The sequence below is a fragment of the Mycobacterium sp. UM_Kg27 genome (genome assembly GCF_000972905.1).
In the GTDB taxonomy this organism is placed as follows: domain Bacteria; phylum Actinomycetota; class Actinomycetes; order Mycobacteriales; family Mycobacteriaceae; genus Mycobacterium.
Map to the genome: position 1 here is coordinate 1 of NZ_JRMM01000012.1, position 55,562 is coordinate 55,562.

A 55,562-nucleotide genomic window follows, 5' to 3' on the forward strand; every position below is an offset into this window, starting at 1 on the left:
CTCGAAGCTCAGCGGGATACCTGCTTGCACGTCCCATAACTCGAATCCTCCCAAGATCGGGAGTCTCCGGACTTACCGGGACGGCTCACCGGACTTACCGGGACGGCTCACTCAGGGTGTTAGAGGAATTCACCCATGCGCCCCGTGCTGTCGCCGCGACTGCTCTTGCCGGTGATCGGACAGCCGCTCTGTGACCTGTTGGAACCCGATTTGGCCGACCTGGACTGGTCCGCCGTCCAGCAAGCACTCCACGATGGCGCCCAGCAAGGTCTCCAGAACGCGATCAGCGGCCCATTCCAGCCCTGGTCGGCCCTCACACCGCTGGCCGAGGCCGCCCAGGCTGATTTCATCGATGCGGTGTCGGCAATCGTTGCCGTGTTCGGGATTTTGTGACCTAGCGAACACTCGCACATTACGTTTGCGGCGACCGGTGTCAACTAGCGAGCTGACCTCGCCCGACGGCCGCGCGACCCGCGACGGCCCAACCGCTAGGCATCGGCTTGGGGCGCGCCATTGCGCGCGCCGGGTTGATGTCGAGGTAACGTTTTGGTTACGGTGCCCTGCGTGCTCACGCAAGGACTAGTAGATCTGCGCATGAAATCCTCGGTTCTGGCCGCGACGACTCTGTTGCCGGCCGCCGTGTTCTTGGCTGGCGGCGTCGGTGCCGAGCCGGGAAACAACGACGAACCACCCCCTCCGGCCGCCGCCGATGTGCCGCCGCCGCCCGAGGACGCGCCACCTCCACCTCCGGAAGACGCACCTCCCCCGCCACCCGAGGAAGGACCACCTCCGCCCCCGGAAGACGCACCTCCCCCACCACCCGAGGACGCACCTCCCCCGCCACCCGAAGACGGGCCACCACCGCCGCCCGAAGACATTCCGCCCCCTCCGCAGGACTGGGGACCGCCCGTACCTGATCTGGTGACCAATTGGTCCATGCCGGCGCCGCACGCGCTGCCGCCGGGGATCGTCAACGAGCGCGGCATGCAGGTCAAGACGATCCTCGTCGCGCGCAGCATCAGCGAAGCGTTCCCGCAGATTCACGACATGATCGGGGTGCGTCCCGATGGTCAGCGCTGGCACCCGTCCGGACTAGCCATCGACGTGATGATTCCCAACGCCGGCAGCCCGGAGGGCATCGCGTTGGGAGACGAGATCGTCGCGTACGTCCGGCAGAACGCCGGTCGGTTCGCCATGCAGGACGCGATCTGGCGCGGCACCTACTACACACCGGCCGGGCCCAGCGGTGGCGGCAACGGCCACTACGACCACGTGCACATCACCACGTTCGGCGGGGGTTATCCCAACGGCAACGAGGAGTACCTGCGCGAGGAAGCCGGACCGCCCCCATCCTGACGGCGCCTAACGCGCCTAGCGCACTGGGTCTTTGGCGTTGCCGGCCTGCCACTGCGACCACGGCACGTTCCAGTCGCCGAGGCCCTCATTGCCGGGCAGCAGCGAGCCGATGGTGTTGTTGATCTGCACCACGTCGCCGCGTTTGACGTGGTCGTAGAACCACAGCGCGTTGCTGGGGCTGACGTTGATGCAGCCGTGGCTGGTGTTGGCGTAGCCCTGGGCTCCCACCGACCACGGGGCCGAGTGCACGAAGATGCCGCTGTAGGAGATCTGGGTGGCCCAGTCCACGTCTGTGCGATACCCGTTGGGCGAGTTGACCGGTACTCCGTAGGTCGATGAGTCCATGACGATGTGCGCGAAGCGCTCGCCGACGATGTAGGTGCCGTTGTTGGTCGGGGTGCTTTCCTTGCCCATCGAGACCGGCATGGTCTTGGCCACTTCACCGTTGATGCGCACCACCATCGACTTGGTGTCGTCGTCGACGGTGGCGATCACCTCGTCGCCGATGACGAAGTGGCTGGCCGCGTCGTCCTGCCCGTACACCCCGTTGCCCAGATCCACCCCGTAGGTGTTGACCTGTACGTCGACGTTGGTTCCGGGCTTCCAGAAGGCCTGCGGCCGCCAGCGGACCTCACGATTGTTCAGCCAGTAGAACGCGCCCACCACCGGAGGATCGGTGGTGATGGTGATCGCTTTCTCGGCTGCCTCGCGGTCAACGATGTTCTCGTCGAACCGGATCGCCACCGGCTGACCGACGCCGACGACCTCGCCGTCTCGCGGCATGACGTAGGGCATGGTCAGGTTCTGCGGCGAGTGCGTCTGAAACGTCATCTGCCGGCTGGTCACGCCACCGAGGCCTAACGCCTTCGCGTTGACCGTGTAGCGCTTGTTGTAGCCGAGCTGCTCGGATGTCGCCCACGTCAACCCGTCGGCACTGAGCTTGCCGTCGACGATTGCGCCGTACTCGTTGACCATGGTGACCGAATCGAGCACGCCGTCCTCGGCGGTCACGGTCACCGGCGCGTCCACCGCGACCCCGACAGCCTTGTCGGTGACCGACGCAGTGACCTTGGGAATAAGCAGGTCAGCGAAAGGGGTGCCCTTGTCGGTGATGATCTTCGCCGCTTCGGCGTCGGCGCTGCTACCACACGCACTCAAGCTCATTACCGTGGCCGGAACCATCAGCAATGCAGCTGCCCGGGACCCGAACCCCCGGCAGCGTTCCGCCAAACCAACCTGCCCCATGCTTTTCCCACCTGACCGTGCTGATGCTGCTCGCAGGCAGTCTAGTGGGTTATCGAAACTGCCGCTGTGCCGTCCGCAGGAGCGCTCTGACGTCGCGATTTCGTCCCCCGGCGCGGCGCCTGTTATTGTCTCTTTCGCGGTTCTTCACCGCACGGCGCCGTTAGCTCAGTTGGTAGAGCAGCTGACTCTTAATCAGCGGGTCCGGGGTTCGAAACCCTGACGGCGCACTTAGTTCGGACGATGTTCGATACTCCGCTACACCCTCGGGGGTAGCTGACCGTTTCGAAGTCCATTCCCTCCAACGGGTCGCGCTCAGGTCTCCAGCTACCGCATCGCCGCCCCGGGGACCGGCGTCACCGCCATCACACTTTTACCCGGCTAGGTTAGCCTTGCCTATGGTAATGTCTATCAGCGACCTCGCAGACTTCTGCTCTCTAACTCTAGGGTGCAGCTCAGACAACAACTAAGGAGCTACCGTGGATTTCGCCGTCCAACCCAATGCGACCAGGACCAAGACCGGTCTGACGACCCGATTGGCGGCTGCCGGGATTGCTGTTGCGGGAGCCGGCCTGGTGGCTGTTCATCCGGTCGCGCCGGCCGTGCAAGAAGTCCGGCACCAGGCGGTACAGCTGACCGCCGGAATCGAGGGCTTCTTCGGCTGGTCTTCGGTGTTCGAGCGCACCGCGGAGAACCTCAGCACCTTGTTCAACGATGCCAACGTCTTCGATGTGATCGGCCAGCTGGGCAGCAACTGGGTCGACTACGGTCAGCTGATCATCGGCATGGAGGACGTCCCGCTGGACGCCCGCCCGGGCATGGAGCCGCGGTTCGTCACTTCGGGCTTTGCCGGTATCGGTGAGGCGTTCGAGAAGATGATCTTCGGCGTCGAAGGCCAGGATGTGAAATACCCGGGCCTTGAAGTGCTCCTGGAGCGCATGGGCGAGGCTCTCGCCAACGGAAACCCGTTCGAGGCGTTCAACGAACTCAACATCTGGACGCTGTACGGCATTGAGGACATCGGCAAGGCGATGGGCCCGGTGCTGTCCATCCCCGCCCGCGAGGCGGAGAACATGTCGAGTCTGCTCAACGAGTTCATCGGCCCCCTGGACGCGTGGGCCTTCATCAAGGCGGTCAGCCAGACCATGATGGCGCCGATGATCGGCGTCTTCTACCAGCTGACCGAAACCCTGACCAACGTCCTCGGCGGTGACTTCGAAGCGCTCCTGAGTGCCCCCGCGGACCTGGTGAACACGTTGGTCAACGGCTATGTCGTCCCCGAGACGGAAGCTGTCTTCGTGGGCCTGATCAACAACGACAGCATCTTCGACCTGCTGCTGGTGGACTGGCCGGCGCGCGCCGCCGAGGCACTCACGGTGGGCACCGCGGATCTGCCGGTCAATGCCGTGGAAATCCTGCCCGTCCCCGAGATCGACGGCGACCTGTTGTAAGCCCCAGGGTTGCAGCGGTAGAACGCACCGACGGCCGGGAAGGGACACTGAGTCCCCTCCCGGCCGTTTGGCTTCAGTGCGCCACCAGACCCAGTTTCGCGGTCGCGCGCGCAGATCTCAGCGGTTGCGGATTCGGCGAATGGTCAGGATGAGGATCACTCCGCCGACACCGGCCAGCGACGCCATTACCACCGGCTGGGTGACGATCTCGACCGCCCGGGCCTTGGCGCGGTCGGCCAGCCGACGGGGGTTGGCCCGGTCCGCGAGAATATCGACCGTCGACGCCAGCTGCTCGCGGGCCTGATCGATGTCCTTTTTGATCGTGTCGGGATCGCGTTCCGCCACTGTCGTCCTCCCTGTCCGATGCTGACCCTGTCGAACTACCCTAGAGCAGCCGGGGTTCGTCTCAGGCCCCGGCGAGCAGAAAGGGGCAGTTGTTGACCGACACCGCACGCCTGGCGCCCGGCGATGAAGCGCCCGCGTTCAGCCTTCCCGACGCCGACGGCAACACCGTGTCACTGGCCGACTACCGGGGACGGCGGGTCGTCGTCTACTTCTACCCGGCGGCCTCGACCCCCGGCTGCACCAAGCAGGCCTGCGACTTCCGCGACAACCTGCGCGACTTCAACGACGCCGGCCTCGACGTGGTCGGGATCTCCCCCGACAAGCCCGCCAAACTGGCCAAATTCCGCGACGCCGAGGGGTTGACCTTCCCGCTGCTGTCCGACCCGGACCGATCGGTGTTGACGGCCTGGGGCGCCTACGGCGAGAAGAAGATGTACGGCAAGACCGTGCAAGGCGTCATCCGCTCGACGTTCGTCGTCGACGAGCAGGGCAAGATCGCCGAGGCCCAGTACAACGTGCGGGCAACGGGGCACGTCGCGAAACTGCGGCGCGATCTGTCGGTCTGACCCCCGCCCTCGATAAAGGCCAGCGCTCGGCGGCAGCCGGAGGCGTTGACCGCAGCTCACAACTACTAATTGTGAGCCGACAAGAACAACCCCACTAGTCACGGGCTGGCGGCGGGCGGAGCATTGTTTCCAACGGTCGGGCTTGGGTAGCCGCCGGATCGAGCGACCAACACGGCGCGCTACTCCTACCCCGTTGGAAGGCAGGAAGATGACTGGGCATAGCTGGGCAGTGATCGGAGCGGGACCCGCAGGCATCGCCGCGGTGGGCCGACTGCTCGACCATGGCATCCCCGGGAACGAGATCGTCTGGATCGATCCCGACTTTGCCGCCGGGGACGTCGGCACCAAATGGCGCGCCGTCCCGGGCAACACCCATGTGTCGCTCTTCCTCGACTACTTGAACGGCTCCCCGTCGTTCCGCTTCGCCGAAGCGCCGCACTTTGAGCTGACTGACATCGATCCCGGGCAGACCTGCCCACTCGGCCTGATCGCCGATCCGCTGGTGTGGATCTCCCAACACCTGACCGAGCGGGTCACCGCCCTTCGCACGGTGGCAACCGAGCTCACCGTGCGCAACCGCCACTGGTTGGTGAGCACCCCGGACACCGAGATCGAAGCGAAGAACGTGATTCTGGCCGTCGGCTCGGTTCCCAAGACTCTCTATCACCCCCACCTGCAAGAGATTCCGATCGAGGTGGCGCTGAACCCCGACAAGCTCGGACAGCTGGCGTTGGACGATGCCACGGTGGCCGTCTTCGGCTCGTCACACTCATCGATGGTGGCCCTGCCCAACCTGTTAGACACCCGGGTCCGCAAGATCGTCAACTTCTATCGAAGCCCGACGAAATACGCTGTCTACCTAGGTGATCAGATTCTGTTCGACGACACTGGCCTGAAGGGAAATGCCGCAACGTGGGCCCGCGAGAACATCGACGGAACCTTCCCGGAGCGCCTGGAGCGGTATCGGGTCGACGACAAGGAGTTCGCCGAGCAGCTGCAGGCCTGTAGCCACGTTGTCTACACCGTCGGGTTCACCCGGCGGCAGCTCCCCGCGACCCCGCAGTGGGGGGAGCTGGAATACGATCCGGTGACCGGGATCATTGCCCCGGGACTGTTCGGGGTCGGGATTGCCTTCCCCGAGTACGGAATCGACTCGTTCGGATCTGGGCAGTATCGGATCGGACTGATCAAGTTCATGCAGCGGCTCAACAGCGCTCTGCCCCTGTGGTTGCAGTACGGGACATAGCCGAGACGTGCTTCAGCGCGGTGGGTTGGCGCCGCCGATGTGGCTCAACAGGTCCCGGACGGCACCGGCCGGCGGTGTGCGCCCGCCCGCCCAGATCGCCCTGAGATCACGATGCAGGTCCAGTTCCGGTACTTCGACGCTGCGGAGCCGGCCGACCGCAAGGTCATCGGCGACCGCCAACCTGCTCATCACCGCCGGCCCGGCTCCGGCCAGTACGGCCCCACGAACGGCGACCGACGAAGACAGTTCCAATGCCGGACGTGGCTGTGCCACCTCGTGGCCCAAGACCGCACGCAGCGCCGACGTCAGCGAATCACGCGTTCCCGAACCCTGTTCACGCACGACCAGCGGGGTCTGGCTGAGTTCTGCGGCGGTCACGCCGTTGATGCGACGCGCCCATTTGTGGTCCGGCGGCACGATCACCACGAGCTCGTCGCGCGCAACAACACGGCTTCGAATACCGGTCAGCGCCCCCGGGCTCTCGATGAAGCCCAGGTCCGCCGCTCCGCCTCGCACGCTCGCGATGACCTGCTCGCTGTTGGTGGCGGTCAAAATGACCTCCGGCGCCTGGCGACCGGTTCGCGTGGCGGAAGCCTGCAGTGACACGATCCAGCGCGGCATCAACTGTTCGGCAACCGTGAGACTCGCAGCCACCTTCATCTTCTTACGGCTGGCGGACCGCAACGAAGCCATCCCGGCGTCGACGTGACTGGCAATATCCAGTAGCTGGTCTGCCCACTCCGTCACGACCGCCCCGGCCGAGGTCAACTGCGAACCACGCGCACTACGGCTCACCAGTCGCACACCGGTCTGGGCCTCCATCGCTGACAGGCGTGCCGAAACCGCCTGCTGCGTCAGCCCCAATTCCCGGCCGGCAGCGCCGAGGCTGCCGGTTCTGGCGATAGCCACCAACATCTCGAACGCCGGCAAATCGGGCATGCGGGGGCTCAGCGCCATCTCCCCATGCAATCACAAATGGCCCTTGTGGGCCCGTCGATCAGGGACCGGTCATCAGGCGGGCTGATCCCCCAGCTTCGCCAGCAGCAGCGCTTCGGCGGTGGCGGCGCGTTCCAACACTCCCAGATGCAGGCTCTCATTGATGCTGTGTGCCTGGGTGCGGGGATCTTCCACCCCGGTGACCAGGATGGTCGCCTGCGGGTAGGCGGCGGCGAACTCGGCGATGAACGGGATGGAACCGCCCATGCCCATGTCGATGGGTTCGACGCCCCACGCCTGGGCGAACGCGGCCCGGGCCGCGTCGTACACCGGGCCCGTGGCGTCGATCGCGTAGGGCTGCCCAACGTCGCCCGGGATGACGGTTAGTTGTGCTCCCCACGGGACGTGTTGCTGCAAATGAGCGGTGAGCGCCTCCAGGTGAGCGGCGGCGTCCCCGCCGGGAGCCACCCGCATGCTGATCTTGGCGCGGGCCCGCGGGATCAGCGTGTTCGACGATGCCGCGATGCTCGTGGTGTCGATACCGATGACGGTGATCGCCGGCTTGGCCCACATCCGCTGCGGCACCGAACCGGAGCCGATCTCGGCCACCCCGTCCAGCAGTCCGGTGTCGACCCGCACGCGCTCGGGTGGGTAGTCGACTGGTGCCGCGGTGCTCTGGTGAAGCCCGGCGACCGCGACATTCCCGTCGTCGTCGTGCAGGCTGGCCAGCAGCCGCACCAGGACGGTCAGCGCGTCGGGCACCACCCCACCCCACAGCCCGGAGTGCAGCCCGTGGTCCAGCGTCGCGACTTCTACTACGCAGTCGGCCAGTCCCCGCAGCGACACCGTCAGCGAGGGGATATCGGTGCTCCAGTTGTCGGAGTCGGCAATCACGATCACGTCGGCGCTCAGCGCGTCGCGGTGCGCGGCGAGCAGTGCCCCCAGCGACGGCGACCCGGATTCCTCCTCGCCTTCGACGAAGACCGTCACACCGACCGGCGGCTGGCCGCCGTGTGCCCGGAATGCCGCCAGATGCGTTGCGATACCGGCCTTGTCGTCGGCGGTGCCGCGGCCGTAGAGGCGCCCTTCGCGTTCGGTGGGTTCGAACGGCGGTGAATCCCACTGCGCCACGTCGCCTTCGGGCTGCACGTCATGGTGCGCGTAGAGCAGCACAGTCGGGGCACCCGGAGGCGGCGGATAGTGCGCGATGACGGCCGGCGCACCGCCTTCGGCGACGATCTGCACCTGCGGGAAACCGGCCTGGCTCAGCAGGTCTGCGACGCGCTGGGCGCTGCGGTGCACCTCGGGTCGTCGCGCGGGGTCGGCCCACACCGACTCGATGCGCACCAGACCCTCCAGGTCAGCCCGCACCGACGGCAGGACGTCGCGGACTCGCTGGATCAGTTCACTAGAACGAGCAGACATAAAAGCACCCTACGACGCGCTATTTGGGGCGCTTTCCCGACTGCTCGGCCGTCAGATCTCCAAGATCGCGACGGCGGCGGCGGTATCGGCCTCGTGGGTCAGCGACACGTGGATCGTGACCTCGGCCAGATGCTGCGCGATCTCACCGGAGAGTCGCACCTTCGGGCGTCCCCACATGTCGGTGACCACCTCGATGTCCCGGTGAATCGCCTCCGGCAACACCGGTTTCTGCGCAAACCGCGAACCGGACCACGCCTTGATCACCGCCTCCTTGGCCGCCCAGCGGGCCGCCAGGTGCCGCGCCGCCGACGAACTTTTGTCGGAGGCGTCGCGCCGCTCCCCGGGGGTGAACGTCTCGGCGAACACCGTCCCGGGTTGGTCGACCTGCTCGGCGAAGTCGGGGATCGACACCAGGTCGATCCCGACACCAACGATGCTCACGCGCCCAAACCTACAGACCGCATGTGCTCAGCCGATGTAGACGTCGCCGTCGCCGAGCCGTGCCGCCGGATTGAGCAACATGGCCGACTCCTGGCGCTTCTCCGACGAGTCGTGGTCGAACCGCCGGTCGGCGGGCCGCTCATACATCGGCTTGCCGCCGGCGATCGCTGAGGCGAGTCGCCGCTGACCGGCCAGCACCCGGGCGTTGGCCTGCTCCTCGTACGCCGCGCGCTGACTCGGGTCCAGCGCCGCCAGGAACGCCGCCGGGTGCACCAGGGCGACCAGACCAGACACGTGACCGAAGCCCAGGCTGGTGACCAAACCTGCCTTGAGCGGGAATTTCTCCCCCAGCTCCAGCGTCTCGCGCACCCACACCAGGTGCCCGGCAGTGGCCAGCTCGTCGTCGACACAGTCCAGGCTGCGGTTCGGCGGGATCACCCCGTCGCGCAGCACCTGGCACAGGCCCATCATCTGGAAGACCGCCGCGCCGCCCTTGGCGTGCCCGGTGAGGCTCTTCTGGCTGATCACGAACAGCGGCGCACCGTCAGAGCGGCCCAGTGAATCGGCCAGCCGCTCGTGCAACTCGGTCTCGTTGGGGTCGTTGGCCAACGTCGAGGTGTCGTGCTTGGAGACCACCGCGATGTCATCGGCGCCCACACCCAGCTTGGCCAGCGAACGGGCCAGCACCGAGTCCCTGCCGCCCCGGCCCGCGCCCAGCGCGCCCAGCCCCGGAGCGGGGATCGAGGTGTGCACACCGTCGGCGAAGCTCTGCGCGTAGGCCACCACCGCCAGGACCGGCAGGCCCATCTTGGCGGCCAGGTCGCCGCGGGCCAGCAGAATGGTGCCACCGCCCTGCGCCTCGACGAAGCCCAACCGGCGCCGGTCGTTGGCGCGGGAGAACTTCGAGTCGCTGATTCCCTTGGCCCGCATCATCTCGGTGTCGGCGGTGGCCGCCATGTCACCGAAGCCGATGATGGCCTCCAGGGTCAGGTCGTCGTAGCCGCCGGTGACCACCAGCTCGGCCTTGCCCAGCCGGATCTTGTCGACGCCCTCTTCGACCGAGACCGCCGCGGTGGCACAGGCGGCCACCGGGTGGATCATCGCGCCGTAGGACCCGACGTAGCTCTGAACCACGTGTGCGGCAACGACGTTGGGCAGAACTTCCTGCAGGATGTCGTTCGGCTTGGCACGCCCGAGCAGGTTGCCGTGGTACATGGTCTGCATCGAGGTCATGCCGCCCATGCCGGTGCCCTGAGTGCTGGCCACCAACGACGGGTGCACCCAGCGCATCAACTCGGTCGGGGTGAAGCCCGCCGACAGGAACGCGTCAACGGTCGCGACGATGTTCCATAGCGCCACCCGGTCGATGGAGGTGGCCATGTCCTGGCTGATCCCCCAGACCGTCGGGTCGAATCCGGTGGGGATCTGAGCACCCACGGTGCGCGACAGCTTGCTCTTGCGCGGCACCCGAATCTCGGTGCCGGCCTTGCGGATCACCTGCCAGTCCGAGGAGTCCGGCACCGGGCGCACCACGGTGTGCTCGGGGTCGAACTCGACGAACGCCCGGGCGTCGGCCTCGCTGGAGACCACGAACGAGAAGTCCTTGTCCAGGAACACACTGACCAGCAGCGGTGAGGCGTGGTCGGGGTCGATCGCGCCGTCATCGACGAACTCGCGAACACCGACGCGTTCCACCACGGCGTCGTGGTAGCGCTCCACCAACTCGGCCTCGTCGACCAGTTCGCCGGTCGCGGTGTCATACCAACCCGGGGTCGGGTCGTCCTCCCACTTGACCAGGCCGGTGGTCCAGGCCAGCTCGAGCACCCCAGCGGCCGACAGCTCGCCGGAGACCTCCATCTCGAAGCGGGTCCGTGACGAGCCCAGCGGGCCCAATTCGGCGCCACCGACGATGACCACCAGGTCGGCGAGGTCGACGTCGAGGTCGGCCCAGGCCGGCGGGGGTGCCGGAGTGTGGCCCCGTGGCGGGCTCGGCAGTGCCGCAATGGTGTTGCCGGCATCAGCCTCGTCGTCGGCTGTGGCTTCGCTCGTCATCTCCTCACGAGCCCGGGCAGCCAGCTCGGCCATGTCCAGGTTCGCCTCGGCCAGCCCACCGGTCAGGTCGGCCTCGATCGGGGCGTTGGCCGCGGCCACCTTGGACTCGACGTTGCACAGGTCCAGCAGCATGGCCGCCATCTGCTCAGTCGAGTAGGTGGTGACGCCGGCTTCCTCGACCGCATCGACGATGACGTCGTTGTGGCCCATCAGCCCGGTGCCGCGAGTCCAGCCGATCAGAGCGTGGGCCAGGCTGACCCGGGAAGCCCACGAGGACTCCGCCTTCCAGCGCGACACCAGCGCGTCCAGTGACGCCTTGGCCTCGCCGTAGGCGCCGTCACCGCCGAACATGCCGCGGTTGGGCGAGCCGGGCAGCACCACGTGCAACCGGGAGGCGATGTCACGCTCGGCGCCGATCTTCGACAGGCCGCCGATGAGGCGCTGCACCGCCCACAGCAGAACCTTCATCTCCATCTCGGCACGTGCACCGGCCTCCGACAGATCGCCGGTGACCCGCGGCGCCGCGAACGGGAACAGCAGCGTCGGGGTCTGCGCGTCCTTGAGGTGGATCGACTGCGGTCCAAGGCTTTCGGTCTGCTCCGTTCCGACCCATTCGACCAGTGCGTCGATGTCGGAGTAGGAAGCCATGTTGGCCGGCACCACCCACAACGCGGCACCGAACCGGGCGTGGTCACGGTAAAGGTCGCGGTAGAAGCTCAGCCGCTCGTCGTCGAGTCGAGACGTGGTGGCGATGACGGTCGCACCGCCGTCGAGCAGCTGCCCGACCACCGATGCCGCGATCGAGCCCTTGGAGGCGCCGGTCACCACCGCCACCTCGTCGCTGTAGCGGCCCCGGCCCGGGTTCTCCGCGCCGGCGGCGATCCGCGCGTACAAGGAGCCGTGGATCTGCCGGCCGGAGGCCAGTGCCCGGGCCTGCCACCAGGACGCCTGGGTGGCGACCACGTGGCCGGCGCCTTCGAAACGCTCGGCGAGGCGGGGCCAGTCGGCGTCGATGTCGCCTTCGTCGGCCAGCCACAGCTTGACCAGGTCCTCGCGGGCACTGGCCCAGCGGTCGTCGAACAGCACCGCCTTGCGGCCGTCGAAGGCCGGCGCCACCAGCCGCGGCCAGTCCGAGCCCAATTCGGCGGTCACCAGGTCGATCAGCTCGCTGTCGGTGGCACCTGCCGGGGCGCTCATTGCATCGTCGAACCCGAGCTGGCCCAACACCAGCCGGGCCGCTGAGGCGAGCACACCGTCGCGGCCGGTGATCTGGGCGGTGAACTCGCCCAGCGCGGCGGCGTCCACGGTCGCGCCGCCGCCACCGCCTGCCGACGGCAGGCTGACCGCGACACCACGGCGTGCGGCGACGGCCTGCACGGCCGCATCGATGGCCTTGTCGACGGCCGCGGCGTCGGCCAGCGCGCCCTCGTGCAAACCGCCCAAGGCGCCGCCCCGGACACTGGTGCCCTCGCGGGTCCCCAACGCCACCTCGACGGTGACGTGCTTGGCCCAGCCATCACCGAGCTCCCAGGCCTTCTTGACCCGTTCGGCGATGGCACCGGGCCGCTTGCCGGACGGTCCGAGAATGGTGCGCAGCTGGTCGTTGATCGCGTCGGTCAGCACCGGGCCGTAGGGCTTGTAGGTGCGGGCCAGCTTGGTCACCTGCGACTTGAGCCCGGACAGGTCGGCTTCGGCGGCGCCGTCGATGGCGCCCAGGTTCAACTCCGAACCCAGGTCCACCAGCAGCTGGTTGCGCCGCGAAGACGCGCCGTCGGTGATGGACTCGATGGAGTCCAGCGCCTCGATCTGGTCGATGCGCATCTTGGCGCTCAACGCGATCAGTGCGCAGGTGGCGTCGGCGGCGTCGAACGCGATGTCGTCGGGGCGGGGAGCACCGGACGGAGCCGCAGGCGGAGCCGCGGCGACGGCCGGGGCGACATCGGGGTTGAGCGCACCCTCCGGCGCGCCGGCGCCGGAATCCTCCTCAACCACCTCCTCCGGCTCCGGGTCGGTGTCGGTGGCGAACAGCACAGCGGCGTCGCGCTCAGCGTTGAGCACTTCCACGGTGCTGTGGGCGTACTCGGGCAACTTGAGCGTGTTGGTGGCCAGTCCGGCGACCGTCGGAGCGGTCTTAACCCCGATCTCGACAAACCGTTCCACGCCCAACCCGCCGGCGGCCTGCTCGATGAACAGCAGGTCCTGGGTCTCGATCCAGCGCACCGGGCTGGCGAACTGCCAGGCCAGCAACTCGATGACGACCTTGCGGCACAGCTCGGCCGGCTTCTCGTTGCGCCAGGTGTCGTAGTCGGCCAGCACCTCGTCGAGCGGCTCGGCCGGCACCAGGTCGCGGATCTCCTGGATGAACTCCCGGTCCAGGGTGAACGGCTTGGGAACCAGGTTGGGGATGTAACGGCCGACGATCAGCGCCGGGTCCTGATCGCGCGGCATGACCCGCTCCAGCGAACGCCGGAAGTCGTCCACGCCGATACGCAGCACCTCGGAGTGGAACGGCACGTCGATGCCGGGCACCAGGATGAAAGACCGCTTGCCGCCGCTGATCTCACGGCGCCGCTCGACCTCGGCCTCCAGCGCCTCCAGGCCGGCTACCGTGCCGGCGATCGCATACTGCGAGCCGCGCAGGTTGAAGTTGACGATCTGCAGGAATTCGCCGGTGCGCTCGGAGATTTCGGCGACAAACGCGGTGACGTCGGCGTCATCGAGATCGATCTGCGACGGCCGGATGGCCGCCAGCCGATAGTTGGAGCGTCCCATGGCGTCACGCGGGACGATGTCGTGCATCTTCGAGCCGCGATGGAACACCACCTCCAGCAGCGCCTCGAGCTCGTAGACACCGCTGACACACGCCAGCGCGGTGTATTCACCGACGGAGTGACCGCAGGCGATCGCACCTTCGACGAACGCCCCCTGCTCGCGCATCTCGGCGACCTGCGCGGCGGCCACTGTGGCCATGGCCACCTGGGTGAACTGGGTCAGGTACAGCACGCCCTCGGGATGCTGGTAGTGCACACCGGAGGCGATCAGGGAAGTCGGGTTGTCCCGCACCACGTGCAGCACCGAGAAGCCCAAGGTTTCACGGGTGAACTTGTCCGCGGAGTCCCAGACCTTGCGCGCGGCCTTGGACCGGGCACGGACCTCCATGCCCATGCCCTTGTGCTGGATGCCCTGTCCCGGGAACGCATAGACAGTCTTGGGGGCGGTAAGCCGGGCGGTAGCCGACATCACCAGGTCCGAACCGATCCGTGCGCTGATCTCCAGAACCTCTGCGCCCAGGTCGATTCCGACCCGGTCCACCCGGAAGTCGACGTCATCGCCGGGCTTGACCATGCCTAGGAAGCGCGCAGTCCAGCCGACCAGTCGCGCCGGTGGACGAGCCTGGCCGTCGGTGGCGGTCACCACGTGCTGGGCCGCGGCCGAGAGCCACATGCCGTGCACGATGGGTGATTCCAGGCCGGCCAACAGGGCTGCGGCCCGGTCGGTGTGGATCGGGTTGTAGTCGCCGGAGACCGCCGCGAACGGGCGCATGTCCACCGGTGCGGTCACGGTGACGTCGCGCCGACGGCGGCGCGGGGTGTCGGTGGCGTTGTCGGAGACCGCACCACCGGCCCGGACCGGGTCGGTCAGTTCCGCGGCACCGGTGCGTCCGCGGATCGCGAAGCGCTCCTCCAGCGTGGCCAGCACGGCGCCATCGGCTGCCGCCACGGTGACCGAGACCGGAACGACGCGGCCGACCTCGGTGTCGGTGGCCGCCGACACCGTTGCGGTGACGCGCAATTCGGCCGGTTCAGCCGGCAACGGGGCGAGCAGCTGCGCCGCGTGGTCCAGATGCACCAGGGACAACAGACCCTCGACAACCGGGAACCCGGTGTCGGTGCTGGCCGAGCCGATGGCGGCGAACACCGCCGGCCAGCACCGGCCGACCAGTGCGTCGGGCACGGTGGACAGACCCGGCGCCAGCGGCGCGCCGAACGTTGCGGTCACCCCGGTGTGGTCAGCGACCTGCTCGGGGTTCCACTCCACGGTGACGGTGGCCGAGCCATCGGTCACCGGCGGCAGGGCCTCCGGGCCGTCGACACCGGCGGCGATGGCCAGCACCGCGCGCATGGCGGCGGCGGCGTCCTCGGTGGAGACCAGCGGGGTGGCGCCGTCGACGACGGCTGCCGGCACGGTGAAGCGAATGTTGATCCAGACACCGGACAACGGCACGCTCAGTACGACGCTCGAGTCCGAGGCGACCTCCAGACGTGCCGCGGTCGACGGGTGGGTGGCGGTGCGATTCTCGTGCACCTGCCACTCATCGGGGTCGGCGATCCGGTGCACCGGGTTGGTCGCGGTGCGACCCGCCCACAGCACGTCGGGGGCGTCGAGCAGCACGGCCAGCGGGCCGGTCACATCGGTGCGGCCCTGACGGCGCGCCGTCACCGGGGTGGGCTCCACGCCCGTGGCGAGCACCTGGTCCACTGCCGCCTGCTCGAAGCGGTCCAGCAGCTCTCCGACCGGCTCGTCGACCCGGGTGATCCCGGCGACCGCGGTGATGCCCGGAATGATGCAGACCTGCTCGGCGGTGTAGCGGGCGTCATGCGCCTGCCACAGTGAGTCGCTGCGCCACCAACGGCGCACGTCCTTGTCGATCACCGGCACGAAGTTGACCGGCTTGCCCGGCGTCTTGCAGAGCTGGGTGAAGAACGGCGCGTCGGCCGGGTGCAGCCGGACGGTCTCGGCCTCGGGGTAGCGAGCCAGCAGCGCCGCGATGGCCTCTTCGGGACGCTCCAGGATCGACTGTGTGCCTTGGGAATCGGCGAAAAGGGTCTCGATCGGACCCGACTCGAGTTCGTTGAGCCGCGCTTCGGCGCGCTGCAGCATCGAACCGAACCGCTCCCGCCAGGTGTCGGCCAGCCACGGGCTGTCCGGTGACGCGGTGTCGGCGGTCGAGTCGCCAGCACCGATGGCCAATTCCACGTAGCGGCGCAGCCACTGCGCGTACGTCATCTCGGTGACATCGCCGAAGTAGGGCTTGGCGGTGTCGGCCAGCGCGGCGATGATCTCGTCGCGACGCGCCGCGACAGCCTCGCCGTCACCGGCGACCTCGTCGAGCAGCCGGCCGCACCGCGAGGCGACGTTGTCGATCTCGTGGATGTCGGCACCGAGCTGGCTGCGCGAAGAAGCCATGCCGCCCTGCGCTTTACCGGCGCCGATCCAATGGTCGGTGCCCTTGGTGTCCACCAGCATCTGCTTGACTGCCGGCGACGTGGTGGCCTCCAAGGTGGCCATTGCCGCGGTCCCGACCAGAATGCCGTCGACGGGCATCAACGGGAAGCCGTGCTGCTGCGACCAACGGCCGGACAGATATTCGGCGGCCTGCTCGGGGGTGCCGATTCCGCCGCCGACGCACAGCGTGATGTTGGGCTGCGAGCGCAGCTCGGAGTAGGTCGCCAACAGCAGGTCGTCGAGGTCTTCCCAGGAGTGGTGCCCACCGGCGCGGCCACCCTCGACGTGGGCGATCACCGGCATGGTGGGGACCTCGGCGGCGATGCGGATCACCGACCGGATCTGCTCAACGGTGCCGGGCTTGAACACCACGTGGCTGATGCCGGATTCGTTGAGCTCGGCGATCAGCTCGACAGCCTCTTCCAGCTCGGGGATGCCGGCACTGATCACCAGCCCGTCGAACGGCGCGCCGGACTGACGCGCCTTCTGCACCAACCGCTTACCGCCGACCTGCAACTTCCACAGGTATGGGTCCAGGAACAGCGAGTTGAACTGGACGGTGCGGCCCGGCTCGAGCAGCGTCGTGAGCTCGGCGACCCGGTCGTTGAAGATCTCCTCGGTGACCTGCCCGCCGCCGGCCAGCTCAGACCAGTGCCCGGCGTTGGCGGCCGCGGCGACGATCTTGGCGTCGACGGTCGTCGGGGTCATACCGGCCAGCAGGATCGGCGAACGGCCGGTCAGCCGGGTGAACTTGGTGTCGAGCTTGACCCGACCGTCGGGAAACCGCACCACCGAGGGGGCGTAGCTCGTCCACGGCCGGGCGACCTCCGGGACGGCACCGATGGTGAACAGGTTGCGCTGCCCACCGCGGGTGGCCACCGGCACGATGCCGATGCCCAGGCCGCGGATCACCGGCGCGGTCAGCCGGGTCAGGATGTCGCCGGGTCCCAGATCCAGAATCCAGCGGGCGCCCGCGTCGTGCAGCGTGGTGACCTCGTCGACCCAGTCGACCTCGCCGACCAGGATCGAGTCGGCCAGCTTGCGGGTCAGCGCGACACCTTCGGCGTCGAAACCTATCTGGGCGGCCCACCGAGCCACGATCTCGATGCCGTCGGACAGGCGCGGCGAGTGGAAGCCGACCTCGACCTGAACCGGTTCGAAGACCGGCGCGAAGACCGCGCCACCGCGCAGCTTGTTTTTGCGCTCGGCGGCCTCCTTCTCGGCGATCTGCTCGCAGTACAACTCGAAGCGTGACAGTTGTTCGGGGGTCCCGGTGATCACCACGGCACGGCGACCGTTGCGGATGGACAGCACCGGCGGAAGCACCGTACGCACGTCCTGGGAGAACTCGTCCAGCAGCTGCCGGATGCGCTCGGGGTCGACATTGGTGACCGAGACCATCGGCGGGCGGTCGCCCAGGATCGAAATGCCGCGGCGCCGGGCGACCAGCGTTCCGGCGGCCCCCAGCAGCTGGGCGATCGCCAGCAGTTGCACGTCGGTGGCGCCACCGGCCTTCAGCGACTCGACGGCCAGGATGCCCTGCGAGTGCCCGGCCGCAGCGACCGGCGGGGTGGCCGCCAGGTCCAGCCCTTGGCGCTCCAGCGCCCGCATAGCGGCGATCTGGGTCAGCAGCACTCCCGGCACCGACACGGCCGCCGAAGTCAGCTGCTTGGCCGACGGGATCGGGTCCTCGGCGGCCAGCGCCCGCACCCATTGCAGCGGCTCGAAGCCGATGGGCCGGACCACCACAAGTTCCTTGGCGATCGGCTCGAGCAGCAGGTCCGCTTCACCGGCCAGCGTGGCCAGCTCCGTCTCGATGCCGGCCGACGACACCAGCTCCTCGAGCGACTCCAGCCAGGCACTGCCCTGTCCACCGAAGGCGACCGCGTACGGCTCGCCGCCCGTCAACCGATCCACCAGAGCGGACGAGGCACTGGGGAACCGCCCCGAGCCTGCGCCCTCAGCGGAAACCCGGTCGTGTTCGTGGATCGTCACGGTATGTATCTCCCCTGCCCTGGTTAACGTCGCGTCGTCTTCGACGCCTGCCGGAATGACCGGCCTAACAGCGGGTTCTCGCGTGTTCGCGGCCGCGCTACAGCCGTAAGAGTGTCATAAGAACCTGTGCCGTTTCGACAGCAAATTGGTTACTGGTGAGTTCTACGCTCGGGTAACCCAGCCTCGGATATCACGGGGCTCGACCACGGCCAGAACGATCCGGGACAAACGTCCTGCATGCGCGGGGTTACGGTCGAGTAGCCACAACGACGCTGATCAAGGCTCCATTGTTATCTAATCGTTATGTTTGAATCAGCGAGGCCAACTGGCTTTGGTGGCGCTCGGGGCTCCGAGCCTGAACGGGCCCGGTGATCCCTGGCCTTCGCAGCCCGTTTCGGAGCTAGTTTGCTGGGCGGACGGCGGGCCGGAGCTTGGTCAGGCCCACTGACCGAACTGGGGCACCAGGATCTCGTTAATGTCCACACCAATGCCGCCGACCGTGCGCCTGTCGATCTCGACTTGATGCAAGTTGGCCGCCGGATGGGCGACACCGCCGGGTGAGCCGAAGTTGTGTTGCCAGAAGCACGAGCCCAGACCGTCCTGCAGCGCCCACTCAATGGTTTTGGAGTTGGCGTAGACACCGGTGCGCTCCGGCCCGATCACCGACTGCCAGCCCCGCAGGTAGGGAGCAACCTGCTCTTTGTACTGCTCGAAGGACGGATTGTCGTCGATGGAGGCGTAGATCGGCGCACTGTCCGGACCACCGGCCGCCGTGTGCAGCTGTGCGCCACGCTTGGCGTGGTCTACACCCGCGTCTTGGCCGCCCAGCCAATCCGCCGTCGCCTGCTTTCCGAACTGGTAGCAGGAGACCACCGTGAGTCCGTTCTCCTGCAGGTCGCGCGCCTCGGCCAGCTGCATCGGCTTGCCAAGCATCCAGTCGGCACCCGGCCGACGGTCCGACACATAGCGGATCGCACCCGCCGCGCCGGACGCCTTGATGGCGTCGGCCGGCAAAACCCCGGCCGAGTAGTCCAGCAGAATGCCCAGCGGCGCCGCCTCGGCGACCGCGGCGAGCAGCGCCGAAGCCCCGGCGCCGAGTCCTGCCGCCGCGGTGAGTTTGAATACGTCGCGCCGTGAAAACATCACGCGACACAGACTAGGACAGACTTTGGCGCAGTTTTGGCCGGTCACCGGCGAAAACCACGCCGAAATCGTGTGCGACCATAGCCGGTGTCCGGCAAAAGACAGACAAGGTAGGCCCGAATTGCGTCCCTGGATCGTGTGGGGCACCGGCCTGCTGTCCTATTTGGTGGCCGTGCTGGACCGAACCACTTTCGGAGTCTCGGGCCTCGACGCCGCCGATCGCTTCCACGCCGGCCCGAGCACGCTGTCGTCGTTTGTGATCGTGCAATTGGTCATCTACGCGGCCATGCAGATTCCGGCCGGAGTGCTGTTGGACCGCTTCGGCCCCCGGGCGATGATCGCCACCGGCGTCCTGGTGCTCTCCGCCGCCCAACTGACGCTGTCACTGACCCATTCGCTTCCCACCGCGGTCGGCGCGTACGGCGTCATCGGCCTGGGCGACTCGTTCATCTTCATCTCGGTCATCCGGCTGCTGCCCAATTGGTTTGCCCCCAAGCGTGTTCCGCTGCTCACCCAGCTGACCGGCATCTGCGGCCAGTTCGGCCAGTTCCTCTCGGCGGTGCCGTTCCTGGCAATCCTGCTGCACGGCGGCTGGACGGCCGCCTACCTGTCGGCCGCAGGGCTGGGCCTGTTCGCCGGCATGCTGACACTGGCCGTCACCCGCGACGCCCCGCCGGGAACGCCGGCCGCCGTGCACGCACGAAGCTTTGCCGACGCGTTCGGTGAGATCAAGACCGTGTGGTCGCGGCCAGGGACTAAGGCGGGCTTTTACACCCACATGGGCAACGCGTTCTCCCCCGGCGTGTTCGCGCTGATGTGGGGGGTGCCATACCTGACAACCGCGCAAGGCCTTTCGCGCGGCATGGCGGGCGCGGCGCTGACGCTGTCGGTACTGCCTTTCATCGTGGTGGGACTGCTGGCCGGAACGATTTCGGGACGTTGGCCGGGGCACCGTTCGCGGGTGGCGCTGACCATGATGGCGCTGATCGCGCTGACCTGGACGGTGCTGCTGGCGCTGCCGCAGCCCGCGCCGCACTGGCTGTTGGTGGTGCTGATCCTGGTGATCTCGGCGGGCCAGCCAGTGTCGATGCTGGCCTTCGACTTTGCCCGCACCTACAATCCGCCGGCCTCGTTGGGCACCGCGCAAGGCATGGTCAATACCGGCGGCTTCATCGCCACCCTGCTCATCATGCAGGCGATGGGGGTGGTCATCGCAATGACCGGCGGCTACTCATTCGCCGCGTTCCGGCTGGCCTGGACCATGCAGTACGTCGTCTGGGCGGTGGCCGCGGTCGGCGTGGTGATCTACGCCCGCAGGGCACGAGACTCCGAGACGTTCGGGGAAACTCCCATACCGGTGACCGTCTCCGAGCATTGAACCAATCAGCGCCCCGGTACATGTAGATACGGATCCGGCAGCTGCGGGCAGTAGGCGTGCCGAGCCGCGTTGATGATGGCGTGCGCCTCGTCGGGTGTCACTTCCAGATTCGCGATGACCGAAACCGGCACCAGCCGGGGCGAATCGCTCAGCGCCACGCAGACGGCGTGGCCCTCCTGCACCATCAGATCGCGCAGCGACTCGCACTTGATGCTGCCGCAGATCTGTTTGTCGTAGTCGAGATGCAGCCCCTGCTGCTCCAGTTCGTCGAAGAACACCTGGTCCTCATCGGGTTGCGCCGCGGCAACCGGTAATGGCGCAAGAACTCCGGCACCGACCATCGCCGCGCAGAACGCGCTGGCCATCCACATCTTCATCGCGTTGCACCAATCCACGGACGGCTACATCGTCCATTCTGACACCGGCGGGAGCACCGGACGGGCGAACTTGAGCGGCCGACCAACCGACCTTCGACGTTCACTACAGCCCCTTCGCCCACGCATTAGCTGTAGGGGTGCTGACAGTCGGCTGTTCATGGCACCATTCGCAGCGAATCAGGGGCATAAAACACCTGGTTAATAGGGTTTCTCTCATGCACCACCGCGCCAACATCCGCGGCCTCGAATTTATTAGCTGGATGGGATGGACCTATCAGAAACCCGGTCTATCGTTCGTCTCACGCTTTCAGCAGGTCGCGCTCGTCTTTGCAGCAACGCCCGGCTGATGCGTCGTCAAGGGGACGGTCAGACCACATGGGTGGTCTGACTATCGGGGGAAGACATGATCAAGGCACCACACTCTCATCGGCATGCGCGGGCTGGCTGGGTGTTGGCCGCGGCGAGCGTCGTGGTCGCAGCCACGGTCGCACCGGTCAAGCCGTGGTCGGCGGGGAGGTCGGCTGTCGAGCGGGCGGTGCGCCTGGTGGCCGGCGACTCCCTGCTCAACGTCCCCTTCAACCTGGCCCAAGACCTCTTCAATGTTCCGGCCAACGAAGTCGCCGCCACCGATGTACTCGCTGACTCCTTTTTCTGGACCGGCACCTGGTGGACGCCGAGCGCGACGAACCTGTGGGGCGAGGACCCCGGCGACCCGGGGCACTTCATGGCCATCTTCGACTACCTGTTTCCGTTCGCTCCGCAGGTCTCAGGCCTCGACCAGCCAGAGATCGATCCGACCCTGCTGGCAAACGGGACCGCGGGCCTGGGGCAGCAGTTCGCCATGCTGGCCGCAGCCGAGCTCCCGGTCAGCGCCTCGTGCGACGCCGTCCAATGCGCCCCGATGGTGCCGACGGACCCGATCACCGGTGTCACCGGGATCGACAAGTTGATCGACTTCGAGAAGGTGTTCACAAACTTTCCCAATGCCGACAACCAGTTGCCGCTATTCAGCCACTGGTTGCAGGTGCCGTTGCAGCGGCTGCTCAACGGATATCAGTTCCCCAGCACAGCAGCTGACACCGCCAACCCGACGGCCGCCGGAATCGCGGACCCTTCAGCGGGTATCGGCCCGGGCGGTTCGGTGCCCGGCGCCCCGCTCGACGCGGTACCGGGCAGTCAGGCTCAACCGGGCTTCGGCTTCCCGGGCACCGCCTCCGGACCCGACGGGCAGAACTTGATGCCGTGGTCAGGGGTCAACGTTCAGCTCAACCCGCTCGGGCCGTTCGAACAGTGGTTTCAGAGCCTGGAGGCGCCGGTCAATCCGAACGGCTTCCAGCTGGTCGGCCCGGACGACGTATCCGAGGCCCTGAAGGCTTTGGCCGCAGGGGCGGTGGTGGACTTCGACCCGTTCTCCCCCGGCAGCCCGCTGTGCCCGGCGTTGTGCGACCAGCCTCCGTTCGCGCCGCCCTTCGGTCTCACCACGGCGGACCTGGTGCAGTCCATCCAAAACGTCGGGCCGCCCAGCCCGCTGATCAGCGAATGGCTCAGCCTAAACAGTTCAGGTCTGGCGAACGCGCCGACCCAAGACCAGATCGACGCCACCGTGGCCGGCCTGCAAACCGGGGTGCTCACGCTGAACCCGGGCACCGAGGCGCAGATCGTTGACTACCTCAACAGCATCAACCCCAACCTGGCCGAGCTTCTCGTCAATTCGGGGCTGATGACCGACCCGGGGTACCTGGGTCCCTGGACCGGAACCGGAGGCCCGGACAGCGGCGTCGACGTTCCCTCGGTACCAACGGAGTTGGGTGGGTGGAACCCGCTGCAGGTCTGGCCGGACCTGCTCGGCGTCGCCGACCCAACCGGGAATCTGTCGGGTGACCTCACCGACTTCTGGAGTTCGCTGTCGAGCATCTGGGACAGCTTCGGGCTGTAGGGGCTCGGGGCATCCCCCTGCCAACCCAGTTCCCAATGGTGCGGGCGGAGGGACTCGAACCCTCACGCTCTTTCGAGCAATGGCACCTAAAGCCATCATGTCTGCCAATTCCATCACGCCCGCGGACGCACGAATTCTACTGGGCCAGCCGATCGAAATATCTGTCGGTGTTCCGAACTAACGTTTGGGCACAACGCGCGGAAAGGCCGGAACATCCGATCCACCGAGGAATTCGACGCTGTACAGCGACTCATCGCCTCGGGGCTCAGCGACTGCGCTATCGCTCGCCAGACCGCTGTTCCTCGGCGCACTGTGTGTCAATGGCGGCATGGCCCCAAGGTTCGGCACGCATCTGCTGGCCGCAGCCATGATTTCTCTCGCCTACCAGCAGCTGAATACTGCTACCTGCTCGGCCTGTACCTGGGCGACGGCTGTATCTCCCAATACGCCCGAGCATGCCGTCTCAGGATCACCCTCGATGCCAAGTACCCGCGAATCGTTGAGCGTTGCCGCAGCGCGATCGACGTACTGATGCCTGGTCAACGCGCCGCGGCATTTCATCGTTCCGATCATTGCATCGAGGTTTACCTGTACTCGAAACACTGGCCCTGCCTTTTCCCCCAGCACGGCCCCGGCAAGAAGCATCATCGGCCGATCCGGCTGGAAGCGTGGCAGCAAGCGCTCGTCGAGCAGGCGACCGAGGAGTTCATTCGCGGCCTCATCGACAGCGACGGCTGCCGGACGGTGGCCAATGACCGCGGTGTGCGAAGCGTCCGTTACCACTTCTCCAACCGCTCCGACGATATCCGCGGCCTGTTCTGTGCGGCGCTAGATCGTCTCGGGATTCCGTGGACGCAGAACAGCACGTACCAGATCGCCGTGTATCGCAAAGCCGCCACGGCGCGACTCGACGAGTTCGTCGGCCCGAAGGCCTGACGGCATTCCGCACCAAGCGCGGTACCGTCAAGGGGTGTCCACTACACGGCGTCGGAGACCTGCACTGGTCGTGCTGGTGATCGTCGCCGCCAGCTCGTGCCTGGGCCTGGGCTGGTGGCAGTGGAGCCGGTTCCAAGAGGTCAACGGCACCTTCCAGAATCTCGGCTACGCGCTGCAGTGGCCGTTGTTCGCCTGGTTCTGCGTGTACGCCTATCGCAAGTTCGTCCGCTACGAAGAAGAGCCGCCCGAACTGCACCCCGAAGACACGCTGACCGAGATACCCGCGGGGCTGCTGCCGGAACGGCCCGCGCCCGCCGCCCCCACCGATGACCCCGCGATGCGCGAGTACAACGCCTATTTGGCCGAGCTCTCCGAGAACACCCGACAGAACAGGAACACCGCATGACCTCCTCCCCCGCCCAGGCCGCCCCCGCCGGGAAGATCCGCAGCGCGCTGCTGCCCTACCGGGTGATGGCGTGGGCAACGGGTGTCTGGCTGATCGCCCTGTGCTACGAGATCGTGATGCGCTACGTGGTCAAGGTGGACAACCCGCCGACCTGGATCGCCGTGGTGCACGGCTGGGTGTACTTCGCCTACCTGCTGGCCGCGTTCAACCTGGCGGTCAAGGTCCGCTGGCCCCTCGGCAAGACCGTCGGGGTGCTGCTGTCGGGCACCATTCCGCTGCTCGGCATCATCGTCGAGCACTTCCAGTCCCGAAACATCAAGGCCCAGTTCAACCTCTGAGCCCCGCGGCGTCGTTAGGCCAGCGAGCGCAGCGCCGGCAGCAGCAACTCCAGCGCCCGGCCGCGGTGCGACGCGGCGTCCTTTTCGGCCGGGCTCAACTGCGCGGCGGTGCGGTCGGTGCCCGCCGGGACAAACACCGGGTCGTAGCCGAATCCGCCGTCGCCGTGCGGTTCCCGGGCGATGTTGCCGACCCATTCGCCGCGCACCACCACCTCGTGTTCGGGGCCGGTGCCCCAGACCAGCGCGCACGCGGAGACGAACGCCGCGCCGCGCCGCTCGTCGGGCACGTCGCGCAGCTGCGCCAGCAACAGCGCGGTGTTGGCCGCGTCATCGCCGTGGCTGCCCGACCAGCGCGCCGACAGCACCCCCGGCATACCGTTGAGCGCAGCGACGGTCAAGCCCGAATCATCTGCGACACAAGGCAATCCGGTGGCAGCGTAACCGTCACGGGCTTTGGCCAGGGCGTTCTCTTCGAACGTCGCCGCGGTTTCCGGCGCTTCGGGATACGGCGGCACCTCATCCAGCGAAACCAGTTGTACGCCCGAGACTCCGGCGTGCTCCAGCACCCGGCTCAGTTCGGCCAGCTTCTTGCGGTTGCGGCTGGCGACCAGCAGTTGCGTCACCGGCGCGGTCAGCTGCCGAACGCCTTCTTCGGCGCCGGCCCCTCCGGCAGCACCCCCGGATACGGCAACGCCAGCGCTTCGCGCTGCACCACGAACAGCTTCTCGCAGGCGGCCAGCGCCGCGTCGAGCATCTTATCCAGGGTCGAGCGCGGGAACGTCGCCCCCTCGCCAGTGCCCTGGATCTCCACCAGGGTTCCGGTGTCGGTGGCGACCACGTTCATGTCGACCTCGGCGCGCGAGTCCTCCTCATAGGGGAGGTCGACGCGGACCCGGCCGTCGACCACGCCGACGCTGACCGCTGAGATCGCGCACGACAACGGGCGCGGGTCCGACAACTTGCCTGCGGCAGACAGGTAGGTGACCGCATCGGCGAGCGCCACATAGGCACCGGTGATCGCCGCGGTACGGGTACCGCCGTCAGCCTGCAGGACGTCGCAGTCGATCGCGATGGTGTTCTCCCCCAGCGCGGCCAGGTCGATGCAGGCACGCAGCGAGCGACCCACCAGCCGACTGATCTCCTGAGTTCGTCCGCCGACTCGGCCCTTGACCGATTCGCGATCCGACCGGGTGTGGGTGGCGGCCGGCAGCATGGCGTACTCGGCGGTCAGCCAACCGCGGCCGGAGCCCTTCCGCCAGCGCGGAACGCCTTCAGTGACGCTGGCCGTGCACATGACCCGGGTGTTGCCGAACTCGACCAGAACCGATCCGGCCGGGTTGGCGGTGAAGCCGCGGGTGATGACAACCGGGCGCAGCTCGTCGTCGAGGCGACCGTCTTCTCGTTTGGACACGCGGATAACCCTATCGGGGGGTGCGAAATGCTGTGTCAGGACCGCTTGATGTCGAACGACTCGTCGCACACCACGGCGTGCACCGGACCGTCGAACTCCGCCTTGGCCTCCCCGATCACGTCCTCGCGCGAAGTCCAGGGCGGGATGTGGGTCAGCAGCAGTTGTCCGACACCCGCGGCCGCGGCGATGCGCCCGGCCTCGGTTCCCGACAGGTGCAGGTTAGGCGGCCGGGTTGCGTCATGGGTCCACGACGCCTCGCACAAGAACACATCGGCGCCGCGCGCCAGCTCGATCACCGCATCGCAGAAGCCGGTGTCGGCGCTGTAGACCAGCGTCGCGCCGGACGGATCGATGATCCGCATGCCGTACGACTCGGTCGGATGCGCCACCAGTCCGGGCTGCACGCGCAACGCCCCGAACGTGACGGGCTCACCGTCCACCCAGGCGCGGACATCGAAGATGTCGGTGATGTCATCGATCTCGCCGCCGTAGGGCGAGGACGCCGCACCCATCCGCGACCAGGTGTCGCTGGGCCCGTAGAGCAGCCCCTTGTCGAACGGCTTGCTCGCCACCGATGGGTGGTAACGGCGCCAGACGAACAACCCGGGCAGATCCAGGCAGTGGTCGGCGTGCAAGTGCGACAACAGCACATGCACCGACCCCGGATCGACATGGCGTTGCAGGGCGCCGAGAACCCCACCTCCGAAGTCGATTACCAGCGGCGGCGAGTCCGGCGCCTGCAACAGGTATCCCGATGCCGGCGAATCCGGACCCACCACACTGCCGGAGCAGCCCAGCACGGTCAGTCGCACGTTCCCTACTGTGCCATGTTCGCCGCGACCATGACGAAGACACCGGCGCTTTGCTCACTATTCGTCATCGAAATCACGGGCTAGCGCAACGGGGCGTGGCGGTGGACGGCTCCGACGCCGGTGATCGCCGGGCCCAGAAAGCGGGTCGCCAATTCAGCGAATGCCTCCGGATCACCGGTGGCTTCGAAGACCCGCGTCGCCGGAGCGGCCTCATGCGGGCGCAGCAAGTCGCGCTCGGTGAGCACCCGTAACAGTTCCTTGGCGGTCTCTTCGGCGCTGGACACCAGCGTCACCTGATCACCCATCGCGAGCTGGATCAATCCCGACAACAGCGGGTAGTGCGTGCAGCCCAACACCAGGGTGTCGACTCCCGCGCGTTGCAGCGGCTCCAGATAGCCCTCGGCCAGCCCCAGCACCTGACGGCCGCTGGTGATACCGCGCTCGACGAAGTCGACAAAGCGCGGGCAGGCCACCGCGGTGATATCGGTGTCACGAGCCGCCGCGAACGCATCCTGGTAGGCGTGACTGGCGATGGTTGCCTGCGTCCCGATCACCCCGATGCGGCCGTTGCGGGTGGTTGCTACCGCCCGGCGCACCGCCGGCAGGATCACCTCGACGACCGGCACGTCATAGCGTTCCCGCGCGTCGCGCAGGCACGCCGCCGAGGCGGTGTTGCAGGCGATCACCAACGCCTTGATGCCCCGCGAGACCAGGTCGTCCCCGATGGCCAGGGCGTGCGCACGGACCTCGGGGATGGTCAGCGGGCCGTAAGGACCGTTGCCGGTGTCGCCGACGTAGATGATGTCCTCGTCGGGCAGCTGGTCGATGATCGATCGGGCCACAGTCAGCCCGCCGACGCCGGAGTCGAAGATTCCGATCGGGCTCACGCACCCGCCCCCCGACGCAGTGTCCGGGCCTTACGCTCGGGAGCCGCCAGCCAGTAGGCGGCCAGCACGCCGGCGAGCGCCCCGCACAGGTGGCCCTGCCAGGACACCCCACCGCATACGTTCAGCACCGGCACCGCTCCCCACAGGATTCCGCCGTAGAGGAATAGCACTACGACGCCGACCAGGATCTGCCAGAGATGGCGAGTGAACCATCCGAACACCACCAAAAAGGCCAGCCAGCCGAAGATCAGGCCAGAGGCACCGATGTGGTCCGTCGGCCCGCACGACGACCCGACGTTGCCGATCAACCATGTCCCCAGCCCCCCGACAATCCACACGATGGCGGTGGCCAGCACAAACCGAGACAGCCCAGTCAAAGTCAACAAGAAGCCCAGCACCAGCGCGGGGCCGGTATTGGCCAGCAGGTGCGCCCAGTTCGCGTGCAGCAGCGGCGCAAACAGCACCCCCCACAAGCCGTCGGTCTCCAGCGGCCGGATGCCGTTGCGGTCCAGCTGGTGACCGCCGACCTGATCGACGGCTTCGATCAGGTAGAGCAGCCCGACGAAAGCGATGATGGTGGCCCCGCCGGTGCGCCAGACGGACTTCTCTTCGGGCTGCGGTGCGGGTGCGGTTCCCCCGCGGGAAGTCACGCCCACCTCACGCCCTTCCCGATCGGTCACCGAGCCGCTCGGCGAATGCGCCCGGCACGGTGCCGCGGTAGGTCGGGATTCCGGCCACCGGATCAGCACACAACAAGCCCGACAGCACCGCTCGGGCCAGACAGTCCGCCGCGGCGGCACCGACCTCGGCAATCAGGCCCGTCTCCGGGGACATCGCGGCCGGTGTTCCCGGCAGCGGCGGAACCTCGACGGTCCCGGTCGACAAGGCGAACACCACGTCGCCGTCGACCGGAGTGTGCGAGGGCCGGATGGTGCGGGCCAGCCCGTCCTGCCCGGCGATCGCCACCCGGCGGCAGCCGGCCGGGCTCAGCGCGGCGTCGGTGGCCACCACGGCGATGGTGGTGTTGAGGGACATTGATTTGGGCTCCAGGCCGGCCAGGATCGCCAGCTGTTCGGACGGCGGTGCCGTCAGACCGAATTCTTCGATGAGCAGCGTCGACCAGGGCAACCCGGTGGTGGGATCGATGAGTTCACCGGTCGGATTCACCACGACCATGGCGCCCACGGTGACCACGTCGTCCCCGAGCTCCAGTGTCATCGATGCGGTGCCCACGCCACCCTTGAAGACCCCGGCCCGGGCCCCGGCGCCGGCACCGACGCTGCCCGACAACGGTTGCTGACCGTCGGGGCCGGCGGCCGCGGCCACGGCGGCGTAGCCGAATTCTGCGGTGGGCCGGCAGTCCCAGCCGCCGACGGGCAGGTCGAAGATGACCGCGGCCGGCACGATCGGCACCACGCCGCCCTCCAGCGCCACACCCCGGCCCTGCTCCTCCAACCAGGTCATCACACCGTCGGCGGTCGCCAGTCCGTAGGCGCTGCCGCCAGAGAGCACCACGGCGTCCACCCAGCGCACGCTGTTGGCCGGGTCCAGCAGGTCGGTTTCGCGAGTGCCCGGTGCTCCACCGCGACCGTCGACGGCGCCGACCGTCCCGGGTGGCGCCAGCACGACGGTGACGCCGGTGGCCCAGCCGGAGCCAAGTGTCGCCTCCGGATCGATCCGCTGGTGGTGGCCCACCCGGATGCCGGCGACATCGGTGATCGAACCCATGCCTGTCATCGTCTGGGCCTTCCCATCAGCGCGACCACCAGGAATTCCTGCAGCACGGTGAGCCACTGATACACGTTGAGCTGTCCAGCCATTGGATCACCCGCGGACAACTGATCCGGGCCGTCGGGACCTATCTTGAGCACGGCTCCCAGCGCGAGGCGGATGTCGTTGACCGCGGCAATCCAGGCGTTGGCCTGCTCCTCGGTCAGCTCGAATCGACCGCCCTGTTCCGGAACAGTGGCCAGGACCTGTTGTGCCGCAACACGTTTCGCGTCAATGATGCCTGGTTCATGCAGACTGCGCAGCGCCGCGTTCAGGCCATCTGCGTCGATCGCGGAAACGTCCGCATCACCCTCCGGGCGATAGAAATCCGGCAGCAGCCGGCGTGTCGTGGCGTCTTCGGGTGTTCGAGTGTTGCCGGTTCGTATCCCGGTGATCCGTTCAAGTTCGTCTGGCGGAGAAGCAGCCTCGCGCGCGTCGAGCATCTCGACGATCGAGCCGACCAGATTCCGGAGCAGCGCGGCCTCGTGAAGGGCCAGCGCAGACCGGAAGCGGGGTCCGTCGTCGGTCTCGACCCGCTTCCATTTCTGCACGGTGAAGTCCGGTTCCCTTCGGTTGGGTCTCAGCGGTCCTGCTGCATGGTCGCCCACAAACCGGCGGCATGCAGCTTGGACACGTCGACTTCCATCGACTCACGGCTTCCCGCCGACACCACGGCCTTGCCCTCGTGGTGCACCTGCAGCATCAGCTTGGTCGCGTGCTGCTCGCTGTAGCCGAACAGCTTCTGAAAGATGTAGGTGACATAGGTCATCAGGTTGACCGGGTCGTCCCAGACGATGGTCACCCAGGGCGAAGCCGTCTCCTCGACCGGGTCGGCGTGCCGCTGTCCGGTGCCCTGCGGTTTCACCGGGGCGGACGTCGGTACTGACGTGGCCATACCGGTCAGGATACCGAGCCGAGGTGGGGTGCAGTCCAGTCGATACGGTTGGCGGGTGAACCACTCGGCCCAGGGCGGCGGACTGCTCACCGACAAGTACGAGCTGACCATGCTCGCCGCGGCGCTGCGTGACGGCACGGCGGCTCGACCGGCCGGCTTTGAAGTGTTCACGCGCCGCCTCCCCGAGGCACGCCGCTACGGGGTGGTGGCCGGCACCGGACGGTTCCTTCAGGCCCTGGCCGGGTTCACCTTCGACGACGCCGCGCTGAGCCTGCTCTCGGGGTTCCTTGATCGCCAGACCGTCAATTTCCTGGCGGATTTCCGCTTCCGCGGCGACATCGACGGCTACCCCGAAGGGGAGCTGTATTTCGCCGCGTCGCCAGTGCTCAACGTACAGGGCAGTTTCGCCGAGTGTGTCGTGCTGGAAACGCTGCTGCTGTCGATCTTCAATCACGACAGCGCGATCGCCTCGGCGGCCGCTCGCATGGTCAACGCCGCCGGCGGACGGCCCCTGATCGAGATGGGCTCACGTCGCACGCACGAGCAGGCCGCCGTGGCTGCGGCCCGGGCCGCCTACCTGGCGGGCTTTGCCGGCACCTCCAATCTGGCGGCACACCAGCGCTTCGGCGTGCCGGTGCTGGGCACCAGCGCGCACGCCTTCACGCTGTTGCATACCGGGCCCGACGGCGAGGTGGCGACGTTTCGCGCCCAGGTCGCTGCGCAGGGTGTCGACACCACGCTGCTGGTGGACACCTACGACGTCACCACCGGGGTGGCCAACGCCGTCGCAGCGGCCGGCCCGGGGCTCGGCGCGGTGCGCATCGACTCCGGTGAGTTGGGGGTGTTGGCCCATCAGGTCCGTGACCAGCTGGACCGGTTGGGGGCCACCAACACCAAGATCGTGGTCTCCGGTGACCTCGACGAGTACGGCATCGCCGCGCTGCGGGCGGCGCCGGTGGACAGCTACGGCGTCGGCACCGCGTTGGTGACCGGCTCAGGCGTGCCCGCGGCCGGGTTCGTCTACAAACTGGTCGAAGTGGACGGCAAGCCGGTGTCCAAGCGCAGCACGGGCAAAGAGTCGCAGGGCGGACTCAAACAGGCGCTACGGGTCGCCCGCGAAAGCGGCATCGTCACCGACGAGGTCGTCTACCCGGCCGGGCACCCGCCGACGACGGACGCGCGGGCCCGGCCCTTGACCGTGCCACTGGTACGCGGCGGTGAGGTGGTGACCGACACCGGGGCGACGGCGCTGGCCGCGGCGCGCGAGCGCGTGGTGGCCGGCCTGCACAGCCTGCCCTGGGAGGCGCTCAAACTCGCGCACGGCGAGCCGGCGATCCCGACCCGGCTGGTGCCCGGCCGCGCCTGAGCGCGGTCCTACTTGCCGTTGCGTTCCCGGTGCTTGCACCCCGGCCAGCAGCAGGGGCGCCGCTTGCCTTCTTCGAGTTCCTCACGAGTTCGCCGAATCCGGCGCTCGCGGGTGACCTGCTGCTTGGCGTCCTCAACCCAGCAGATGAACTCGTTGCGGGCCAAAGTCGTAATGCTCAGCCACGCCTCAAGTGCGGTGGGGCTGACCAACAGTCCGTCGCGCAGATCTTCCGGTAGTTCGTGCACTGCGCCGCCTGGCAATCGCTGGCTGCTCATCGCCTCAGGGTACGGCCGTCGGCTAGAAAATTGGCTACCGTGTGCACACCATGGCTGACCCGTCCGTATCCGAGCTGCTCGCCGCCGCCGTAGCCGCACTGGGTGGCAGCGAACGCGAGGGCCAGGTCCGTATGGCCGAGGCGGTGGCACGCTGCTTCGATACCGGCGAGCATCTGGCGGTGCAGGCCGGCACCGGTACCGGCAAGTCGCTGGCCTACCTGGTGCCGGCGATCGCGCGGGCGTTGACCGACGAAAACCCCGTCGTGGTGTCGACCGCGACCATCGCATTGCAACGCCAGCTCGTCGACCGTGACCTGCCGCGGCTGGCCGCCGCCCTGGAGAAAGTGCTGCCCCGGCGCCCCACCTTCGCCCTGCTCAAGGGGCGACGGAATTACCTGTGCTTGAACAAGATCCATACCGGCATCGCCGAAGAGTCCGACAATGAGCCGCAGGAGCTGTTCGATCCGTTCGCGGCAAGCGCACTGGGCCGCGACGTGCAGCGGCTGACCGCGTGGGCAGAAGACACCGACACCGGTGACCGCGATGACCTCAAACCCGGTGTACCGGAACGGTCCTGGTCTCAGGTCAGCGTCTCGGCGCGGGAATGCGTGGGTGCCGTGCGCTGCCCATACGGCACGGACTGCTTTGCCGAGCGGGCCCGCACGGTCGCTGCCGAGGCCGATGTCGTCGTCACCAACCACGCCCTGTTGGCCATCGACGCCATCTCCGACACCACCGTGCTGCCCGAGCATCGTCTGCTGGTGATCGACGAAGCGCACGAACTCGCCGACCGGGTGACCTCGGTGGCTACCGCCGAGCTCAGCGCGACCATGCTCAGCGTCGCGGTGCGCCGCGTCGCGCGGTTGGTCTCCCCCGAGTTGGTTCAGCGCCTCGATGCCGCATCGCTCACGTTCGGCTCGGCGATCCACGACGGCACGCCCGGCCGGATGGATCACCTCGACGACGAGCTGGCCACCTACCTGGCGGCCCTTCGTGATGCCGCCGGTGCGGCCCGCGCCGCGATTGATACCGCCCCCGCCGATCCCAAGGCCGCCGCGGCACGCAAGGAGTCGGTCGCCGCGCTGACCGAGATCGCCGACACCGCTTCCCGGATCCTGACCTCGTTCGAACCGGCTATCCCCGACCGCTACGACGTGGTCTGGCTCAGCCACGAGGACAACCGGGGCTCGGTGCGGGCCGTGCTGCGGGTGGCGCCGCTGTCGGTGGCCGGCCTGCTGCGCGAGCGGTTGTTCGCCCGCGCAACGACGGTGCTGACCTCGGCGACGCTGACGGTCGGCGGATCCTTCGACGCCATGGCCGGCGACTGGGGTCTGCGGCGCGGCGACGATCCCCAGGCCGCGCGCTGGCGGGGGCTTGATGTCGGCTCGCCGTTCGCGCACGCCAAGTCGGGCATCCTCTACATCGCGGCACATCTGCCGCCACCCGGTCGTGACGGCACCGGCACGGCCGAACAGCTCGACGAGATCACCGCGCTGATCACCGCGGCCGGCGGCCGCACCCTGGGCTTGTTTTCGTCGATGCGGGCGGCACGAGCCGCGGCCGAAGCGATGCGCGAGCGCCTCGACACCCCGGTGCTGTGTCAGGGCGACGACACCACGGGCGCGCTGGTCGAGCAGTTCGCCGATGACGCCGAGACCTCGCTGTTCGGCACGCTGTCGCTGTGGCAGGGCGTCGACGTACCGGGACCGTCGCTGTCGCTGGTGCTCATCGACCGCATCCCGTTCCCGCGGCCCGACGATCCGCTGTTGACCGCCCGGCAGCGCGCCATCACCGCGCGCGGCGGCAACGGCTTCATGGCGGTGGCCGCCAACCACGCGGCTCTGCTGCTGGCCCAGGGCGCCGGCCGGCTGCTGCGCGGGACCGACGACCGGGGCGTGGTGGCGGTACTCGACTCCCGGATGGCCACCGCCCGTTACGCCGGATATCTGCGGGCCTCGCTGCCGCCGTTCTGGGGCACCACTGACGCCGCCAAAGTGCAACTGGCGCTGCAGCGACTGCGCGGGGGCTAAGCCCACTATCGTGGTACCTCATGCGCCCTGCCCGCCGACGGCACCGTTTTAAAGCGGCGGCCCCAGCTTCGCCTCTCCTTCGTCGAGGCTCGCTGACCCGCCGGGTCCTCGTCACCGCCTGCACATTGGTGTTATTGCTGAGCGGATGTGCCCGCATGCTCGACGGGAAACCCGTGTCGGCTTTCGCCGACCCCTTCCGGGTGGGCGGCCTGCAGGCCGTCGACGGCCCCACCGGGCTGCGCCCTGACGCCCCGCCGCCGACCCGGGAAGTCGACGGCACCGACGGCGGACGGATCGATCAGCTCGCCGCACAATCGGTCAGCGACCTCGAGGCGTTTTGGACCACGACCTATCCCAACACCTTCGACGGCGAGTTCAGGCCGGCGAAGTCACTGCTGTCTTGGGATCCGGCGCAGCTACGCGGAAAATTCTGTGACAGCAGGACTTTCCTGCTGGTCAACGCTGCCTACTGCTACCTGGACAACACCATCGGCTGGGATCGCCGGCTGCTGCTGCCCGCACTGCGCAGCGCCTATGGCGACATGGCCATCACCATGGTGCTCGCGCACGAGTACGGCCACGCGATTGCCCGCACCGCCGGCATCACCAAGCGGCGTCAGACCCCGACACTGGTGGCCGAGCAGCAGGCCGACTGCTTGGCGGGTGTCTACTTGCGCTGGGTGGCTCAGGGGGACTCGCCCCGCTTCACGCTGAGCACCGGCGACGGGCTCAATGGCGTGTTGGCCGCAATGCTGGCGCTGCGTGACCCGTTGCTCGGCCCCGACGAGTCGATCGGCAACAACGAGCACGGCTCGGCCTTCGAGCGGATCTCAGCGTTCCAGTTCGGGTTCACCGACGGCGCCGACTCGTGTAATGCCATCGACGCCAATGAGATCGAGCAGCGGCGCGGTGAACTACCCGTGCAACTGCAACAGGACGAGACCGGCGAGGTTCCGGTCAGCGAGGAATCGGTACGGCTGGTCGTCGACGCGATGAACATCGCGTTCATGCCGGACCAGCCACCGACACTCACCTTCGATGCCGCGGTCGCATCGTCATGCTCGGACGCTCGGCCCAGTCCACCGGTCTCGTACTGTCCGGACTCCAACACCATTGCGGTCGACCTGCCGGCCCTGCAGGCCATGGGAACACCCGGCAAGGACCAGAAGTTGGCCACGCTGTCCGGTGACAACACCGCCTATTCGGCGCTGGTCTCGCGGTACCTGCAGCGCGTGCAGATCGAACACGGCGGGTTGGTGCTCGACAACGCCGCGGCCGCGCTGCGCACCGCGTGCCTGACCGGGGTGGCCACCACCCGGCTGTCCCAGGGCGTCACCACCTCCAACGGCGGCCGGATCGCATTGACCGCGGGCGATCTGGACGAGGCGGTCGCCGGGCTGCTGACCAACGGCCTGGCCGCCGGTGACATCAACGGCGAGTCGGTCCCGGCCGGCTTCTCGCGCATCGACGCCTACCGCACCGGGGTGCTCGGCGATTTCGATCGCTGTCTGGCCCGCTTCCCCTGAGGCTGTGTTCTCCGCGGGCAGGAAAGCCGTTCAGATTGCACTGAAGGTCGTAGATTTCGACGAATCGCAGCCCTGAGCGCAATCTCATCGACGGGAAAGCTCACGCTGCCCCTTACCGCAACTCTCAGGCCAAGGTCACCAGTCCCAGTTCGGCATCGCCGGACAGCAACGGATGGCACGGCAGCACCCGCACGGTGTAGCCCACCGCCCCGGCCACCGGTAGCCGACTGGTCGTGGAGAAGACTTCCGTGCCGTCAGCGTCGGTGTGGGCGTGTGACATCGCCACGGTGACCGGACCGAGCAGGGTGTCAGCGGAATCCACCCGGCCCAGCACCGCCTGCACCACCACCTCGTCGGGCCGCAACCCAGCCAGGCGTACCGAGGCGGTCAACGTCAACTCCGAGCCCAGCCAGGGGGCGTCGGGCAGCCCAGTGCTGTCGACGTCAGTGATCTGGATGTGCGGCCAGGCCGCTTCCGCTCGACGCCGGTAGCCGGCCAACTGACGTGCCGCACCGAAGGGCACCCCGTCGATCGGCTCGCAGGTCCGCTGCAAGGACTGTGCGGCCGGCGCATAACACTGCTGGACGTAGTCGTGCACCATCCGCGACGCCAGCACTTTCGGTCCCAGCGTCTGCAGGGTGTGGTGCACCATCTCCATCCAGCGCGACGGCACGCCGCTCTCGTCGCGCTCGTAGAACTTCGGCACCACCGATGACGCCAGCAGGTCATAGAGCGCCGCGGCTTCCAGATCGTCGCGCCGATTCTCGTCGGCGACGCCGTCCGCGGTGGGAATCGCCCAGCCGTTCTGCCCGTCGAACCACTCGTCCCACCAGCCGTCGCGAATCGACAGGTTCAGCCCGCCGTTGAGCGCGCTCTTCATCCCCGAGGTACCGCAGGCCTCCAACGGGCGCAGCGGATTGTTCAGCCAGACATCGCATCCGGCGTAGAGCCGACGCGCCATCGACATGTCGTAGTCGGGCAGGAACGCGATGCGGTGCCGTACCTCAGGGCGGTCGGCGAACCGCACCACCTGCTGAATCAGCGCCTTTCCGTCCTCGTCGGCCGGATGGGACTTGCCGGCGACGATCAACTGGATGGGGCGCTGCTCATCGAGCAGCAGTTGCTCCAATCGGTCGGGATCACGCAGCATCAGCGTCAGCCGCTTGTAGGTCGGCACCCGCCGGGCGAAGCCAATGGTCAGCACGTCCGGGTCGAATGCCGAAGCGATCCAGCCCAACTCGGCCTCTGAAGAACCGCGTTCCAGCCCGGACTTCAGCAGTCGCAACCGGACCTCGTCGACGAGCAGTGCCCGCAGCTGCGAGCGGATGGACCACAGGGTGACGGGATCGACCTGCTGCAGGCGTTGCCAGGCGGCGGGCTCGCTGAACGAGTCGGGAGCGGCCACGTCGCGACTGAGCTGCAGCCACGGCGGCGCCGCCCAACTCGGCGCGTGCACGCCGTTGGTGATCGACCCGATCGGCACCTCGTCGCCGTCGAACCCGGGCCACAGATCGTTGAACATGACCCGGCTGACCCGACCGTGCAACCGAGAGACGCCATTGGCGCGCTGCGCCAGCCGCAGCCCCATGTGGGCCATGTTGAACATGCCGGGATCGGGTTCCACGCCCAGTTCCATGATCCGCTCGGTGGGCACCCCGGCGACCAGAGCATCACCGCTGTCATCGAAATAGCGGCAGACCATGTCGGCGGGAAACCGATCGATTCCGGCCGGCACCGGGGTGTGGGTGGTGAACACCGTCGCCGAACGGACCACCGCCAGCGCGGTGTCGAAATCCAGACCCTGCTCGGCCATCAGCTCGCGGATGCGTTCGATGCCGAGGAAGCCCGCATGCCCCTCGTTCATGTGAAAGACCTCGGGCGCGGGCATGTTCTGCAGACGGGTGAATTCGCGGATCGCCCGCACACCGCCGATTCCAGCCAGAATCTCCTGACGGATCCGGTGCTCCTGGTCCCCGCCGTACAGCCGGTCGGTGATCCCGCGCAGCTGGTGTGGGTTCTCACCGATATCGGAATCCAGCAGCAGCAACGGCACACGGCCCACCTGCGCGACCCAGATCCGGGCCCGCAACCGGCCGGCGCCGGGCAGCGCCACGTCGATCAGCACCGGTCGGCTGTCGGTATCGACGAGCAGTCGCAGCGGCAGCCCCTGCGGGTCCAGTGCCGGATAGGTTTCGCGCTGCCAGCCGTCGGCGGTCAGCGCTTGACGGAAATATCCGGACCGGTAGTACAGGCCCACTGCGATCAGCGGCACGCCGAGGTCCGACGCCGACTTGAGGTGATCCCCGGCCAGGATCCCCAGACCGCCCGAGTAGTTGGGCAGAGCTTCGGCGACACCGAATTCCATCGAGAAGTACGCGACCGCCGTCGGCAGCGCCGCCCCGTCCTCCTGCTGGCGCTGGTACCACCTCGGCAGCGTCAGGTATGCCGTGAGATCGGCAGACAGCGCATCGAGCCGGGCGGTGAACTCCGGGTCGGCGGCCAGCTCTTCGAGCCGCGCGGGACTGACCGCCCCCAGCAGCGCAACCGGGTCGCGCGCGCACCCGTCCCACAATTCGGGGTCGATGGCGGCGAAGAGTTCCTGAGTCGGCTGCTCCCATGACCAGCGGAGGTTCATCGACAGCTGCTCGAGTGCCAGCAGCCTCTCGGGAAGGTGGGCGCGAACGGTGAACCGGCGGAGGGCCTTCACGCCTCACCACCTTACCGAAGCGGAGCCTGACGAACAGACCTGACGATTCGGTTGCGAACACCTCGCTTGATTCCGGTAGACGTCACTGGACAGCTACCGTGGGCGCATACAGCCCAACGACGAAGGAGTGTGGTGGCTGGCCGAGTCGAGGTCGACGATGTCGAGCCGGTCGTCTCGTGCGGCCGTTACCCGGCCAAGGCGGTGGTCGGTGAGACCGTACCGGTCAAGGCCACCGTCTGGCGTGAAGGCCACGAAGCCGTCGCGGCGACGTTGGTGGTGCGCTACGTGGGGCGCCGCTATCCGCTGCCCGGTGATTCCCCACCGGCCGCCGCGGGCTCAGCACTGCAGCTGCCCATGCACACCGGGTTCGACGCCTACGTCTTCCACGGTGCCTTCACCCCCGACGCCGTCGGCCTGTGGACGTTCCGCGTCGAGGGCTGGGGGGATCCGTTGCAGAGCTGGCGGCACGCGGTGACCGCCAAATTGGACGCCGGCCAAGCCGCGGCCGAACTGTCCAACGACCTGGTGATCGGCGCCGAGTTGTTCGACCGCGCCGCGGCCGGGGTACCGACCGCACTACGTAAACCGGTGCTGGCGGCGGCCGCGGCGTTGCGCGCTTCAGGCGATCCGGTGTCGCGAGCGGCGCCGGCACTGTCCTCCGAGCTCGACGAGCTGCTGACCCGCTACCCGCTGCGTGAGCTGGTCACTGCCGGCGTCGAGCACCAGGTGTGGGTGGATCGGCCGCTGGCACGAGGCGGCGCGTGGTACGAGATGTTCCCCCGCTCGACCGGCGGCTGGGACGCCGAGAGACGTCCCGTGCACGGTACGTTCGCCACGGCAGCCGCGGCACTGCCCCGGATCGCGGCGATGGGCTTCGATGTGGTGTACCTGCCGCCAGTTCACCCCATCGGGCGAGTACACCGCAAGGGCCGCAACAACTCCGCGACCGCCCAACCCGGCGACGTGGGTTCGCCGTGGGCCATCGGCAGCGCCGAGGGCGGCCACGACGCGGTACATCCGGCACTGGGCGACATCGGTGACTTCGACGACTTCGTCGCCGCGGCCCACCGGCTCGACCTGGAGGTTGCCCTGGACCTGGCGCTGCAGTGCGCACCCGATCATCCGTGGGCCACCCAGCACCGGGAATGGTTCACCGAACTGCCCGATGGCACCATCGCCTACGCGGAGAACCCGCCGAAGAAGTACCAGGACATCTACCCGCTGAATTTCGACAACGATCCGGCCGGCCTGTACGCGGAGGTGCTGCGGGTGGTCCGATTCTGGATGGACCACGGGGTGAAGATCTTTCGGGTGGACAACCCGCACACCAAGCCCCCGGACTTCTGGCTGTGGTTGATCGCCGCCGTCAAGAATATCGACCCGGATGTGCTGTTCCTGTCCGAGGCGTTCACCCCGCCGGCGCGCCAGTACGGCCTGGCCAAGCTGGGATTCACCCAGTCCTACTCCTACTTCACCTGGCGGACAACGAAATCCGAGCTCACCGAGTTCGGACGGCAGATCGCCGAACTCGCCGACTTCCGCCGGCCGAACCTGTTCGTCAACACCCCTGACATCCTGCACGCCAGCCTGCAACACGGCGGCCCCGGGATGTTCGCCATCCGCGCAGTTCTGGCGGCGACACTGGGTCCGGCGTGGGGCGTCTACTCCGGATTCGAGTTGTTCGAGGACCGTGCGGTCCATGAAGGCAGCGAGGAGTACCTCGATTCGGAGAAATACGAACTTCGGCCCCGCGACTTCGCCGGCGCCATCGCCGAAGGCCGCTCCCTAGAACCGTTCATCGCGCGGCTCAACGAGATTCGCCGGCTGCACCCGGCGTTCAACCAGCTGCGCACCGTGCACTTCCACCATGTCGACAACGACGCGCTGCTGGCCTACAGCAAGTTCGACCCGGCCACCGGCGACACCGTGCTGGTGGTGGTCACGCTGAACCCGTTCGGCGCCGAGCAGGCGACACTACACCTGGACATGTGGGCGCTGGGAATGCCTGACTACCAACGCTTCTGGGTACGTGATCAGATCAGCGGCGAGGACTACAACTGGGGCCAGGACAACTATGTGCGCTTGGACCCGGCACACGCGGTCGCCCACATCGTCACCATGCCGCCGATCAACGCCGGTGCCCGAACCGAGATGCTGCGCCGCTGATGAGCACCGTGACCCCACACCTGGCACCCCACCCTGCCGACCTGGCTCGGCTACGTGCCGGTGAACACCACGATCCGCACTCCGTCCTGGGCGCTCACGAGTACGGCAAAACCACCGTCATCCGGGCGTTGCGCCCACGCGCTCGGCGCGTGGTGGTGCTCGTCGGTACCGAGCGCTTCACCATGCGCGACCTGGGCTCCGGGTTGTTCGCCGCTGCCCTGCCGTTCACCGACCTCATCGACTACCGCCTGGAGGTGCACTATCCGGAGACGGCCGAGTTCGCCGAACCCACCGGGGTGCACACGGTCGCCGACGGGTATCGATTCGCCCCGACCCTGGGCGATTTCGACCTGTACCTGTTCGCCGAAGGACGCCACGAACGTCTCTGGCAAGTGATGGGGGCTCAGCACCGCAGCTTCACCACTCCCGACGGCGAGGTGTCCGGCGTGTCCTTCGCGGTGTGGGCACCCAACGCCACCGGGGTGAGCCTGATCGGCGACTTCAACGGCTGGACCGGCGACGACGCCCCGCTGCGGTCACTGGGCTCTTCGGGGATCTGGGAACTGTTCTGGCCGGACTTCCCCACCGCCGGCCTCTACAAATTCCGTATCCACGGGGCCGACGGCGCCGTCACCGAGCGCGCCGATCCGTTCGCCTACGCCACCGAGGTGCCACCGCGCACCGCATCGATGGTGACGTTCAGCGACTACACCTGGAACGACGCGGACTGGATGGCCCAGCGCTGCAAGCGCGACCCGGTGAGCGAGCCGATGAGCACCTACGAGGTCCATCTGGGCTCTTGGCGACCCGGGCTCAGCTACCGCCAGTTGGCCGTCGAACTGACCGAATACGTTGTCCAGCAGGGCTTCACCCACGTCGAACTGCTGCCGGTGGCAGAGCACCCGTTCGGTGGGTCTTGGGGATACCAGGTGACGTCGTATTACGCCCCGACCGCGCGCTTCGGCACCCCCGACGACTTTCGGGCACTGGTCGACGCGCTGCACGGGGCCGGCATCGGCGTCATCGTGGACTGGGTGCCGGCGCATTTCCCCAAGGACGACTGGGCGCTGGGCCGATTCGATGGGACCCCGCTCTACGAGCACTCCGATCCGCATCGCGGGGAGCAACTCGACTGGGGCACCTACGTGTTCGACTTCGGCCGCCCGGAGGTACGCAACTTCCTGGTCGCCAACGCGCTGTACTGGCTGACCGAGTTCCACGTGGACGGGCTGCGGGTGGATGCCGTCGCATCGATGCTCTACCTGGACTATTCGCGTCCGCACGGCGGATGGACCCCCAACATCCACGGCGGCCGAGAGAACCTGGAGGCGGTGCAGTTCCTGCAGGAGCTGAACGCGACCACCCACCGGGTCGCGCCGGGCATCGTGACCATCGCCGAGGAGTCCACCTCCTGGCCGGGAGTCACCCGCGACACCAGCCTTGGCGGACTGGGTTTTTCAATGAAGTGGAACATGGGCTGGATGCACGACACCCTGGCCTACCTCGGCCACGATCCGGTGCACCGCAGCTACCACCACCACAACATGACGTTCTCGATGCTCTACGCATTCAGCGAGAACTACGTGCTGCCGGTCAGCCATGACGAGGTGGTGCACGGCAAGGGCACGCTGTGGTCCAGGATGCCCGGCGACGACCACCACAGGGCCGCCGGTCTGCGCGCCCTGCTGGCCTACCAGTGGGCGCATCCCGGCAAGCAATTGCTGTTCATGGGCCAGGAGTTCGGCCAGCGCGCCGAGTGGTGCAACGAGCGCGGCGTCGACTGGTTTCAGCTCGACCCCCGGATCGAGCCTGACGGCTACTCCCCCGGCATTCTGCGGCTGGTCAGTGACCTCAACGCCCATTACCGCGCCCTGCCCGCCCTGTGGACCCAGGATGCCGACCCGCGGGGCTACTCCTGGATCGACGCCAACGACTCGGCCAACAACGTGCTGAGCTTCCTGCGCTACGGCACCGACGGTTCGGTGCTGGCCTGCGTATTCAACTTCGCCGGGGTCACCCACGCCGATTACCACCTGGGGTTGCCCCGGGCGGGCCGCTGGCGTGAGGTGCTCAACACCGATGCGGTCGGCTACCGCGGCTGGGGCGAGGGCAACTTAGGCGGCGTCGAGGCCACCGATGAACCGTGGCACGGCCGGCCGGCCTCGGCGGTGCTGGTGTTACCCGCCTTGTCGGCGGTGTGGCTGGCACCCGAGTAGCGCCGAGCGGGCCATAACGCGGGCTCAGTAGAGCGCGTTGGCCAGATTGCGCCGTCCGGCGACGACCTCCGGATCGGCGGGGTCGAACAGCTCGAACAGTTCCACCAGCCGGGTCCGCACCGCGGCCCGCTCGTCACCGGCGGTCCGTCGCACCAGCGCGATCAGCCGGTCGAACGCCGCGGTGACGTCCTGGTTGAGGATCTGCACGTCCGCGGCTGCGAAGGCGGCCTCGATGTTGCCCGGGTCGGCGTCGGCCTGCGCCGGCGCATCGGGTTGCCGCCCGGTCGCGCGCTCCAGGAAGGTGAGCTGGCGCAGCGCCCCCTTGGCCTCGACGTGGTTGGGGTCGGTGTCCAGCAACGCCTGGTAAGAGGCTCGCGCCGCTTGGAAGTCACCGGCATCGAGGTGGTCGCGGGCCTGCGCCAGCACCGGGTCCACCTGCTCGGGCTGCTCAGCGTCGCCGCCGCCGGCGAGCTTGCCCGCGGTGGCCGACACCAGCGAGTCCACCCAGCGGCGCAGCTGGTCCGGCGGCTGGGACCCCTGAAAACTGGTGATCGGTTGTCCGGCGGCCAGCGCCACCACGGTCGGCACCGCGTCCACCCCGAACACCTGCGCCACCCGCGGGGCCACGTCGACATTGACGGTTGCCAGCGCCCACTTGGGTGCGCCGTCGGCGTTGTCGTCTTGGGCCAGCGCCGCCAGGGTGTCGGCCAGCTGAATGCAGGCTTCGCTGCGCGGTGACCACAGCAGCACCACCACCGGCACTTGATTGGACCGGACCAGCACCTCGTCTTCGAAGTTGGCCTCGGTGATCTCGGTGGCACCAGGGGGAGCCGGAGCCTTCGCGGCGGTGGCGCCGGATTGAGCCGGCTTCTTCAGGCCGGACAAATCCACTGCTCCGGCCAACGCCGGGCCGATCGGGGGTCGAGGACGAGTCACGCCGTCAAGTCTGTCACGTCGTCCCCGCTGCGCCGCCGACGGCCGCTTTCGCCCACAACCACCGCGCTATGACCAAGATCACACCCGGGTGTCGCGGCGCCGAAACAGCCCGCGCCAGCAACCTACGCAACCGTAGGGAAGCCGTTACCCCGCGCGCAGGATCAGCGCGTCGCCCTGGCCGCCGGCACCGCACAGCGCGGCCACCGCATAGCCCGAACCGCGCCGCTTGAGCTCCAGGGCGGCGTGCAAGGTGATCCGCGCCCCGGACATCCCGATCGGGTGCCCCACCGCGATCGCGCCGCCGTGCACATTGACGACGTCGCCGTTCAGCCCCAGCTCCCGGGTCGAAGCCAGCGACACCGCGGCAAAGGCCTCGTTGATCTCCACCACGTCGAGTTGGTCGACCGAGATCCCCTCGCGCTCGACCGCCTTCTTGATGGCGTTGGCCGGCTGGGACTGCAGGGTCGAATCCGGCCCGGCCACCACGCCGTGGGCGCCGATCTCACACAGCCAGTCCAGACCCAACTCTTGCGCCTTCGCCTTGCTCATCACGACCACCGCGGCGGCGCCGTCGGAGATCTGCGACGACGAGCCCGCGGTGATGGTGCCGTCCTTGCGGAACGCCGGCTTGAGCCCGGACAGCGACTCGGCGGTGGTGTTGGCCCGGATGCCCTCGTCCTCGGTGAACTCCAGCGGATCCCCTTTACGCTGCGGGATCTTCACCGGCACCACCTCGTCGGCGAAAACGCCGTCCTTCCAGGCAGCCGCGGCCCTGCGGTGCGACTCGGCCGCAAACTCGTCCTGCTCAGCGCGCGTGAACTTGTCCTCGTCGTTGCGCTGCTCGGTGAGCGCACCCATCGGCTGGTCGGTGAAAACGTCGTGCAGGCCGTCGTAGGCGAGGTGGTCGCGCACCGTCACATCGCCGTACTTGTAGCCCGACCGGCTGTCCAGCAGCAGGTGCGGTGCCTTGCTCATGGACTCCTGGCCGCCGGCCACCACCACATCGAACTCGCCGGCGCGAATGAGCTGGTCAGCCATGGCGATGGCGTTGATTCCCGACAGACACATCTTGTTGATGGTCAGTGTCGGCACATCCCAGCCGATGCCCGCGCCCACCGCCGCCTGCCGAGCCGGCATCTGGCCGGCCCCCGCGGTCAGCACCTGGCCCATGATCACGTACTGCACCAGCGATGCCGGTACCTGCGCCTTCTCCAGCGCCCCCGCAATGGCCACAGCACCCAGGTCGCTGCCGGAGAAATCCTTCAGCGAACCCATCAACCGGCCGATCGGGGTCCGAGCCCCAGCAACGATCACCGATGTCGTCATGACTACCTCCCGGGCGGGTCTGAAAGGCCGATCTTTCCGGTCGGCGCAGCACGATGTTTCCGCCCAGGTTACCGTTACGTTATGACCACCGAATCCGTCGCTGAACCTTGTGAGGTACGCCCCGCCCTGGCCTCGGCCTTGGTGACGGCGGTCGACCACGTCGGTATCGCGGTCCCGGACCTGGAAGTGGCCAAGAAGTGGTACCACGACAAGCTCGGGATGATCGTGCTGCACGAGGAGACCAACGAGGAGCAGGGCATCGTCGAGGCGATGCTTGCGGTGCGCGGCGCCCCCGTCGGCAGCGCACAGATTCAGCTGATGGCCCCGATCGACGAGTCCTCGACGATCGCGAAGTTCCTGGACAAGCGCGGCCCCGGTCTGCAGCAGCTGGCCTACCGGACCAGTGATATCGACGCGCTCTCCGAGCGGCTGCGTGAGCAGGGTGTCCGGCTTCTCTATGAGGCACCGCGGCGTGGCACGTCGAACTCGCGGATCAATTTCATCCACCCCAAGGACGCCGGCGGCGTGCTGGTCGAGCTGGTCGAGCCGGCCGCGAACGCCGAAGCGCACTGAGCGACTAGGACCACTTCCGGGTCGGACTCCGGTTGCTGCGGTTCGCCCAACACGGCGTGTGCCAGTGCCGCCGATCCTCGTCCGCCGAACCGCCGTGCCCGGCCGGCCACACCACCACATGGGCGATTCCGCAACGGATTTCGTGGTCGCAACCCGGGCAACGGTAGACCTTGAGGGCGCGCGAGCCCGCAATCGGCACGACGATGTAGTCGTAGCCGTCGGGGCCGGTCTCCACGCGTTGGTGCAGCGGCAACGGCCCTAACGGCCCTTGCCGACGCGAGGAACTGCGACGACGAGCCATACCGACCAGCCTAATGACCCAGCATCAGGCCAGTTTGGACAGTGCGGTCGCCGCGTCGTAGCCGGTGAAGCCGTCCAGCTCGCCGTCGCGGAGGCGATTCACCCAGTTCGGGTCGGCCAGCAGCGCGCGCCCGATCGCGACAATGTCGAATTCGCCGGCCTCGAACTGCTCCACCACCCGGTCGATGGGAGCCGGCGCAATCACCTGCCCCCGCTTCTCGCTGCGGAACTGGGTCTCCAATCCCACCGATCCCACCGCGATGACCGGTTTTCCGGTGACCTTCTTGGTCCACCCGGCGAGGCTCAAATCACTGTCATGTTCCGGGAATCCGGGCCCGTAGTACCTGCGCGTCGACGGATGCAGTGCGTCCACGCCCGCCTCGACCAGCGGCGCCAGCAGTTCCTGAAGCTGCGACGGATCATCGGCGATGGTCGCCGCGTAGTCCACGCCCTTCCATTGCGAGAAACGGAAGAGGATCGGATAGTCCGGGCCGACCGCCGCACGGACGGCCGCGACCACTTCAGCTGGGAACCGGGTGCGCGCTGCCAGTGATCCGCCGTAGCCGTCGGTGCGCAAGTTGGTGCGCTCCCAGAAGAATTCGTCCAACAGGTAGCCGTGGGCGCCGTGGATCTCGACCGCATCGAAGCCGATGTCGCGGGCGGTGGCGGCACTGTCGGCGTACTGCTGGGCGATCTCTGCGAGCTCGTCGGAGTGCAACGCGCGGCCACGCGGCTCACCGTGGCCGTCGACGCCCGACGGGCCGACGGGCTGGACCCCGTCGTCGTCGCGGCGCTCAACCCCCTGATGCCATAGCTGGGCGGCGATCGTGGACCCCTCGGCATGGACGCTGTCGACCACGCGAGTCCACCCGGCGAGCACCTCATCGCCGGCGATCGTCGGCACGCTGGCCGGGAATCCCGCGGCCGGGTCGGGCAGCCGGATGCCCTCGGTGATGATCAGTCCGACGCCGCCCGCCGCCCGACGCCGGTAATACTGCGCCACGTCTTCGCCAGGAATACCGTTCGGCGAGGCCTGACGAGTCATCGGCGCCATGGCGAACCGATTGGGCACGGTCAGCGAGCGCAGTGTCAGGGGCTGGAAAAGGCCCTGGAATCGGGGGGTGACTGCCATGACGGGCTGCAACGCCACGCCGTCTGCTTGTATTCCGGCGGGCAGATCAGAACAGCCGGTATTCGTCGCTGGTCATACCGCGCATCGCGTCATAATCCAGTGTCAGGCAACGAATGCCGCGGTCGGTGGCCAGGGTGCGGGCCTGGGGCTTGATCTGCTGGGCGGCGAATACTCCGCTGACCGGCGCCAGCAGGCTGTCGCGGTTGAGCAGTTCCAGATAACGCGTGAGCTGTTCCACACCGTCGATCTCCCCGCGCCGTTTGATCTCCACGGCGACCGCTCGGCCGTGTTCGTCGCGGCACAAGAGGTCCACCGGGCCGATGGCGGTCATGTACTCCCGCCGCACCAGTGAGTAGCCCTCGCCGAGCAGCTCGACGTGCTCGGCGAGCAGCGCCTGCAGTTGCGCCTCGACGCCGTCTTTCACCAGACCGGGGTCAACACCGAGCTCGTGGCTGGAGTCGTGCTCGATGTCCTCGATGGTGATACGGAGCTGATCGCCGCTCTTGTTCGCCACCACCCACACCGGCAGCTCACCACCGACCTCCTCAGTGAGCCGACACGGCGGACTCATCCAGTTCAGTGGTTTGTAGGCACGGTCGTCGGCATGCACGCTGACCGAGCCGTCGGCCTTCAACAGCAGCAGTCGCCGGGCAGAGGGCAGGTGCGCGGTGAGCCTGCCGACGTAGTCGACGGTGCACTGGGCGATCACTAGTCGCATCCGATCCACCTTAAGGGCAGCGCTGAGCAATTATTCTTACGCCACGATGAAGCCGCCGAAGACAACCGCACAACGCCTGGGCCGAGCGCTGGAGATGCTCACCCGTCAGAGCGGTCGCCTGCCCGAGACACCGGAATACGGCTCCTGGCTGCTGGGCCAGGTGTCCGAAAGCCAGTACCTAAGGCGGATTCGCATCCAGTTCATCCTGACCGTCGTCATGGTGGGCACGAATCTGCTGGGCGTCGCCGTGGACGTGCTGCTGGTGACGGTGGCGTTCCCGGTTCCCAGCGTGTTCCACGACGCCCCGGCGTGGCTCACATTCGGGCTGGTGCCGGCCTACGTGGTGGCCGCGCTGATCGGCGGGACCTACGTGATCACCCGGCACACCATCAAGAAATTGCGTTGGGCCATCAAGGAACAGCGGCCGACGCCCGAGGACGAACGCAACGCCTTCCTGACCCCGTGGCGGGTGGCGCAGGTCGTGCTGGCGCTATGGGGCGTCGCGACGGTGATGTTCACCGTGCTCTACGGATTGGCCGACAGGATCTTCATCCCGATCATCGGGTTCACCATGAGCGTCTGCGGCATCCTGGTGGCCACCGCCTGCTACCTGTTCACCGAGTTCGCCTTGCGGCCGGTGGCCGCCCAGGCGCTCGCCGCCGGCCCACCTCCGCGGCGGATCCTGTCCGGGATCATGGGCCGGACGATGCTGGTCTGGTTTCTCACCTCAGGTGTGCCGATCATGGGTATCGCGCTAGCGGCCTTTTTCGCTGTGGTGCTCAAGAATCTGACGTTGACCCAGTTCGGGGTCGCCGTTCTGACCGCCTCGGTGACGACGCTGATCTTCGGCTTCCTGCTGATGTTGATTCTGTCCTGGCTCACCGCGACCCCGGTCCGGGTGGTGCGCGCCGCTCTGAAGCGCGTCGAGCAGGGCAATCTGCAAGGTGACCTCGTGGTGTTCGACGGAACCGAACTCGGCGAGCTCCAGAGCGGTTTCAACGCGATGGTGCACGGCCTGCGCGAGCGCGAGCGGGTGCGCGATCTGTTCGGCCGCCACGTCGGGCGCGAGGTGGCGGCCGCCGCGGAACGCGATCAAATCCAGCTTGGCGGCGAAGAGCGCCACGTCGCAGTGATTTTCGTCGACATCGTCGGCTCGACACAGATCGTGACAGCCAAGCCCGCGACCGAAGTCGTCAGTCTGTTGAACCGATTCTTTGCCGTTGTCGTCGATGAGGTCGACCGCCACCAGGGCCTGATCAACAAGTTCGAGGGCGACGCCACGCTGGCGATCTTCGGCGCCCCCAACCACCTCGACCAGCCCGAGGATGAGGCCCTGGCCGCGGCCCGGGGCATCCTGTACCGCCTGGCCGAGGAAGTGCCCGAGATCCGCGCCGGTATCGGCGTGGCCGCGGGACAGGTGGTTGCTGGAAACGTCGGCGCCAAGGAGCGGTTCGAGTACACCGTGATCGGCGAGCCGGTCAACGAGGCCGCCCGGTTGTGTGAATTGGCCAAAACCCAACGCGTGCAGCTATTGACCACCGCGAGAACCATGTACGCGGCCAGCGTCAGCGAGCAGGCCCACTGGGTCGTGGGTGAGTCGATCGTGTTGCGCGGCTACGAGCAGCCCACCGTGCTCGCCAGCCCGCTATAGCTCCGGCTACTCCGCCCACGTCTCGGTTGCCGCCAGCGCATCCTCGACCGTGGCGAACACCAGCCCGGCATGGCCCGCCGGATCGGGCGTCACCGATCCGTTGGGATCGACGAGCAGACCCTGCTTGTCCAGTGCCCGCAACTCCTCGGAGAGCCCCGCAAGCAGGCCTCGCGCCGGCTCGCTGATCGTGTGCAGCCGCGAGACGTCGAGGATGGCGGTGTCGAACTCCCCACATTCGCGGGTCGCGGTGCGAGCCACCTGTTCGGCTCCGGCGAACAGAAGATCACCGTGCACCTCGTAGACCCGAATGCCCGGACGTGGGGTGTACACCCCACGGATCGCCGAATGCGCTTCACTGCTCACCGTCAGGAAGTGCAGGCCGAGCTGTTGGGACAGGCTGCGGCACACCAGCATCCCACGCACGCTGTTGCCCCTGACGTCGATCCGCGGGGAATAGACGCCGATACCGAGCTGTCCGGGCAGCACCGCCACGATGCCGCCGGCCACACCGCTCTTGGCCGGCATCCCGACCGCACTGACCCACGCACCGGCGGCGTCGTACATGCCGCAGGTCACCATCACCGACAGGGTTCGCCGTACCACCGCGGCATCGGTCACCTGCCGCCCGGTCAGGGGGTTGAGGCCGCCGCGGGCCAGCGTCGCGGCCATCCGAGCCAGGTCGGTGCTGGTGACCTTCAGCGAACACTGGCGGATATAGAGATCCAGGGCATCGTCGGGGTCGGCGCCCAGGGCGCCGAAACTCTCCAGCAGATACGCGATCCCACGATTACGACTGCCGCTGGCTCGCTCGGACTGATATACGCCGTCGTCAAACTCCAGGCTGCGTCCGGCGCAGGCGCTGAAGAAATCCCGGACGAGATCGAACCGGTCTTCAATGGTCTTCCCGGGTATCAGGGAGCAGGCCACGATCGCCCCAGCATTGATCATCGGGTTCTTCGGCACATTGGTGACCTGGTCCACGCTGATCTTGTTGAAGCCCTCACCGGAGGGCTCCACGCCGATCCGCGCGTCGACCTCCGTCTGCCCCAGCTGATCGAGTGCAAGCGCGTAGGTGAACGGCTTGGATATCGACTGCATGGTGAACGGCACCTCGGCATCGCCGCATTCGTAGACGTAGCCGTCCGACGACGACAGCGCCAGGCCGTACTTCGTCGGGTCCACCTGGGCGAGCTCGGGGATATAGCTGGCCAGGGCACCATGGTTGGCGCCGGCATGCTCGGCGAGGATCCCGTCCAAGTACTGCTGCACCAGCGCCGCCACGAACCGATGCTAGCCCCCGCCACGGCGCACGGCCCGGCACTGCGCTGTCGTTTTTCCGCTAGTGTCGCCGGCCGCATCGTGCCATCGTTGAAGGCGTGCACGACGACTTCGACCGCTGCTATCGCACCGTGCAGTCCAAGGACGCCCGCTTCGACGGCTGGTTCATCACCGCGGTGCGCACGACAGGCATCTATTGCCGGCCCAGTTGCCCGGCGCGTACGCCGCTGCCACCGAATGTGGAGTTCTACCCCACCGCTGCCGCAGCGCAGCGAGCCGGCTTCCGCGCCTGCAAGCGTTGCCGCCCGGACGCCGCGCCGGGTTCTCCGGAATGGAACATCCGGGGCGACATCGTGGGCCGGGCTATGCGCATGATCGCCGACGGCACGGTCGATAGGGAGGGAGTGGGCGGGCTTGCCGACCACCTCGGCTACTCGGCCCGCCAATTGCAGCGGTTGCTGCAGGCCGAGGTCGGCGCCGGCCCGCTGGCACTGGCCCGCGCCCAGCGCACGCAGACCGCCCGCGTCCTGATCGAGACCACTGACCTGCCGTTGGGTGATGTCGCGTTCGCCGCCGGTTTCGCCAGTATTCGGCAGTTCAACGACACCATCCGCGCCGTGTGCGCCACGACGCCAACGGTGTTGCGCAGCAACGCCGCCGCACGCTCACGAGCCTCGTCCGACCGCGACGCCCCCGGCCCGGGCGCCCTGTCGCTGCGCCTGCCGGTGCGCACCCCGTTTGCGTTCGAGGGCGTGTTCGGACACTTGGCCGCCTGTGCGGTGCCCGGTTGCGAAGAGGTACGCGACGGCGCTTTCCGGCGCACCCTGCGTCTGCCGCACGGCAACGGCATCGTCAGCCTGCGCCCGGCTCCCCGCCATGTCCGATGCCGACTCGTGCTCGACGACTTCCGCGACCTCACCGCCGCGATCACCCGCTGCCGACGACTGTTGGACCTTGACGCTGACCCCGAAGCCGTCGTCGATGCCCTCACCGCCGACCCCGACCTGGCTCCCCTGGTGGCCAATGCACCGGGGCAGCGCATTCCACGGACCGTCGACGAAGCCGAGCTGGCGGTGCGGGCGGTCCTCAGCCAGCAGGTGTCGACCAAAGCGGCACGCACCCATGCCCAGCGGTTGGTGGTCGCCCATGGCCAACAGATCGACGACCCCGACGGCGGGCTCACGCATGTCTTTCCGTCGGCGGAACGTCTCACCGACATCGATCCCGAGCAACTCGCGCTTCCCCGGGCCCGCCGGCGAACACTGCTCACCCTGGTCTCCCGCCTGGCTGACGGCAGCCTGGGCCTGAGTGCCGGTTGCGACTGGGAACAGGCCCGCCGCGACCTCAGAGCGCTGCCGGGCGTCGGGGCCTGGACAGCCGAGGTGATCGCCATGCGCGGGTTGGGCGACCCTGACGCGTTTCCTACCACCGACCTGGGGCTTCACCTGGCCGCCCGCCACTACGGACTGCCCCACACGCCGCGGGCACTGATCCAACGCAGTGCTCGCTGGCGGCCGTGGCGTTCCTATGCCACCCAGCATCTGTGGACCAGCCTGGATCACGCCGTGAACCATTGGCCCCCGGCCTCGAAGGAGATCGCATGACGTGTTTCCGCACGATCGACAGTCCGATCGGCCCACTCACCCTGGCCGGCGACGACGGCAGGCTCACTCACCTGCTCATGCTCGATCATGCCCACGCTCCCGACCGAAACGGCTGGCGGCGTGACGACACCGCGTTTTCCGATGTGGCGCAACAGCTGTCGGCATACTTCGCCGGCGACCTCACCGAGTTCGACGTGGACTACGCGCTGCTGGGCACCGACTTCCAGCGCCGAGTGTGGACCGCCCTGCTGACCATTCCCTACGGCCAGACACGGTCCTATGGCGAGCTGGCCAGCCAGATCGGTTCTCCCACCGCGTCGCGTGCCGTCGGTTTGGCCAACGGCCGCAACCCGATCTCGATCATCGTGCCGTGCCACCGCGTCATCGGCAGCAACGGCAGCCTCACCGGCTACGGGGGCGGTATCGACCGTAAGAAATCGCTGCTGGACCTAGAACGCCGGCGCAGCCACGCCACCCTGTTCTGACAGAGAACTATCCGCCCAGCAGGTCCACCGGGTCGGGCATGGGGTACGGGGTGGTATCGGTGAACGCCGCCAAGAAGTTGGCCAGTCCCTCGAGCGCTTCGTCCAACGGCGGGTTCGGGGAGTCGAGGTAGCCCGCGAGGTAGCCGGTGTTGATGATCCCGGCCAACGACGGGTGGTCCTCGAGGGAGTAGATCGTGTAGGTGTCGGGATCGAACCAGCTGCTGACCGAGTTGCTGATCCCGTCGAACACTGCCCTGCCCAGCGCGGTGAAGAGTTCGCCGAGGTCGATATCGGTGGGGAAGAATCCCGAAGCTGCCGGCGCATCGACATCCCCCGGCGGCCAGCCGTTCTCGATGCTGCCGTAACCCAGGTTCACCAGGATCCGAGTGACTGGCTCCAACAGCTCGTAGAGCGGCTGGCCCAGGATCGGGATCAACTGCAGCGGAGCCAACAGCGGCAAGATCTCCGAGGGAATCATGTAGAAGGTGGTCAGCGAATCAGGGTCCGAGACAGGCAGCTCAATCGCCGAGGCGATCTGCTCGGGTGTCACGCTCGGAAGCACCGAGTGCCCGTAGATGAAGCCCAGGGTGGAGTTGAGATCGGACAACGGGTTGAAGTACGTCGGCCGGAAGGCGACCGGGTCGTATTCGTAGTTGTAGACGTCGGTGTGGTACAGGTCGGTAGGCACGTAGTTGGTAGCCGTAGAGCCGATCAGCACAAAACGGACGAGGTCATTGGAGACGTCGTTCTCGGCTAGCCAGTGCATCAATCCCACGGAGATTCCCGCACTCTGCGAGTAGCCGAACACCACCACCGGGTTGTCGGAGTCCACCTGCCCGCTGTTGAGCTCGGTGGCCACCGCGTTCTTGAGCAGCTGCAGACCAACTTCACGCGATGTGTCGCTGACATTCTCCGGCGTGAAGAGCGAGACCGTCTCCCCGCCGAATCCGTGGGGCTGCAGGTACAGCTCGTCAATCGCATCCAGATAGGCCTGCGGTGGCTGCGGAATGCCGGTCCCGCCCATCACGAACGCGGTGCCATCCCCCAACGACGTTCCGTTGCCGGTCAGCACGACCGCAGGAACCTGGGTGCTCACCGCCGACGCCACCACCGGAGGGGCGGCCATAACACTCGCCGCCGCAACGCCGGCCACCAGCGGTAGGCAAGAGAAGTCGCGCACGCCCAACCTCCTAGAAATTTACTGAGTCAGACCTGAACGCTACTGCGCAATAAATACCCGTGCAAGAGCAGCGGGGGTGTCACCGGGTGGGGTTCGAGCGCCGGCTCGCCACCTAGCCCGGCATCGGGTATTCGGTGGTGTCGGTGAAACCCTGGAAGAACTCGACCAAACCAGTCAGGGCTTCACTGAACGTGGGGTTCGGCGAGTCGATAGCACCCACGATGTAGCCCTCTTGGATGATCGCCGCCAGCGAGGGGTGTTCGATCAGCGGAATGATCTGGTAGTTGTCGGGGTCCAGCAAGGTGTCGATGGCGTTGGTGATTCCAGACTGCACACCGTTGCCCAGCGCAGAGATGAGTTCGCCGAGGTCGACGTTGGGGAACAGTGCGGAACCGCCGGGCGCATCGACGTCTCCTGGCGGCCAGCCGTTCTCGATATTGCCGTAGCCGAGGTTCACCAGGATCCGGGTGACGGGTTCCAGCAGCTCGTACAGGGGCTGCCCCAGAATGGGGATCAACTGCAGGGGCGCCAGAATCGGGAGCAGCTCCGAGGGAATCATGTAGAAGCTGGCCATCGAATCGGGGTCTGACGTCGGCAGTTCAATCGCCGAGGCCACCTGCTCGGGAGTCGCACTCAACAGCACTGAATGCCCGTAGAGGAAGCCCAAAGCCGCGTTGAGATAAGCCAGCGGGTTGAAGTACGTCGGCTGGAACGCGACGGGATCGTATTCATAGTTGTAGACGTCGGTGTGGTAGAGGTCAGTGGGAACGCCGCTCGTTCCCGGCGAGCCGATCAGCACGAACCGCACCAGGTCGTCGGATACGCCTTCGTCGGCCAGGCGCTCCATCAGGCGCACCGAGATCGATGCACTCTGCGAGTAGCCGAAGACCACCACTGGACTGTCGGCGTCCACGTCGCCGCCGTTGATCTGGTCCATGACCGCGTTGTAGAGGATCTGGCCGCCCACCGCCTGGGAGGTCGAACTGACGTTCTCCGGGGTCCACAAAGAGAACAGCTCCCCGGTGAATCCGTGGGGCTGCAGGTACAGCGCGTCTACCGCGTCGAGATACCGATCGGACGGTTGCGGCATCCCGGTCCCGCCCATGATGTAGGCGATACCGTCACCGAGCGACGTGCCGTTGCCCGTGAGGGTGAAGGCAGACGTGTGCGCTGGGACGGCCGACGGCGCGACAGGTGCGCCCGCGACCAGGCCGGCGGCTGCAACACTCGCGACGAGTGGCAGGCAAAGTTGAGCGTGCACGCGAATCCTCCTGTTAAGCACCTTAACTACTGCTTAACGGTATAGTTCCGCCCCACTTCCCGCAACAGCAAACAAAACAGGGGAACGCATCTCGCCGGCCAGATCTTTGCGACAGCCCGCGGAGCGTAAATATGGAAACGCCCCCCGACTGTGTCGGGGGGCGTTTCACTAAATTGTGTTCGGCGGTGTCCTACTTTTCCACCCGTGTGGGCAGTATCATCGGCGCTGACAGGCTTAGCTTCCGGGTTCGGGATGGGACCGG

Annotated in this window: 45 protein-coding genes, 2 tRNA genes and 1 rRNA gene; 20 read left to right on the forward strand and 28 right to left on the reverse strand. The window is 67.5% G+C overall.

The window, feature by feature from the left end; genetic code table 11:
- Nucleotides 1-135 precede the first annotated feature (135 nt).
- Together LI94_RS03545 and LI94_RS23655 are read left to right on the forward strand one after the other, a co-directional pair.
- On the forward strand, nt 136-393 hold the full coding sequence (locus tag LI94_RS03545; RefSeq protein ID WP_046300323.1) for a hypothetical protein: 258 nt from the start codon (nt 136-138) through the stop codon (nt 391-393).
- A 201-nt stretch (nt 394-594) separates the two neighbouring features.
- A complete protein-coding gene (locus LI94_RS23655) occupies nt 595-1,356 on the forward strand; it encodes a hypothetical protein (protein WP_192830897.1) in 762 nt (253 codons plus the stop codon).
- 15 nt (nt 1,357-1,371) lie between these two features.
- Here the strand turns inward: LI94_RS23655 and LI94_RS03555 are convergent, their stop codons facing one another.
- Nucleotides 1,372-2,601: an Ig-like domain-containing protein gene (locus tag LI94_RS03555; protein WP_046300324.1), complete on the reverse strand. Its 1,230-nt coding sequence runs from the start codon at nt 2,599-2,601 to the stop codon at nt 1,372-1,374.
- Nucleotides 2,602-2,755: 154 nt separating this feature from the next.
- Here LI94_RS03555 and LI94_RS03560 point away from each other — a divergent pair.
- Both LI94_RS03560 and LI94_RS03565 read left to right on the forward strand, forming a co-directional pair.
- Nucleotides 2,756-2,828, forward strand: a tRNA-Lys gene (locus LI94_RS03560).
- 249 nt (nt 2,829-3,077) lie between these two features.
- Nucleotides 3,078-4,049, forward strand: a complete 972-nt coding sequence (locus tag LI94_RS03565; protein WP_024443494.1) for a hypothetical protein — start codon at nt 3,078-3,080, stop codon at nt 4,047-4,049.
- A gap of 117 nt (nt 4,050-4,166) precedes the next feature.
- On the opposite strand, the gene LI94_RS03570 is transcribed toward LI94_RS03565, so the two are convergent.
- A complete protein-coding gene (locus tag LI94_RS03570; RefSeq protein ID WP_024443493.1) occupies nt 4,167-4,394 on the reverse strand; it encodes a DUF3618 domain-containing protein in 228 nt (75 codons plus the stop codon).
- 92 nt (nt 4,395-4,486) lie between these two features.
- On the opposite strand from LI94_RS03570, the gene bcp reads away from it, so the two are divergent.
- Nucleotides 4,487-4,960 carry a thioredoxin-dependent thiol peroxidase gene (bcp, locus tag LI94_RS03575; protein ID WP_046300342.1) on the forward strand — a complete coding sequence of 158 codons (474 nt, stop codon included), beginning with the start codon at nt 4,487-4,489 and terminating at the stop codon, nt 4,958-4,960.
- 208 nt (nt 4,961-5,168) lie between these two features.
- A complete protein-coding gene (locus tag LI94_RS03580; RefSeq protein ID WP_046300325.1) occupies nt 5,169-6,206 on the forward strand; it encodes an FAD/NAD(P)-binding protein in 1,038 nt (345 codons plus the stop codon).
- A 12-nt stretch (nt 6,207-6,218) separates the two neighbouring features.
- Here LI94_RS03580 and LI94_RS03585 read toward each other — a convergent pair whose 3' ends face one another.
- The 5 genes from LI94_RS03585 to LI94_RS03605 form a co-directional block, all read right to left on the reverse strand.
- Nucleotides 6,219-7,163 carry a LysR family transcriptional regulator gene (locus LI94_RS03585; RefSeq protein WP_046300326.1) on the reverse strand — a complete coding sequence of 315 codons (945 nt, stop codon included), beginning with the start codon at nt 7,161-7,163 and terminating at the stop codon, nt 6,219-6,221.
- 54 nt (nt 7,164-7,217) lie between these two features.
- Nucleotides 7,218-8,567: a dipeptidase gene (locus tag LI94_RS03590; protein ID WP_046300327.1), complete on the reverse strand. Its 1,350-nt coding sequence runs from the start codon at nt 8,565-8,567 to the stop codon at nt 7,218-7,220.
- A gap of 51 nt (nt 8,568-8,618) precedes the next feature.
- Complete coding sequence (locus LI94_RS03595; protein WP_024443488.1) at nt 8,619-9,008, reverse strand: holo-ACP synthase; 390 nt, start codon at nt 9,006-9,008, stop codon at nt 8,619-8,621.
- A gap of 27 nt (nt 9,009-9,035) precedes the next feature.
- Nucleotides 9,036-18,281 carry a type I polyketide synthase gene (locus LI94_RS03600; RefSeq protein ID WP_046300328.1) on the reverse strand — a complete coding sequence of 3,082 codons (9,246 nt, stop codon included), beginning with the start codon at nt 18,279-18,281 and terminating at the stop codon, nt 9,036-9,038.
- A 435-nt stretch (nt 18,282-18,716) separates the two neighbouring features.
- Nucleotides 18,717-19,427 carry a DUF1906 domain-containing protein gene (locus LI94_RS03605; protein WP_239651146.1) on the reverse strand — a complete coding sequence of 237 codons (711 nt, stop codon included), beginning with the start codon at nt 19,425-19,427 and terminating at the stop codon, nt 18,717-18,719.
- A 118-nt stretch (nt 19,428-19,545) separates the two neighbouring features.
- On the opposite strand from LI94_RS03605, the gene LI94_RS03610 reads away from it, so the two are divergent.
- Nucleotides 19,546-20,802, forward strand: a complete 1,257-nt coding sequence (locus tag LI94_RS03610) for an MFS transporter (protein WP_046300330.1) — start codon at nt 19,546-19,548, stop codon at nt 20,800-20,802.
- Nucleotides 20,803-20,807: 5 nt separating this feature from the next.
- Here the strand turns inward: LI94_RS03610 and LI94_RS03615 are convergent, their stop codons facing one another.
- Nucleotides 20,808-21,197, reverse strand: a complete 390-nt coding sequence (locus LI94_RS03615; protein WP_239651147.1) for a DUF732 domain-containing protein — start codon at nt 21,195-21,197, stop codon at nt 20,808-20,810.
- A 385-nt stretch (nt 21,198-21,582) separates the two neighbouring features.
- Between LI94_RS03615 and LI94_RS03620 the strand changes: the two genes are divergently transcribed.
- The gene (locus tag LI94_RS03620; RefSeq protein ID WP_152664744.1) at nt 21,583-23,115 is read left to right on the forward strand and encodes a hypothetical protein; all 1,533 of its coding nucleotides are present in this window, start codon (nt 21,583-21,585) and stop codon (nt 23,113-23,115) included.
- Nucleotides 23,116-23,151: 36 nt separating this feature from the next.
- On the opposite strand, the gene LI94_RS03625 is transcribed toward LI94_RS03620, so the two are convergent.
- Nucleotides 23,152-23,238: transfer RNA gene (locus LI94_RS03625), tRNA-Leu, on the reverse strand.
- A gap of 189 nt (nt 23,239-23,427) precedes the next feature.
- On the opposite strand from LI94_RS03625, the gene LI94_RS03630 reads away from it, so the two are divergent.
- From LI94_RS03630 to LI94_RS03640, 3 genes are read left to right on the forward strand one after another with little or no spacing between them, the layout of a single operon-like run.
- Nucleotides 23,428-24,051 (forward strand): LAGLIDADG family homing endonuclease, encoded by a 624-nt coding sequence (locus LI94_RS03630; protein WP_343252042.1) that lies wholly within the window; start codon nt 23,428-23,430, stop codon nt 24,049-24,051.
- Between the two features lie 34 nt (nt 24,052-24,085).
- The gene (locus LI94_RS03635; protein ID WP_192830898.1) at nt 24,086-24,457 is read left to right on the forward strand and encodes a hypothetical protein; all 372 of its coding nucleotides are present in this window, start codon (nt 24,086-24,088) and stop codon (nt 24,455-24,457) included.
- Nucleotides 24,454-24,795 carry a DUF3817 domain-containing protein gene (locus LI94_RS03640; RefSeq protein ID WP_046300333.1) on the forward strand — a complete coding sequence of 114 codons (342 nt, stop codon included), beginning with the start codon at nt 24,454-24,456 and terminating at the stop codon, nt 24,793-24,795. Before LI94_RS03635 ends, LI94_RS03640 begins: the two co-directional genes overlap by 4 nt.
- 14 nt (nt 24,796-24,809) lie before the next feature.
- On the opposite strand, the gene LI94_RS03645 is transcribed toward LI94_RS03640, so the two are convergent.
- From LI94_RS03645 to clpS, 8 genes are all read right to left on the reverse strand, one after another.
- Nucleotides 24,810-25,430, reverse strand: a complete 621-nt coding sequence (locus LI94_RS03645; protein ID WP_192830899.1) for a non-canonical purine NTP pyrophosphatase — start codon at nt 25,428-25,430, stop codon at nt 24,810-24,812.
- Nucleotides 25,427-26,206, reverse strand: coding sequence for a ribonuclease PH (gene rph, locus LI94_RS03650; RefSeq protein WP_024443478.1), 780 nt, complete (start codon nt 26,204-26,206; stop codon nt 25,427-25,429). Before rph ends, LI94_RS03645 begins: the two co-directional genes overlap by 4 nt.
- A 35-nt stretch (nt 26,207-26,241) precedes the next feature.
- On the reverse strand, nt 26,242-27,018 hold the full coding sequence (locus LI94_RS03655) for a cyclic nucleotide-degrading phosphodiesterase (RefSeq protein ID WP_024443477.1): 777 nt from the start codon (nt 27,016-27,018) through the stop codon (nt 26,242-26,244).
- An 80-nt stretch (nt 27,019-27,098) separates the two neighbouring features.
- Complete coding sequence (gene murI, locus LI94_RS03660) at nt 27,099-27,905, reverse strand: glutamate racemase (protein ID WP_046300334.1); 807 nt, start codon at nt 27,903-27,905, stop codon at nt 27,099-27,101.
- The gene (locus LI94_RS03665) at nt 27,902-28,555 is read right to left on the reverse strand and encodes a rhomboid family intramembrane serine protease (protein ID WP_081654620.1); all 654 of its coding nucleotides are present in this window, start codon (nt 28,553-28,555) and stop codon (nt 27,902-27,904) included. The genes murI and LI94_RS03665 overlap by 4 nt, the downstream gene beginning before the upstream one ends.
- 7 nt (nt 28,556-28,562) lie before the next feature.
- Nucleotides 28,563-29,633 carry a P1 family peptidase gene (locus LI94_RS03670; protein ID WP_046300335.1) on the reverse strand — a complete coding sequence of 357 codons (1,071 nt, stop codon included), beginning with the start codon at nt 29,631-29,633 and terminating at the stop codon, nt 28,563-28,565.
- Nucleotides 29,634-29,638: 5 nt separating this feature from the next.
- Nucleotides 29,639-30,226, reverse strand: coding sequence for a DUF2017 domain-containing protein (locus LI94_RS03675; protein ID WP_024443473.1), 588 nt, complete (start codon nt 30,224-30,226; stop codon nt 29,639-29,641).
- Nucleotides 30,227-30,255: 29 nt separating this feature from the next.
- Nucleotides 30,256-30,570 (reverse strand): ATP-dependent Clp protease adapter ClpS, encoded by a 315-nt coding sequence (gene clpS / locus LI94_RS03680; RefSeq protein WP_024443472.1) that lies wholly within the window; start codon nt 30,568-30,570, stop codon nt 30,256-30,258.
- A 55-nt stretch (nt 30,571-30,625) separates the two neighbouring features.
- Here clpS and LI94_RS03685 point away from each other — a divergent pair, with 55 nt between their 5' ends.
- Nucleotides 30,626-31,936 (forward strand): nicotinate phosphoribosyltransferase, encoded by a 1,311-nt coding sequence (locus tag LI94_RS03685; RefSeq protein ID WP_255351877.1) that lies wholly within the window; start codon nt 30,626-30,628, stop codon nt 31,934-31,936.
- A gap of 8 nt (nt 31,937-31,944) precedes the next feature.
- Here the strand turns inward: LI94_RS03685 and LI94_RS03690 are convergent, their stop codons facing one another.
- Nucleotides 31,945-32,211, reverse strand: a complete 267-nt coding sequence (locus tag LI94_RS03690) for a YdeI/OmpD-associated family protein (protein ID WP_024443470.1) — start codon at nt 32,209-32,211, stop codon at nt 31,945-31,947.
- A 50-nt stretch (nt 32,212-32,261) separates the two neighbouring features.
- On the opposite strand from LI94_RS03690, the gene LI94_RS03695 reads away from it, so the two are divergent.
- Together LI94_RS03695 and LI94_RS03700 are read left to right on the forward strand one after the other, a co-directional pair.
- Nucleotides 32,262-34,241, forward strand: a complete 1,980-nt coding sequence (locus tag LI94_RS03695) for an ATP-dependent DNA helicase (RefSeq protein ID WP_046300345.1) — start codon at nt 32,262-32,264, stop codon at nt 34,239-34,241.
- A 155-nt stretch (nt 34,242-34,396) separates the two neighbouring features.
- On the forward strand, nt 34,397-35,767 hold the full coding sequence (locus LI94_RS03700; RefSeq protein WP_343252043.1) for a neutral zinc metallopeptidase: 1,371 nt from the start codon (nt 34,397-34,399) through the stop codon (nt 35,765-35,767).
- A gap of 124 nt (nt 35,768-35,891) precedes the next feature.
- Here the strand turns inward: LI94_RS03700 and glgP are convergent, their stop codons facing one another.
- Nucleotides 35,892-38,474, reverse strand: coding sequence for an alpha-glucan family phosphorylase (gene glgP, locus LI94_RS03705; RefSeq protein WP_024443467.1), 2,583 nt, complete (start codon nt 38,472-38,474; stop codon nt 35,892-35,894).
- Between the two features lie 132 nt (nt 38,475-38,606).
- On the opposite strand from glgP, the gene LI94_RS03710 reads away from it, so the two are divergent.
- Nucleotides 38,607-40,640, forward strand: coding sequence for a maltotransferase domain-containing protein (locus LI94_RS03710; RefSeq protein ID WP_046300336.1), 2,034 nt, complete (start codon nt 38,607-38,609; stop codon nt 40,638-40,640).
- Nucleotides 40,640-42,856, forward strand: coding sequence for a 1,4-alpha-glucan branching protein GlgB (glgB, locus tag LI94_RS03715; RefSeq protein ID WP_024443465.1), 2,217 nt, complete (start codon nt 40,640-40,642; stop codon nt 42,854-42,856). Before LI94_RS03710 ends, glgB begins: the two co-directional genes overlap by 1 nt.
- 24 nt (nt 42,857-42,880) lie before the next feature.
- On the opposite strand, the gene LI94_RS03720 is transcribed toward glgB, so the two are convergent.
- Nucleotides 42,881-43,792, reverse strand: a complete 912-nt coding sequence (locus tag LI94_RS03720; RefSeq protein ID WP_024443464.1) for a tetratricopeptide repeat protein — start codon at nt 43,790-43,792, stop codon at nt 42,881-42,883.
- A gap of 144 nt (nt 43,793-43,936) precedes the next feature.
- Nucleotides 43,937-45,118, reverse strand: a complete 1,182-nt coding sequence (locus LI94_RS03725; protein ID WP_024443463.1) for an acetyl-CoA C-acetyltransferase — start codon at nt 45,116-45,118, stop codon at nt 43,937-43,939.
- Between the two features lie 81 nt (nt 45,119-45,199).
- On the opposite strand from LI94_RS03725, the gene mce reads away from it, so the two are divergent.
- A complete protein-coding gene (gene mce / locus LI94_RS03730; RefSeq protein WP_024443462.1) occupies nt 45,200-45,691 on the forward strand; it encodes a methylmalonyl-CoA epimerase in 492 nt (163 codons plus the stop codon).
- A 4-nt stretch (nt 45,692-45,695) separates the two neighbouring features.
- Here mce and LI94_RS03735 read toward each other — a convergent pair whose 3' ends face one another.
- From LI94_RS03735 to nucS, 3 genes are read right to left on the reverse strand one after another with little or no spacing between them, the layout of a single operon-like run.
- Complete coding sequence (locus tag LI94_RS03735) at nt 45,696-45,992, reverse strand: hypothetical protein (protein WP_046300337.1); 297 nt, start codon at nt 45,990-45,992, stop codon at nt 45,696-45,698.
- Between the two features lie 24 nt (nt 45,993-46,016).
- Nucleotides 46,017-47,123, reverse strand: a complete 1,107-nt coding sequence (locus tag LI94_RS03740) for an NADH:flavin oxidoreductase (protein ID WP_046300347.1) — start codon at nt 47,121-47,123, stop codon at nt 46,017-46,019.
- Between the two features lie 46 nt (nt 47,124-47,169).
- A complete protein-coding gene (gene nucS, locus LI94_RS03745) occupies nt 47,170-47,841 on the reverse strand; it encodes an endonuclease NucS (protein WP_024443459.1) in 672 nt (223 codons plus the stop codon).
- A gap of 46 nt (nt 47,842-47,887) precedes the next feature.
- Here nucS and LI94_RS03750 point away from each other — a divergent pair, with 46 nt between their 5' ends.
- Nucleotides 47,888-49,492, forward strand: coding sequence for an adenylate/guanylate cyclase domain-containing protein (locus tag LI94_RS03750; protein ID WP_046300338.1), 1,605 nt, complete (start codon nt 47,888-47,890; stop codon nt 49,490-49,492).
- A 6-nt stretch (nt 49,493-49,498) separates the two neighbouring features.
- On the opposite strand, the gene glsA is transcribed toward LI94_RS03750, so the two are convergent.
- Nucleotides 49,499-50,773: a glutaminase A gene (glsA, locus tag LI94_RS03755; RefSeq protein WP_046300339.1), complete on the reverse strand. Its 1,275-nt coding sequence runs from the start codon at nt 50,771-50,773 to the stop codon at nt 49,499-49,501.
- A gap of 95 nt (nt 50,774-50,868) precedes the next feature.
- On the opposite strand from glsA, the gene LI94_RS03760 reads away from it, so the two are divergent.
- Entirely contained in the window at nt 50,869-52,374 is a 1,506-nt protein-coding gene (locus tag LI94_RS03760; protein ID WP_046300340.1) for a DNA-3-methyladenine glycosylase 2 family protein, read from the forward strand.
- Nucleotides 52,371-52,859 (forward strand): methylated-DNA--[protein]-cysteine S-methyltransferase, encoded by a 489-nt coding sequence (locus LI94_RS03765; RefSeq protein ID WP_046300341.1) that lies wholly within the window; start codon nt 52,371-52,373, stop codon nt 52,857-52,859. Before LI94_RS03760 ends, LI94_RS03765 begins: the two co-directional genes overlap by 4 nt.
- Nucleotides 52,860-52,866: 7 nt before the next feature.
- Here the strand turns inward: LI94_RS03765 and LI94_RS03770 are convergent, their stop codons facing one another.
- The 3 genes from LI94_RS03770 to rrf form a co-directional block, all read right to left on the reverse strand.
- The gene (locus LI94_RS03770; RefSeq protein WP_231384347.1) at nt 52,867-54,039 is read right to left on the reverse strand and encodes a PE-PPE domain-containing protein; all 1,173 of its coding nucleotides are present in this window, start codon (nt 54,037-54,039) and stop codon (nt 52,867-52,869) included.
- A 112-nt stretch (nt 54,040-54,151) separates the two neighbouring features.
- Nucleotides 54,152-55,300 (reverse strand): PE-PPE domain-containing protein, encoded by a 1,149-nt coding sequence (locus LI94_RS03775; RefSeq protein ID WP_024443453.1) that lies wholly within the window; start codon nt 55,298-55,300, stop codon nt 54,152-54,154.
- Between the two features lie 177 nt (nt 55,301-55,477).
- Nucleotides 55,478-55,562: ribosomal RNA gene (rrf, locus tag LI94_RS21830) — 5S ribosomal RNA — on the reverse strand; the annotation flags it as partial.

Coding starts and splice junctions, on each gene's coding strand:
- LI94_RS03555 (WP_046300324.1), bottom strand. CDS start 2,601: ATGGGGCAGGTTGGTTTGGCGGAACGCTGCCGGGGGTTCGGGTCCCGG.
- LI94_RS03740 (WP_046300347.1), bottom strand. CDS start 47,123: ATGGCAGTCACCCCCCGATTCCAGGGCCTTTTCCAGCCCCTGACACTG.
- glgB (WP_024443465.1), top strand. CDS start 40,640: ATGAGCACCGTGACCCCACACCTGGCACCCCACCCTGCCGACCTGGCT.
- LI94_RS03585 (WP_046300326.1), bottom strand. CDS start 7,163: ATGGCGCTGAGCCCCCGCATGCCCGATTTGCCGGCGTTCGAGATGTTG.
- LI94_RS03640 (WP_046300333.1), top strand. CDS start 24,454: ATGACCTCCTCCCCCGCCCAGGCCGCCCCCGCCGGGAAGATCCGCAGC.
- clpS (WP_024443472.1), bottom strand. CDS start 30,570: ATGGCCACGTCAGTACCGACGTCCGCCCCGGTGAAACCGCAGGGCACC.
- LI94_RS03580 (WP_046300325.1), top strand. CDS start 5,169: ATGACTGGGCATAGCTGGGCAGTGATCGGAGCGGGACCCGCAGGCATC.
- LI94_RS23655 (WP_192830897.1), top strand. CDS start 595: ATGAAATCCTCGGTTCTGGCCGCGACGACTCTGTTGCCGGCCGCCGTG.
- LI94_RS03725 (WP_024443463.1), bottom strand. CDS start 45,118: ATGACGACATCGGTGATCGTTGCTGGGGCTCGGACCCCGATCGGCCGG.
- mce (WP_024443462.1), top strand. CDS start 45,200: ATGACCACCGAATCCGTCGCTGAACCTTGTGAGGTACGCCCCGCCCTG.
- LI94_RS03765 (WP_046300341.1), top strand. CDS start 52,371: ATGACGTGTTTCCGCACGATCGACAGTCCGATCGGCCCACTCACCCTG.
- LI94_RS03700 (WP_343252043.1), top strand. CDS start 34,397: ATGCTCGACGGGAAACCCGTGTCGGCTTTCGCCGACCCCTTCCGGGTG.
- LI94_RS03695 (WP_046300345.1), top strand. CDS start 32,262: ATGGCTGACCCGTCCGTATCCGAGCTGCTCGCCGCCGCCGTAGCCGCA.
- LI94_RS03735 (WP_046300337.1), bottom strand. CDS start 45,992: ATGGCTCGTCGTCGCAGTTCCTCGCGTCGGCAAGGGCCGTTAGGGCCG.
- LI94_RS03750 (WP_046300338.1), top strand. CDS start 47,888: ATGAAGCCGCCGAAGACAACCGCACAACGCCTGGGCCGAGCGCTGGAG.
- nucS (WP_024443459.1), bottom strand. CDS start 47,841: ATGCGACTAGTGATCGCCCAGTGCACCGTCGACTACGTCGGCAGGCTC.
- LI94_RS03690 (WP_024443470.1), bottom strand. CDS start 32,211: ATGAGCAGCCAGCGATTGCCAGGCGGCGCAGTGCACGAACTACCGGAA.
- LI94_RS03620 (WP_152664744.1), top strand. CDS start 21,583: ATGATCAAGGCACCACACTCTCATCGGCATGCGCGGGCTGGCTGGGTG.
- LI94_RS03545 (WP_046300323.1), top strand. CDS start 136: ATGCGCCCCGTGCTGTCGCCGCGACTGCTCTTGCCGGTGATCGGACAG.
- LI94_RS03590 (WP_046300327.1), bottom strand. CDS start 8,567: ATGTCTGCTCGTTCTAGTGAACTGATCCAGCGAGTCCGCGACGTCCTG.
- LI94_RS03670 (WP_046300335.1), bottom strand. CDS start 29,633: ATGGGTTCGATCACCGATGTCGCCGGCATCCGGGTGGGCCACCACCAG.